Source organism: Mesorhizobium sp. M0119, assembly GCF_040322615.1.
Classification (GTDB): Bacteria; Pseudomonadota; Alphaproteobacteria; order Rhizobiales; family Rhizobiaceae; genus Mesorhizobium.
On record NZ_JAMYTU010000004.1, the window covers coordinates 1 to 57,021 of the forward strand.

Consider the following 57,021-nt stretch of genomic DNA (forward strand, 5'->3'; position numbering starts at 1 on the left):
ACTACCCCCCCCCCCGGGGGGGGGGGGGCCCCGCCCGGGGGGCGGTGGGGGTGGCCGCAGACGGCACCGCCGAGGCGTCGAGCACTGCCGCACGGACCCCCCCCGGCCGGGCTTTGCCCGGCCACCCTCCCCTCAAGGGGGAGGGAAATCCGCGGCCAGCCACCGTAAACATCTGCTGCGTCGGCGACGACGATCAATCGATCTATGGCTGGCGCGGCGCCGAGGTCGACAACATCCTGCGCTTCGACAAGGATTTCCCTGGCGCCACCATCATCCGGCTGGAGCGCAACTACCGCTCGACCGCGCACATCCTCGGCACCGCCTCGCATCTCATCGCCCACAATGAGGGCCGCTTCGGCAAGACGCTGTTCACCGAAAAGATCGCCGAGGACGACGAGAAGGTGCATGTCCACGCCGCCTGGGATTCCGAGGAGGAGGCCCGCGCCGTCGGCGAGACCATCGAGGCCTACCAGCGCCCAGACAAACAAGGAAATCGGCACAATCTCAACGACATGGCGATCCTCGTCCGCGCTTCCTTCCAGATGCGCGAGTTCGAGGACCGCTTCGTCACGCTCGGCCTCAACTACCGCGTCATCGGCGGCCCGCGCTTCTACGAGCGCCTCGAAATCCGCGATGCGCTGGCCTTCTTCCGCGTCGTCGCGCAAGGCGCCGACGATCTCGCTTTCGAGCGCATCGTCAACGTCCCGAAGCGCGGCTTGGGCGAGGCCACCATCCGCCAGATCCACGACACCGCACGCGCCCTGCGCATCCCGATGCTGGAGGCGGCGGCAACACTCGCCGAGAGCGACGAGCTGAAGCCGAAGCCGCGCGCGGCACTGCGCGAGGTATCGGCCAATTTCGAGCGCTGGCAGAAGGCTCTGGAAACCACCCCGCATACCGAACTCGCCGAGACCATTCTGGAGGAGAGCGGCTACACCGACATGTGGAAGAACGACCGCTCAGTCGAAGCGCCGGGCCGGCTGGAAAACCTCAAAGAACTGATCCGCTCCATGGAGGAGTATGAATCGCTGCGCTCCTTCCTCGAACATGTCGCGCTGGTGATGGACGCCGAGCAGAACGCCGAACTCGATGCCGTCAACATCATGACGCTGCATTCGGCCAAGGGCCTCGAATTCGAAACCGTGTTCCTGCCCGGCTGGGAAGAAGGCCTGTTCCCGCACCAGCGATCCCTCGACGAGGGCGGCCGCTCAGGGCTGGAGGAGGAGCGCCGCCTCGCCTATGTCGGCCTGACCCGCGCCAAGAAGAACCTGCACATCTGGTTCGTCTCCAACCGCCGCATCCACGGCCTCTGGCAATCGACCATCCACTCCCGCTTCGTCGACGAATTGCCGGAAGCCCATGTCGACGTCGCAGAGAACGGCAGCAGCTACGGCGGTTACGGCAATGCCTATGGCGGCGGCTCGTTCGCTTCGGGCCGTGGCGGCCGCCAGAACCCTTATGGGGCCTCGCGCTTCGACAATGTCGGCGCGGAAAAATCCGGCGCCTTCTCCAACACCTATGCAACGCCGGGTTGGCAGCGCGCTCAAGTGAACCGCACCGAGGCCACCGACCGCAACTGGGGCTCGCGCTCCGGCCATCAGGTCGAGCGCATCGGCTATGGCGAGACCGACTCCGGCTACGGCGCCGGCCGCACGTCGATCAAGGGCCGCACCATCGATGGCGAGCTGGTCGCCAAATCCGTCGCCGACACGCCCTCCCCCTTCAATGTCGGCGACCGCGTCTTCCACCAGAAATTCGGCAACGGCAACATCTCCGCCATCGAAGGCAACAAGCTGACCATCGACTTCGACAAAGCCGGCCAGAAACGCGTGCTGGACGGGTTTGTCACGGGAGTTTGAGGTCGCCTGTCGTTAGCGATACCGCGCCTGGTTCCACTTATGGCCAAGCAGCGACAAGATGATAATTAGTCCGTTGAAGAACTGGACGTAGAAGCCGCTGAGGCCCGCCGCCACGACGCCGGTCTGGATGAACGATACGGTGACCGCGCCGATAGCGCCGCCGACGACGGTGCCGATGCCACCCCAGGTCGGGGTGCCGCCGACGAACACCGATGCCAGCACCGGCAACAGATAACCATCGCCCGCAGTCGGCCACCAGGTGAAGTTTATCATCACCGAGAAGGTGCCGGCGATTGCCGCGCCGATGCCGACGAAGACGAACACCTTCACCCTGACGCGCTTGACGTCGATGCCCATCTGCTGGGCGCTGTCGGGATTGTCGCCGACCACCTTGACCTGCGCGCCGAAGCGATGGCGGTTGTAGAGCAGCGCCGACAGCACGACGAAGCCGATGGCCCAGAATATCTGCACCGGAATGCCGTAAAGCTGGCTGGAGAAGATCTTGTAGGCCCAGCTGTCCGCAAGGCTGGTCAGCGCCGTCGACCTGCCCTCGTTGATGATCTGGATCAGGCCGCGCAGCAGGAAATTCATGCCGAGCGTGGCGATCAGCGACGACAGCCCGCCATAGACGACCAGAGAGCCGACCAGGAAGCCGAGCAGCATGCCGGTGACCATTGCGGCGGCGATGCCGAGGAACGGGTCGTAGCCGGCCTGCACGACCAGCGCGAACACCCAAGAGGCGAAGCCCATCGTCGCCGGAAACGACAGGTCGATCTCGCCGCAGGTGACGACGAAAACCAGCGGCACCACCACGAACAGCGCCACGGGCAGCGTGGTCAGCACGGAACTATAGAGATACCAGCTGGTGAAGACCGTCGGATTGGCGATCATGAACACCGCCATCATCACGATGAACACCGCAAGCGTGCCGAGTGCAGCGCGATTGTCGAGGACAAAGCCGCGCATCCAGTGGTCGGACGGGTGTTTCCATGCCTTCCGGGCGGCTTCGCTGCTGCCGAGAGGGGTTTGCAGATCGGGCTCCATTGTCTTGCTCATCGCGTTGCCTGCTCCCCGGCCTCGTGCAATCCCGCCAGTCCGCCGGGGTGTGCCACGTCTTCCATGAAATTGATGAGGTCTTCGGCCGACTTGACCTCGCTCCGGTCGGCGCTGAGCGCGACCTTGCCGCGATCGAGCACGACGAAGCGGTCGGCGATATCGAAGACGTGGTGGATGTTGTGGCCGATGAACAGGATCGACCGGCCGCTCGCCCTCACCTGGCGCACGAAATGAAAAACCTTCGCCGTTTCGGTCAGTGACAGCGCCGTCGTCGGCTCGTCGAGGACGATCAGGTCGGCCTTCTTGTAGATGGCGCGGGCGATCGCCACGCCCTGGCGTTCGCCGCCCGACAGCTGGCCGACGATCGACTGCGGCGTGAACACTTTCGAGGTGAAGCCGATCTCGCGCATCAGCCGGCTCGCCTCCGCGATCTCCTTGTTGACCTTCAGCCAGCCAAGCCAGCCGGTGAGCTCGCGGCCCATGAAGATGTTGCGCACGATCGTCTGCTGCACGGCGAGCGCCCGGTCCTGGAACACCGTTTCGATGCCGGCGTCGCGCGAGCGCGCGGCGCTCCACCCGGTCACCGGTTTGCCGCGAATGAGGATTTCGCCGCTGGTCGGCTTGACCACGCCGGAGAGGATCTTGATCAGCGTCGATTTGCCGGCGCCGTTGTCGCCGATCAGGCCGACCACCTCGCCGCGGTCGACGCTGAGATTGACGCCGCCAAGTGCATAGACCTGGCCGTAGGACTTGCTGATGTCACGCAGTTCGATGAGGCGTTCGGCCATGGCGGTCCTCGCTTGATTTCGTGCCGGCGTCTTCGCCAGCGGCCCCGCCGGCCGGGCTAAATCCCGGCCGACGGCTTGGGAGGTCAGCGCAGCGCCTGCTTGGCCAGCTCGGCGACAATCTCGTAATTCTGCGGCGTGACGAAGCCGGCGCCGGTGTCGACATTCATTGGCGCCAAACCCAGCACCACTTGCTGGCAGAGGCTGAGGATCGGCAGATAGCCCTGCAGGAACGGCTGCTGGTCGGCCGTCAGCTGCACCCAGCCGCCCTTGAAGCCCTCGACGATCTGCGGGCTGGTGTCGAAACCAAAGTTGAAGATGTCGCCCGGCTTCCTGCCGGCCGCCTGCATGTAGGTTGGCACATTGCCCAGCAGCTGCCCGCCGGGATAGCCGACCGCCTTGACGTCGGGATTGTTGAGCAGTGCTGCCGTGATCACCGGAATGGCCAGATTGGGGTCGGCTGCCCACTCGGTTTGAGAATTGATTTGAACGACGTCGATGCCGGCCTCTTTCAGTGCGGCGACCGTGCCGCGTTCGCGCGCGCCGCGGCTCTCGTTCTCGAACGGGCCAATCATGATCGCCTTGTCGCCGGCCTTGAGCCCGGCCAGCTTGAACGCCTCGGCGCCGAGCGCACGGCCCTGCTGCTCCTGCTGGGCGCCGACATAGCCGCCGCCGAACGCCGCCGTGACCGTCGGCACCGGCACGTTCTGGTACATCATCTTGATGCCGTCCTTGTGCGCCTGTTCGGCCAGCGGCATGATCGCGGCGTCGCCTGGGTGCCCCATCATGGCGATGCCTTGGGGCTTGACCGCAACAGCCTCGCGCAACTGCTGGACCATCTTCTCCACGTCCCACCCAGAGAAGATATAGTCGACCTTGGGCCCGAGATCGGCGGCCGCCTGCTTGGCACCATTATAGACGATGGTGCCGAACGCATCGCCCTCCGCCCCGCCGGCGAAGAAACGGATATGGACATCCTTACACCATTGCGCATCGAGCGCCTGCGCTGGCAAGGTCGAGAGTGCGGCGGCGAGCGCCATCGCGGCCGCCGCGACGGTCGAGCGCAGAACTGTCCTTCTCATCATAATGCTCATGCACGTTCCTCCCTTTGTTCCCTCGCTAGCCGAGGGGTTTTGACGATCGCTTCGGCGTTGCGCCGCAGCCTCCAGCTGGCCGGCACCTCCCGCCGGCCGACTTCTCACACCGGATTCGGCAGGTAGCTCGCGCCTCCCCGGCATTGTTGGAGATAATCCAGCGCCCGCGCCTGGCCGGTGATCTCGAGATCGCCGCGATAGACCGGGTCGTGCCAGCCCTCGATGTCGATGGCACCCTTGTAGCCGACCAGCCGTAGCTCGCTGATCACCCGCGTCCAGTCGCTGTCGCCGAAGCCAGGCGTGCGCATCTGAACGAACGGCAGCCGGCCGAACACGCCATGTTCGCGGATCACGTCCCAGCGCACCGTCGCGTCTTTGCCGTGGACGTGGAAGATGCGCGGCGCCCATTTGCGGATCTGCGGGATCGGGTCGATCAGGTAGACCAGCTGGTGGCAGGGCTCCCACTCCAGGCCGAGATTGTCGTCCGGCACTTCGTTGAACATCAGCTCCCAGGCGTCTGGATTGTGGGCGATGTTCCAGTCGCCGCTGGCCCAGTTGCCGTCCATGGCGCAATTCTCGAAGGCGATGCGCACGCCCTTGTCGGCGGCACGCTTGGCCAGCTTCCCCCAGACCTCGCGGAAACGTGGCAGGCTGTCGGTCAGCGGCTTGCCGCGAATGCGGCCGGTAAAGCCGCTGACCATATTGGTGCCGAACAGATGCGCGTTGTCGATGACCGTTTCCCACGCCTGGAGCACGCCGCGATCGACTTCGCCGCTCTCCAGCGGATTGCCGAACACGCCGATCGACGAAATGACGACATCGGCATCGCCGATCGCGTCGCGGATCTCGCCCGCCAGCCGCGGAATATCCTTGCCGCCCAGCGTCTGCCAGAAAAACGGCTGGATGCTCTCGAAGCCGAGCGGCAGGATCTGCCTGACATAGGCGGCCGGATCGTCGAGATTGGCGCGCACCATGGTGCCGATCCTGATGTCGAGCAGCGGGTTTGGCATCATGATCCTTCCTGTGCAGTGATAGCGACCCGGCGCCCGGTCTCGGCGCTCTCGATGGCAGCGAAAACCATGGCCAGGCTCTTGATGTTGTCGGCGCCACGCGTCTCCGGCTCGGTGCCGGTTTCGACGGCGCGGACGAAATCCTGGATAATGCCGAGATGGCCGCCGACGCGATCGGCCGGGTCGAGCGGCGGTACGGCTATCGGTTCGGTGCGGTCGAACATGCCTTCACGGACCGGCCGCACGACTTCCGCCTTCAGCACGTCCTCGCCGTCCCAGACAATGCTGCCGCGCTCGGCGACGATGCGCCATGTACTGTCCCAGCTGGTACGGAAGCCGGCCGCGCACCAGCTGCCGGCATAGGTGAACAGCTTGCCGCCGCCGAGGTCGAAGCTTGCGGCTGCCGACGACCCTTGCCGATACCAGGAATTGGCCGGCTCCCACTCCTGGCAATAGACGCCGGCCGGTTCGCCGGCCACCATGTAGCGGGCCGCATCGAATGTGTGGATGGCCATATCGAGCAGCAGCACATGGCGCATCTCTTCGCGAAAACCGCCGAAATGCGGCGCAACGAAGAACTCGGCGTGGATGCTGGTCGCAGCACCAATGACGCCGGAATCGAGAAAGCGCCGGATGCGCCTAACGTTGGCGACATAGCGGCGGTTCTGCACGACGGCATGGATGCGCCCGGCGCTGCGGGCGGCCTCGACGATGGCACGCGCATTGTCCGGGCTGTCGGCCAGCGGCTTTTCGGTCAAGAGATGGCAATGATGGGCAAAGGCGGAAAGCGCGACCTCGCGGCGGGCGGCGGGAACCACCACGTCGAATACCGTGTCGGGCCTGGTCTGGTCGAGCACGGCGTCGAGGTCGGTTCCGATGATGGCGCCCGAAAGCTCGTATTCGCGCGCCCTTGCCCGCGCCCTTTCGGCGTCGAGATCAACCAGGCCGACAATGGCGAGCCCGTCGATCTGCCTGGCCGCATCGAGCCAGGCCTTGCTCATCGCTCCGCAGCCGACCAGGACGACATTGATCATCCAGCACTCCTCCCTCTCGGCCCCTCCAGACCGATCGTCACGGCATTCACGGCAGGGCCGTAAACCTTTTTCCGTAAACGTTTACGAGAACACACCCGATGGCGTACAATGTCAATTAGCCGGTGCGAAAAATCGTCCTGCCGCCTTGGCCCGGAGAGTTGCCGGTGCTAGCCAGGCAAGGGGGAGAACTGTCCTTTGGCGTCCAGTATTCACGACCTTGCGCGTCACCTGAACATTTCGATCGGCACGGTGTCGCGCGCGCTCAACGGTCGCGCTGACGTCAATGCCGACACACGCCAGCGCGTGCTCGATGCGGCCAAGAAGCTGAATTATTCGCCGAACCAGTCCGGCCGTAGTTTGCGGCGCGGCGCCACCCATTCGGTCGCCTTCATGCTGCAGCCTCATCCAGGCGACCAGGAATATGGCGAGCCGTTCTTCATTCCGTTCCTGACCGGGCTGCAGGCCAAGCTCGCCGAAAGCGGGCTCGACCTGATCGTGGTGATGGGCGCGCCGGGCGACTATCAGCAGGAGCGCCTGCGCCGTGTCGTCGAGACCCGGCGGGCCGATGCGGTGGTGCTGGCCTGGACGCGGCGCGAGGACGAGCGCATCGACTACTTGACTCAGGCCGGTTTCCCGTTCGCGACGCTCGGCCGCAGCCGCTCCGGCGGCGATGCCTACCCCTCGCTCGACCTCGATTTCGAAAAGGCCGGGGCTGACGCGGTCGATCGTCTCGTCGCACGCGGCCACCGCCGCATCGCCGCCATCCGCCCGTCGCTCGACCTCAATTTCGGCTATTTGTTCCTCGCCGGCTATCGCAAGGCGTTGCGGCGGCACGGCATTGAGTTCGACCCCGAGCTGATCGCCGACGGCTTCATCAACGAGGCCGGCGGCTACGCCGTGACGCCGAAGGTCATGCGCTCCAAGGACCCGCCGACCGCCATCATCTTCAACAATGACGCGATGGCGCTTGGCGGCTGCAAGGCTCTGGCCGAGGCGGGCATCAAGCCCGGCCACGACATCGCGGTGATCGTCATCGTCGACACGCCGCTCTGCCGCTATTTTTCACCGGCGCTGACCGGCTTCCGCCCGGCGCTGGAGCCGATGGGCGAGCGGCTGGCCGAAATGCTGCTGGCATCGATCCCGGCTTACGCCGGCGCCGAAGGCGCCCGCATCACCCGCGAAGTCTGGCCGCTGGAGCTTATCGCGCGCGACAGCGATTGAATCGCGGCGGTCACTGAGCAGGCTGAGGTCGATCAAGCCGGCCGCGCTCGCGCTCCGGCGTTGCGACCAGCGAGGCAGCGGCGGCATTGGCGGCGGCAAGTGCCGCCTCGACATGCTCTCCACGCGCAAGCCCCGCCGCAAAGGCGCCGACGAATTCATCGCCGGCACCGTGGGTGCTGACCACCTTCACCGGCATCGCCGGCAAGGCGAACGCCAGGCCATTGCAGTCGCGATAGGCGACCCCCTCCCCACCTGCCGTGACAATCGCAGCCGGATAGGAACCGACGAGCATACCGGCCGCCTTCGCCGCACCCTCGAGCGTGTCGATGACCGGAACGCTGGCCAGGAACTCCGCCTCGATGGCGTTGACGATGACGATGTCGATGAGCGCGATCAACTCGGCGGATAGATTTCGGGCGGGCGCCGCGTTGAGGAGGACGCGGCCGCCATGCGCCTTCACCGCCCGCGCCGCGGCAATGTTGGCGGCGTCAGACACCTCGTTCTGCAGCAGCAGCACCGTCGTTTGCGCGATCAGCTCGGCCGCCTCCGCAATGTTCTTTTCGCCGAGAGTGAGATTGCTGCCCGAGACGATCACCGCGCCATAGTCCCCGCTGGCGTCGAAAATCGCCACGCTCATACCCGAGCCGGCAGCGGAAACGACCCGCACGAAGCGCCGGTCAACGTCGTTGCGGTCGAGATTGTCGAGAAGCGCGCGTCCGAAATCGTCGTCGCCGACAGCACCGATCATCGCCGCACGCACGCCGGCCCGCGCTGCCGACACCGCCTGGTTGCCGCCCTTGCCGCCGCATTTTGGATGCCAGGCATGTCCTGTCACCGTTTCGCCCTTGCGTGGGCGATCGGGGGCTTCGACCATGATATCGTAATGCAGGCTGCCGAACACGGTCACCAGCGGCGGAGGAGCCGTCATGTGCGCCAGACCTTCATGAGCCGCTTGCCTCTCATGAGTTCTTATCTTTCCGTTTCGAGGTCACCGCAGACATGGTGCGGCCGAGATTGCGCTCCGCCGCCTGGTAGTCGCGTTGCGCGACCGCGACGAACAGCGCGTCAAGGATGTTGAGCTGGGCAATGCGCGCCGCTGCGTTCTCACCCATCAACGGCGAGCCTTGCGCCGTCGAGCAGAGCACGATGTCGGCGACGGCCGCCAATGGCGAGTTGTCGTAGTTGGTGATGGCCAGCGTGCGCGCGCCGCTTTTGCGCGCAAGTTGGATGGCGTCGATGACGGCGCTCGTGTTGCCGGAATGCGAGAAGCCGACAGCAATGTCGTCGGCGCCGAGCAGCGAGGCCGACATCAGCATCATGTGCGAATCGTCGTAGACAGAGGTGCGGATGCCGATGCGCAGGAATTTGTGCGAGACGTCGCGTGCGATCTGCGCCGAGCCGCCGACGCCGTAGAAATCGCGATTTCTGGCGCGGTAAAGCAGATCGGCGGCGCGGTCGAAATCGTCCATGTCGAGAATGGCCAGCGTCTCCTCCAGCGCCTGGATGGACGTGCGGAACACCTTCTGCACGATCTCGGCTGAACTGTCGTCCACCGACAGCTCCTGATGCATCTCGGCAGTTGGCAGGCGGCTGTATTCATAGACCGCCGTGCGAAAGTCGCGATAGCCGGAAAAACCCAGCTTCTTGGCGATCTTGACCACCATCGCCTCCGACACACCGGCCTCCTCGGCGATCTGCTTGAGCGGTATGGTCTCGTCGAAGCCGCGCCGTCCGAACACGGTTTCAACCACCTTCGCCTCAAGCGGCGTCAGATGTGGCATCATCATGCGGATGCGCGGTCCTACTGCTTTCAGGTCCAGCCCGGTCAAGGTCATCCACGTCCCCTCGTCACGCGATCGATAAGCATCGCGGCGAGGATTATAAGGCCAGTTGCCAGGAGCTGATAGAAGGACTGCACGTTCATCAGCGTCAGGCCATTGCGCATGCTGCCGAGGATGACGGCACCCAGGATGGTGCCGACGACGCTACCCTTGCCGCCCATCAGCGAGGCGCCGCCGATTGCCGCCGCTGCTATGGCGTCGAGCTCCCAGAGATTGCCCAGAATGGGTTCGGCCGCACCCAGCCGGCCGATCAGGATCTGCGCTGCAAGCGCTGCCAGCAGGCCCGAGATCATGTAGGCGGCGATCTTGGTGCGGGCGATCGGCACGCCGGCTATGTAGGCCGCCTCCTCATTGCCGCCGACGGCGAGCAGATATTCGCCAAACGGCGTCTTCTTGAGGATGATCCAGGCAATCAGCGCGACCACGGCCACGATGATGACCGCCAACGGCAATCCGAACAGCGAGCCGTTGAAGATGGCGCGAAAGCCGGCAGGCAGGCCGAGCACCGGATTGCCGCCGGTATAGATCAGCGCCAGCGCCCGGTAGGTGCTCAGCGTGCCGAGCGTGACGATGAAAGGCTGCAGCCCGACATAGGCGACCAGCACGCCGTTGAGCAGTCCGCAGGCAAGGCCGATGGCGAAGCCGGCGGCGATGGCCAGCGGAAACGGCACGCCGGCAACCAGCATCGAGGCCGAGATGACGGCCGAAAGGGCTGCCGTCGGCCCGACGGACAGGTCGATGCCGCCCGAGATAATGACCAGCGTCATGCCCAACGCCAGGCAGGCATTGATGCTCGACTGCTGCAGGATGTTGATCAGGTTACGCTCGGCAAAAAAGCCGGGGACCAGCGCCCCGAAGACGGCAAGGATCACCACCAGGCCGATCAGCGTGCCGGCGTCGCGCACGGAAAACCGGTGCAGGAAATCTGCCCTCGGGCGCGCTGCTGTGTGTTGGGTTATATCGGTCATCCGCTGGTCCTGTCCGTTATGCACCGGCCCGATGGCCTTGCGCCTTGCCGGCCTCAATCTCCGTTTGGGGTATGGCGTGCGCGGCGATCGCCTGTTCGCTGAGACTTGCGCGGCCCAGTTCGGCGGCGACCGTGCCGTCGCGCATCACCAGCACGCGGTCGGCGAGCCGGATCACCTCGGGGAGTTCGGACGACACGACGATTACCGAATGGCCTTCGGCGGCGAGTTCCTCGATCAGGTGGTAGATCTCCGCCTTGGCGCCGACATCGATGCCGCGCGTCGGCTCGTCGAACAGAAGGATCCGCGTTCCAGCCGCCAGCCAGCGGCCGATGATCGCTTTCTGCTGGTTGCCGCCGCTGAACAGCCGGATCGGCCGATCGAGCAGGAACGGCCTGAGATTGACGCGTTTCATCTTCTCGGCTGCCACGCGCCTCAGCCGGCGATGGTCGATGAGGATGCGCCGCGCGAACACGCCCATCGAGGCCAGCGCCATGTTGCTGGAGATCGACCGCAACGGCACGATGCCTTCGCGCTTGCGCTCCTCCGGCACCAGGCCGATGCCGGCCGCAATCGCGTCGCGCGGACTGGAAAGCTTTACCGCCTTGCCGTCGATCTCTATCGCGCCTGATGAGGCCCGGTCGGCACCGGCGAGCAGCCGCAGCAGTTCGGTGCGGCCGGACCCGACCAGGCCGGCAATGCCCAGCACCTCGCCGCGATGCAGCTCGAACGAGACGTCACGGACCTTGGTCGCCGAGGCGAGGCCGCGCACGCTCAGCCTGATCTCGGCGGAAGCATGCGAGCGGTGTTGTTCCTGGGCAAGCTCGCGGCCGACCATCATCGAAACGACGGATTTTTCCGAGACCTGTGCGAGATCGACGGACCCGACCACGGCGCCGTCGCGCATGATGGTGGCGCGCTGGCAGATGCCGAACACCTCGTCCAGCTTGTGCGAGACGTAAACGACGGCGACACCGTCGCCCGCCAGACCGGCAATGACTTCCGCCAGCCGTTCGAACTCGCTCGGCGTGAGGCTCGACGTCGGCTCGTCCATCGCCACGATCCTGGCGCGGTCGAGCAGCGCCCGGGCGATCTCGACGATCTGCCGCTGCGCCACCTTCAGGCTGCCGAGCGGGGCTGCCGGATCGATGGTCGGGTCGATGGCGGCGAGGGCTTCCGCAGCACGGCGTTCCTGCTCGCGCCGTGCGACGAAGACGCCGCCGCGCGTCAGCGGATGGCCGAGAAACATGTTCTGGGCGACGCTGAGGCGCGGCACCTGCTGTAATTCCTGATGGATCATCGCGACGCCGGCGGCGCGCGCCGCGACCGGGTTGTTCAACGTCACCGGTTTGCCGTCGATGAAAACGCTTCCCGCTGTCGGCCGGTAGACGCCTGACAGTATGCGCAGCAGCGTCGACTTGCCGGCGCCGTTTTCGCCAAGCAGGCCATGGATTTCGCCGGCGCCGACCGAAAAGGACACATCGCTCAGCGCCCGCACGGCCGGAAACACCTTGGAAATGCCCTCGAATTGCAGCCGCGCTGACATTGCTTCAGTTCTCCAGGCAAGGGTGCCGACCCAAGGCCGGCACCCGCCGCCCCTGCTCTATTGGCCCGCTGCCGCGTCTTCGAGCAGCGCCTTGCGCGCGGAATCGCCGCCGCCGGAGTAACGGTCGGCATTGTCCTTGGTGATCAGCGCCTGCGGCGTGGCGACGACGCGCGGCAGTTTCTGCCCGGCCACCAGCCGCAGCGCCGATTCCAGCGCCACCTCGCCGGTCAGCACCGGGAACGAGTCGACGGTACCGGTCAGCTCGCCGGCGCGGATCGAGGCATAAGCGTCGGAAATCCCGTCGGTGCCGAAGACGGCCACCTTGTCTTGCAGACCGGCTGCCTTGACCGCCTCGACGATGCCCAGCGCCATGCCGTCATTGTTGGCATAGAAACCGATCAGGTCGGGATGCTGCTGCAGGATGTTGGTGGCCGCGTCGTAGGAGGTCTGACGATCCCAGTTGCCGGGGACGCTGGCGACGACCTCGAACTTGCCGGCTTCGGTGATGGTGGTCTTGAAGCCGTCGGTGCGCTGGACGGCGGCATAGACGCCGGCTTGGCCTTCGACGATGGCGACCTTGCCGCCATCCGGCCGGTTCTTGATGAACCATTTGGCGACGCGCACGCCATTGTCGCGCTGGACATTGCCGACATAGTACTCGGCCTGCGGGATGACCGCGTCATTGACGTTGACCACCGGCACGTTGGCGGCCTTGGCCTGTTCCATGATCGGCTGCAAATTGGAGTCGGTCTGCGGCGAAACGAGCAGCACGTTGTAGCCTTGCGTGACCAGGCCTTCGGCGATGGTGAGCTGGCCGAGCTGGTCGCCCTCGCTCTGCGCCGCCTAGTAGACCACGGGTACACCGATACGGTCGCCGAACGACTTGTAGCCCTCACCCAGAGAGCGCCAGTATTCGTTGGTCAGCGTCTTGGAGACCGCACCCGCCTTGGTGCCCTCGGGCAGCTTGGGGAAGGCTCCGAACTTGGCCTCGAGCTGCGACCAGTCGATGCGATCCTTCTCGGTGTCGGAATTGAGCGGCGCGAGGTCCGCGGAAAACGCCGAACCGATGGACAGCGCCATCAGGGCAGCGGTGGCGGTGGCAAACAGAAATTTCATGGTCTTTCCTCCCTGTTGAAAACGGTGATGGCCCCGGCCTCAGCTGTCCGGCCCGAGCATGGCTTCCTGGATGATGGCCTGCGACGCGACCGCGTCCTGACGGTCGACGGCAGTCGACAGGCGATTGTCCCCGTCCAGCCGATCGACGACGCGCAGCATGCGCTTCACAGTCGCGATGTTGACTTCGCATTCGTGGACCGGGTCGAGCCCGGTCATGTCGGGGAACGTGTCGAAGTAGATGGCGCCGGCGTAGCCGTCGCGGCGGATCTGCCTGAGCAGCTCGATCGTCTGCAGCGTATGCACGGCACCGACCATCAAGCCGTCGTCGCGCTTGGCGTAGCCGTCGTTGAGATGCACGCCGAGCAGCTTGCTATGCCGTGCCACGAGGGCGGCGGCGAAAGCCGGCTGCTCGTCGGCGTAGAGCACATGGGCGAAATCGAGCGTCACGCCGAGATTGGGCAGGCCGATCTCGCGGATCGCCAGCAACGTCGTCGCCGCATCAGGCATCAGGCTATAGGAGCGCGGCTCGTTGGGTTTGTATTCAAGGCTGATCTGGCAGTTCGGATCATGCGCCGCAACTTCACGGATACAATCGATTTCGTGTTGCCAAAGTGTTGCGTAGTCAGCCTGGAAGGCGTAGTCGAAGCCATCCTGCCCCAACCACAATGTCATCAGGCTGGCGCCGGCCTCGCGCGCAGCGTCGATGCCGGCCTTGGTCAAGTCGATAGCCTCGCGGCGAACGGAAGGATCCGGATTGGTGAAGGCACCGAGCTTGAAAGCCGGGTTAGAGTAGTAGCGCATGGCGAAGCCATTGATGGAAAACCCGAAATCGCCGAGTTTGCGCGCCATTTCCCCAGGCTTTTCATCGACATGGTCGGGGAAGTTGAGGTCGAGATCGGTCAACTCCGCAACCTTCGCCGCACGTGTCGCCATTTGCAGCGTAGACGGTTTGCCGACAAGATCGGGCCACTCGGACTGTGGCCGCGAGGCAAAGGAATTGAGGCGGGTGGCGAAACGATAGGCAGTCATCGGGGACCTTTCATTGTCATGACTTTACATAAGAATGATTATTTGTAAAGTTGTTAATTGCTCGCTCGGCGACGACGAATTCGCCATACCCAGGCCAGTTGCGACCACGGGGGGACAAGCAAGCGCGCCACTGTCACGCAAGTATCATGTTCGCGTCCTAGATCGCTTCTCCGAAGGCTTTCGCGGCATCCTTGATGCGACGCGGCGCTTTTTCAGGGCCCGGCAGCTTTGTCACAAAGAGGATTTCCATGAAAAACCTGCACCGAAACGCGTCCCTCGCCGTCGCGCTGGCGATGTTCACCGCCTTGACCCCGGCCTCGGCTGAAAACGCCGCGACCGTCGGCGGCATCAGCTTCGTCAACAAGGGCCTAGTCGGTGTCGGCCGCATCCCGGCCAGCCAGAAGGACAAGTTCGGCGAGACGTTTGGCTCCGGCTCGGGCATGGCGATCGACGCTGCCGGCTGGACGCATGGCGCCGATGGCTATAAGGGCTCGCTGTGGCTGCTGCCGGATCGCGGCTACAATGTCGTCGGCACCACCGATTACCGTCCGCGCCTCAACACGATCGTTCTCGAGTTCGTCCCGATCGCGCCGGGTGCGGCACCGGCCACCGGCCAGGAACAGTCGGGCCTCAAGGCAACCCTAGCCGACACCATGCTTTTGACCGACGACAAGGGCGCCGACGCAACCGGCCTCGATCCGCTCAACGGCGTGCGCGCCGCGACCGACGACATGCCGATCCTGCCCGAAGCCAACGGCAAGCTTGCGCTCGACAACGAAGCGATCGCGCGGCTGCCCGACGGCACGATGTTCATCTCGGACGAATACGGTCCGAACATCTACCGCTTCTCCGCCGATGGGCGTCTGACGTCGGCAACGCAGCCGCCGGCGGCGCTTGTCCCGATGCGTCACGGGTCGCCAAACTTTGCTTCCAACAATCCGGGACCTGGCGCGGCAGACCCAGATCCGAAGGATCCCGAAACCGGCCGCCAGAACAACCAGGGCCTCGAAGGCATGGCATTGACGCCCGACGGCAAGTTCCTGATCGCGGTGCTGCAGTCGGCACCCAGACAAGATGGCGGCGATTCCGCTTCGACGCGCCAGAACACGCGCGCGCTGGTCTACGATGCCTCGGATCCCGGCCAGCTCAAGCTCGCGCATGAATATGTCGTACCGCTGCCGGTGTTCACCGATGCCAAGGGCAAAACCAAGATCGCCGCGCAGAGCGAAATCGTGGCGCTGTCGGACAAGACCTTCCTGATGCTGGCGCGCGACAGCGGCAATGGCCAGGGGGTGAAGGGCGAGACCTCACTCCATCGCGAGATCAGCGTCGTCGATGTGTCGGCGGCAACCGACATCGCCGGCACCGAGTTCGACAAAGACAAGCCGGTTGCGCCCAAAGGTGAGCTCGATCCCTCGGTGACGCCGGCCAAGCTGACGCCGTTCATCGACATCAACGACAAGAGCGAGCTCGGCCGCTTCGGGCTGCACAATGGCGCGCCCAACGACCGCAATAATCTTTCGGAGAAATGGGAGGCGATGTCGGTGGTGAGCGTCCTCGATCCGAAGCTGCCCGACGACTATTTCCTGTTCGTCGCCAATGACAACGACTTCCTCACGCAGGACGGCTTCCAGGTCGGCGCGCCCTACAAGGCCGAGGGTAGCGCCGATGTCGACACGATGTTCCTGGTCTATCAGGTCACGCTTCCCGGCCTCGCCGGGAAGTAGCGGCACCCATACAGGCGGACGCGCCGAACGCGTCCGCCTGAGCTGGCGCGATTGAACGGTCGGGCCCTTCAGTTGCGGCTCGCCCGCGCAGGGATGGTGTCCTAGGCGTCGCAAAACCTGCGACTGACGATCCCGACGAAGGCACTTACCTCAACATCTCCGCGTCCTTTGGCACGCCCGCATCGATTGGCTCGGCCGTCCTGTTCGACACGGCGGCGATCTTCCCGGCGGCAGACAGGTTCGGGCGCACGAAGACCGGCGCGACGCCGTCGACGCGGCTGTAGAGGTCGATAATGTCCTGATTCATGAAGCGCACACAGCCGGATGAAGCGTTCTTCCCAATGGAATCCCACTCCGGTGTGCCGTGCAGCCGGTACATCGTGTCCTTGCCGTCGCGGAAGAGATACAGCGCGCGGGCGCCTAGCGGGCTGTGCGGGCCGGGCGGCATGCCGTCCTTGTATTTCGCCAGTTCCGGCCGGCGTTGGATCATTTCCGGCGGCGGCGTCCAGACCGGCCACTTCTTCCTCGCCTGAACCACGGCGCTGCCGGTCCATCCGAAACCGGCCTTGCCGAGGCTGACGCCATAGCGAATTGCCTTGCCGCCGTCGCGCACCAGATAGAGGAAGTGCTCGGAAGTATCGACGACGATCGTGCCGGGTTTTTCGCCGGTCGGGTCGGACACGATTTGGCGCACGAATTTCGGATCGACCTTGGCTACCGGGATTGCCGGCAGTTGATAGCCCTCGTCGACGCGCGCCGCATACATGCTTGCGGCATCGCCGAAAGCCGGATCGCTTGGCGCCGCTGTCACTGGCGGCGCCGCCACGTCCGTCGTGGTGCACGCCGAAAGAGCCACGGAGGCCGCACCCAGAGCGGATGCACCAAGAAACGCGCGCCGGTTCAGGCGCTCAAAAAACAACGGAATATCGGACATGAGCCCCCCGGCTTGTCCATGAGATCCAGGAAATGCGGCCCCACGCGTCCGTGATCAATATCCGATTCCGGAAGCTTTGAGAACATGCTTAGATCAAGGCACGCCAGGCGGAATTTGCAGCGCCGCATCGACCTGTTCCGTTGAATCGGCAATCATTGCGGACCGGACTCAAGATAAGCCTTCGCCGAGTTGCCTGCCATGGACGACAAGATGCCCGCGCGCCGGCGGACCAGCGACCTCACCAGTGGACCTATTGCGCGTACATTGCTGCTGTTCGCCCTGCCGGTGCTCGGCTCCAATGTTCTGCAGTCGCTCAACGGCTCGATCAATGCCGTCTGGGTCGGTCGTTTCCTCGGCGAAGCGGCGCTGACCGCCACCTCCAACGCTAACCTCGTGCTGTTTCTCATCCTCGGCACGGTGTTCGGCATCGGCATGGCGGCGACCATCCTGGTTGCGCAATCCGTCGGCGCTCGTGACCTGCCCGAAGCCCGCCGCATCGTCGGCACCAGCGCTACCTTCTTCTTCCTCGTCTCGGTGGTGTTCGCGGTCTGCGGCTGGATCTGGGTCGATGCGATCCTCGATGCGCTCGGCACGCCGGCCGATGCTTTGCCGCTGGCGCGCTCCTATCTGCGCATCATCTTCCTGGCCGTGCCGATGATGAACCTGCTGTCCTTCGTCATGACGGTGCTGCGCGGCGCCGGCGATTCGCGCACGCCTTTCCTGTTCATGGCACTGGCCGTCGTGCTCGACGTCGTTTTGAACCCGTTGCTCATCCTCGGCATCGGCCCGTTCCCCGAACTCGGCATCGCCGGCTCGGCCACCTCGACGCTGATCGGCCAGACGGTAAGCGTGGTTGCCATCCTGATCGTGCTTTATGCGCGCAAGCACCCGCTGCGGCTGGCCGGCGCTAATCTCGCTCTGCTGCGGCCGGACCCGGCGCTGCTGCGCATCGTCGTCTTCAAGGGCGTGCCGATGGGCCTGCAGATGATCGTCGTCTCGGCAGCGGCGCTGACAGTGATGGGCATGGTCAATTCGTACGGCTCACAGGTTGCGGCTGCCTACGGCATAGCCGCACAGCTCTGGACCTATATCCAGATGCCGGCGCTCGCCATCGGCGCCGCGGTCTCGTCCATGGCGGCGCAAAATGTCGGCGCCAGGCGCTGGGACCGGATTGGACGCATCGCCACCTCCGGCGTCGGCTTCAACCTTGTGCTCACCGGCGTGCTCGTCGCGCTGCTGTTCGTATTCGATCGCGCGGTGCTCAGCCTCTTCCTCGGCAGCGACAGTGCAGCAATCGACATCGCCACTCACATCAACAAGATCGCGTCGTGGTCCTTCATCCTGTTCGGCATCACCATCGTGCTCTTCGCCACCGTGCGTGCCACCGGCGCGGTGATGCCGCCGCTGATCATCCTGGTGATCTCGGTGCTGCTGGTGCGCACCAGCTTCGCCTATTTCTTCCGAAGCGTGATCGGCGAGGAAGCGCTGTGGTGGAGCTTTCCGGCCGGCTCGATAACCTCGCTCGTGCTGGCCGCGGCCTATTATCGCTTCGGCCGTTGGCGCACCATGCACATGATCGAGAGCCGGCCGGCTGCCGGCGAACCGCCGGATACCGGCCTCGGCGTACCGCGTCAGCGCGCGCATCTTTCGCCTGAGACGCCGAACGGCTGAAAGGTCGGCTCAGCGCGCGTATTTCGCGCCGAACCCGAGCGCCACCAGGGAAAAGATGACGATCATGCCGGCAAAGGCCAGGCTCGCCACGGTCGCGCTCGCCACGGTCGACAGGATGCCGATGCCGATGACCGGCAGCGCGTTGCCGCAAAAACAGCAGATGAAGAAGGCCGAGACCACTTCGGCGCGCCGGTCCGCAGGCGCGATCTCGTTCACCACTTGCAAGCCGCCGCGATAGCCGAGCGCTGCCGCCACGCCGCACAAGGCGGTCCCGGCAATCATTATGGCCATCGAAGCGAAGACCTGTGCCGCAACAATCAGCGCGACGGTTGGGATCATCAGCGCAAGCGCCGCGAACATCGCGGCTCGGCTCGAAAGTCGTGCCGTCGCTACAATGGTGACGGCCGTCACGATCGCCAATTCAAAGAACAGAGCGCCGGCTTCGGCATGATTGGTTACCTGCAGCTGCTGCGCCAAAATGCTCGGTGCAAGTGCTGCATAAAAGCCGACCAGCGCCATTGCGCCAAAGCCGGTCACCGCCGGCGCAACGAAACTTGCGCGGATATCATCGGGCACGGAAAGCCGCGGCCGCATCGAAACGTCAGCCAGTTTCCCCGGCCGCGAAACGGTTTCCTGCGTACGCCAGACCAGCAGGGTTACAGTCGCGAGCATCGCCAGGTAGACGACGAATGTCAGCCTGAGCGGCCAAGGCGCGTATTCGGCGAGCAACCCGGCCCCCAGCGCACCAAGGCCGAGGCCGAGAAAATTGGTGCTGGTGGCAATCGTCGCCGCCTGTGACTTGTCGTCGGTCGGGAGCAATTCGGCGAGCCAGGCGGTGCCGGTACCGGCGCCGACGCCAATTCCCAATCCGCTCAGAATTCGGGCGATGTCGAGCCAGGCGACATTTTCGGCGAACAGGAAAACCACCGCGCTGACGACGGCCACCGCCATTCCCGCTAATGCCATCGGACGGCGCCCGATGGCATCGGACACACGCCCTAACATCAGAAGCGCTGCCAGATTGCCGATGACATAGACGGCGTAGACCAGCGTCAAAGTGATCTGCGAGAAACCGAAGACCTGCTTGTAGATGATATAAAGCGGCGTCAGCGCCGTGCTGCCGGCGAAAAGAGCCGCGATCATGGCGGCCACGGCGGCCGCTGCGGCGCTGCCGACGAGTTCGTGATCGCGCCTCATGACTTGAGCGTGAGCTGTCATTTTTTCGACCTTTTGCTGTTCGGGATCTGAAATCCTAACGCCTTTTTCGCGTCAGCCGTTCCCCCTCCCCGACTTGCTCCTGACAAGTTTGGCAGCTTTGCCGATGGCGCTGAGCGAGATCCTCTTTTAACTTCAGCGGATTGTCAGGGGAGATTCATGGGCAAAGGACGGGTCGAGGCATTCACCGATGGCGTGGTCGCCATCATCATCACCATCATGGTGCTGGAATTGAAGGTGCCGCATGGCGAGGATTTTTCCGCGCTTGCACCACTCTGGCCGATATTCCTCAGCTATGTGCTGTCCTTCATCTATGTCGGCATCTACTGGAACAATTTGCACAACATGTTCCATGCCGTGCAGCGGGTCGACGGCCGCGTGCTGTGGGCGAACCTCAACCTGTTGTTCTGGCTGTCGCTGATGCCGGCGACGACAGCCTTCATGGGCGAGAACCATTTCGCGCCGGTGCCTGTCGCCGTCTATGGCATCGGCCTGGCGCTCTGCGCCGTCGGCTTCAACATCCTCACCATGGCTCTGCATCGGCTGCACGGCAGCGAGACCCTTTTCGCCAGGGCGTTGGGCAATGACCTCAAGGGAAAGATCTCGCTGGCCCTCTATATCTCCGGCGTCGCACTGACCTTCGTCAATCACTGGATCGGTGTCTCGATCTACGTTCTCGTGGCGCTGATCTGGTTAGTGCCGGACAGGCGCTTCGAGCGGCTAATCGAGAAATAGACAGACCATGATCCCGAACCGAAGGACCGCGTCAGCGAAAAGTGGATGCCAGTTTTCGGAAAAGATCATGAGAAGACAGAGCCCCATACCGAATTTTATCGGATGGAACAGGGCTCTAGCCCCTCATTTCTTTCAGCTTTTCCGCTACCGAAGCGGCAAGGTCGGCATAGCGCTCCTCCAGCCGCTCGGCCGCCTTGATCACTGAAAAATCGTGGCCGAACTTTTCCAGCGCCATACGCAGCTTTTCGACGAACTCCGCCTGTTTTTCGAGCGCCGAAAACAGCGTTTTCACTTGCGCTTCGCTGATGTCGGGATTGGCAAGCATTTGCGGCACTTCGCGGCTCATCTGGTCGCCGGTTGCGGTCTGTTCTTTCAGGATCTCGATCCAGTCGGTCAATCGCTAGGTCTCCTTTTCGATATCAGCATGCGCAGCGCCCGCCGACGCGGTCAACCCGAAGATGCCTGCACCGTCTTGCGCGAGCCTCTTTCCGCGCTAAGTTCGCCGCGGCCAGAACAGGAGAAAATCATGACCACCGACGCCGAGATCCAGACCGCCCTGCCCGCATTTGCCTCCGGTAATGTCTCCGTCATCACCGGCGCGGCCAGCGGCATCGGCCTTGCCGCGGCCAAACGGCTGGCGGCGATGGGAATGAAGATCGTGCTGGCCGATATCGCCGGCGCACGCCTCGATGAGGCCCGGCACGCCGTCGCCGCTATCGCCGGCGAGAGCGCCGTGCTTGCCGTTGCCACCGACGTCTCGAAAGCCGACGAGCTCGACCGTTTGGCCGAAAAGACATCCGGCGCCTTCGGCGACGTCTCGCTGCTGATGAACAATGCCGGCGTTGGCAACAACCCCGGCAAGCCGTGGGAGAACCGTGACGCCTGGAAGCGATTGCTGGACATCAATTTCTGGGGTGTGGTGCATGGCATCGAGGCCTTCGCGCCGCGCATGCTGGCGGCGGGAAAACCGGGCCTGATCGTCAACACCGGCTCCAAGCAAGGCATCACCACGCCGCCCGGCAACCTCGCCTACAACGTCTCCAAGGCTGGCGTGAAGACCTATACCGAGGGCCTTGCACACGCGCTGCGCAACGAGCCCGGCGCCAATGTCGCGGCGCATTTGCTCATTCCCGGGTTTACCTTTACCGGCCTAACCGAAGGTGCGACCGAAAAGCCGGCCGGCGCCTGGACGGGCGAGCAGGTCATCGACTTCATGCTGGCCTCGCTGCTGCGCGGCGATTTCTACATCCTGTGTCCCGATAACGAGGCGACCCGGTCCATGGACGAAAAGCGCATGGCCTGGGCAATTGGCGACATCATCGAGAACCGCCCCGCTCTGTCGCGCTGGCACCCGGACTACAAGGAAGCCTTTGCAGCATTCATGAAATGATCCCGCGACCATTCGCGCTGTTGGGAAGCCGAACAACAAGCTCGCTCACGCCGCCGTGTGCTTCTTCGCGTTGCGCTTCTTAGCCACCGCTTTGGCTGCGGCCATGTCGGCAACCTGTTCGTCGTGCCGCTTCGCCGCGCGTTCACATTTGGCGCGGATTTCCTCGACTTCGGATTCGGTCAGGTGCTCGATGCCGATAAAGGTATTCTTGGCTTTGCTGACGCGGATCAACTCGTCGAGCTTGGTCTGGATCGCGGCGCTATCGCGGTTTTGCGTGTTCTGGATGAGAAACACCATCAGGAAGGTGACGATCGTGGTGCCGGTATTGATGACGAGCTGCCACGTGTCGGAAAAGCCAAAGACCGGACCACTTGCCGCCCAGACCACAATGATCAGGAAACAGACGGCAAACGTCGGCGGCAGACCGGCAAGATGGGCGACATAGTTGGCGATCCTGGTGAACAGCTTCTCGATCATGGCAGGGAGAAACAATCGGCAGCTGCCTCGAGTTCCCTGTGAGGTGGAATTCACGGTCAAACCGCGCGCGCCGCGCTTGCAAAGATCAGGTGGCGTCGTTTTCCCAGCGGTCGAGGAAAGCCTCGATGGGCAAGACCTGCATGTCGGGGACTGCCCTGGCCAGTTTCTCGACCGGCCAGTCCCACCAGGCAAGACGTTCGATCCGTGCCGCAGTTTCCGCGCTGAAGCGCTGCCGCACTGGCCTGGCCGGAACGCCGGCGACGATTGCATAGGCCGGCACGTCGCGCGTCACCACCGCGTTGGCACCGACGATCGCGCCATTGCCGATCACTATGCCAGGCATGATCACGGCGCCATGGCCGATCCAGACATCATGGCCGATGCTGACGGCTTTCGCCCGTCGCCGGTCCCGGAATAGCTGATCGACACCCAGCCAGCGGAAGTACTCGTTAGGCCGATAGCTGATCTTGTGCTGCGTCAGCCGCTCGACCGGATGCTCCAGCGCATTGATGCGGCTGTTGGCGGCAATCGAGCAGAATTTGCCGATCGTCGTATAGATCGCCTCGGCGTGGCGCTCGAAGTAGGAGAAGTCCCCAACCATGACTTCACGTAAGATGACCCGCTCGCCGATCGACGCGTAGCGTCCAAGCTTGCACGCCTTCAGCTCCGCCGTCGGATGGATGCGCGGCTCGGGATCTTTCAGGACAAGGTGTTCGGGACGGTCCATGCGCGCGCTTTACGCCCGCGCGCATAGCCTCGCAAGCCGAGTGCAGCGCCGCGCATCCGTTTGGACGCGCCAAGGACCCTGTAGCACCTTAAGTCTTTATTTCGGCTTGCCGCTGGTCCACACCACGTTCTGGCCGTAGAGCGGCACGGTGGTGACCGACATTTTTGCCGAGCCATCCTGCACCTGGCGCGAATGCGACAGGTAGATCAGCGTCTCGTTGGCCTTGTCGTAGATGCGGTTCACCACCTGCTTTTTCCAGATCAGGCTGATGCCTTGCTTGAACACCTCTTCGCCGGCCTCGCTCATGTCAATGTCGCCAATGGTGATCGGTCCGGTCTGACGGCAGGAAATCGAAGAATCGGACGGGTCCTCGAACCAATTGCCTTTCTGCAGGCGGTCGATCATGCCGCGGTCGAAATAGGAGACGTGGCAGGTCACGCCCTCGACCTTCGGATCCTTGATCGCCTCGACGATGATGTCGTTGCCGAGCCAATCGACGCCGACCTTGCCGACTTCCTCGGCGACGGCCGCGCCAGCACCAATGACCAGGCATGCGGCCAACGCGCCGCCAATCAGTTTTCGCAAAGAGGCCTCCTGCGGTTCGAATTTTGCCGACCTCAGGTGGGACGAACGGCAGCGCTTTGCAAGCAGATCGCCTCCCGCAGCATTGCCGGTTGCGGCAACGCGACATCTTTGCGTCGGCGCGACCGAACCGCTAAGAGTGTTCGCCGAGCCAGGGCCTTCGCAGCGCCAATCCGGCGCCCGATGGAAATAACGACGGACTTCACTGATGATGCGTTCAATTCTGGTCGGTATTCTCGTCCTGATGGCCGCCGGAATCGGCTGGCTCACCTTCGACTGGTACCGCGGACATTATGGCGGCGAGCCATTCGGAGCACCTTTCACGCTGGTCGACCAGAAGGGCGCGCCGGTCACCGAAGCCGCCTTTCGCGGCCACCCCAGCGTCGTCTTCTTCGGCTTCACCCATTGTCCGGAAGTCTGCCCGACCACGCTTTTCGAGTTGGCCGGCTGGCTGAAGACGATGGGCGATGACGGCAAGAACCTGCGTGCCTATTTCGTTACGGTCGACCCGGAGCGCGATACGCCCGAAATCATGAACACCTATGTCAGCAATTTCTCCGATCGCATCCTCGGCATCACCGGCGATCCGGACAAGGTCCACGCCATGGCCAAGTCCTTCGGCATCTACTGGAAGAAAGTCGACACGAACGACGGCGACTACACGATGGACCACACCGCTTCGGTGCTGCTGCTCAATGCCAAGGGCGATTTCGCCGGCACTATTGCCTATGGCGAAAGCCCGGACGCCGCCATTGCCAAGCTCAAACGGCTGGCGGCGGAAGGTTGACATATCCGGTAATGACGCAGACGCGTTTGTATTTCACCGCGGGCAAGATCGAGGCCGATCGCATCTTCGCGGCGCTCGGTGCGGCGTTCGACGATGAGGGCCTGCCGATTGCGGTGCTCGAGGTCGACGAGGACCGCGACATCCACGAAGTATCGCTCTATGCCGACGACGACGTCGATGCGGTCGAGGCGCAGCTTAGGGACATCCTTGCCGGACTGTCACTGTCGAAACCGATAGCGCGCGAAGCGCTGCCCGACATCGACTGGGTGGCGCGCTCGCTAGAGGGATTGAAGCCGGTGCGGGCCGGGCGCTTCTTCGTCCATGGCGCGCATGACCGCAGGAAGCGCCACAGCGGCGAGATCGCCATCGAGATCGAGGCCGGCCTTGCCTTCGGCACCGGCCATCACGGCACCACCGCCGGCTGCCTCGAAATGCTGGAGCAGGTCGTACGGCGCGAGCATCCGCGCAACGCGCTCGACCTTGGCACCGGCAGCGCGGTGCTCGCCATAGCGGTGGCCAAGCTCGCGCATATTCGGGTGCTGGCGACCGACATCGACCCGGTCGCCGTCAAGGTGGCCGCCGCCAATGCGCGGCTGAACCAGGTCAAGGGGCTCATTGAAACGGTGGCGGCGCCGGGTTTTCATCATCCGATCTTTGCCGCGCGTGCGCCCTTCGACCTGATCGTCGCCAACATATTGGCGCGGCCGCTGATGCGTCTGGCGCCGCAAATGGCCGGGCATATCGCGCTTGGTGGCTCGATCGTTTTGTCGGGCATCCTCGAGCGCCAGCGCGATGCGGTAATCGCGGCCTATGTCGGCCAGAAATTCCGGCACGTCCGCACCTTGCACCGCGAGGGCTGGGTGACGATTCACCTCAAGCGCTGAGGCGCGACGCTTTCAAGCAAAGCCGGAATTTCCTCAAGCCTAGCGCGAGTTTGCCGCTTTCTTCAGCTGTTCGCGATCGTAGCCGTGAGCTTTCAGCGTTTCGTCGTCGAAGCCAAGCAGAACGCCGCTCACATACCGGCTCGCTTCGCGCTGGCGAGCTTCGATCAGCGCGTTCACAGCGTTTCTGAAAAATCCGCGTCTGGCTGAAATCGTGGACATGGCGGTCTCCTTTGCAGGGCAATAGGACTCTTTCCTCCACGTGAAGAAGGTAAGCCCTGTTGACGCTTTTTGAAATCGCCGATTCTGCATGGCCTCCATGCGCAAAAAGACACTGCAGCGGCCAGCCATGATCGGTCCGAAAATCGATTCCGATTTTCGGAGTCATGCGCTACGGTCGCGCCAGCATTCGAGGAGAGCCGACATGTTCCAGACCTTCGATTCCGCCGGGGATCCGGCCGTTGGCAAGCCGCGCGTGGCAATGCTGCGCCAATGGTTGGCGGCGAACGGGCTGGATGGCTTCATCGTGCCCCGCGCCGACGAGCACCAGGGCGAATATGTCGCCGACCGCTCGGCACGGCTGAAATGGCTGACCGGCTTCAGCGGCTCGGCCGGCGTCGCCATTGTGCTTGGCGAGCGCGCCGTCATGTTTGTCGACGGGCGCTACACGCTGCAGGTGCGCCAGGAAGTCGATCTCCACATCTTTTCGATCGAGAGCCTTGTCGACAACCCGCCGGCCAACTGGATCAAGGACAATCTCGGCAAGGGTGTGCGGTTGGGCTTCGATCCGTGGCTGCATACGATCAGCGACGTCAAGGCGCTGAAAGCCTCGGCCGAGAAGTCCGGCGCGATACTGGTGCCACTCGAAGAAAATCCGATCGACGCCATCTGGCAGGACCAGCCCGGGCCGCCACTGGCGCCTGTCGAGATCCATCCGATCGGCTTTGCCGGCGAACTGGCCAAAGACAAGCTGGTGCGGCTGGCGGCGGCCATCGAGAAAGACGGCGCCACCCATGCCGTGCTGACCGACCCCTCCTCCATTGCCTGGGCCTTCGACATCCGTGGCGGCGACGTACCGCACACACCGCTGGCGCTCGGCTTTGCCGTGCTCGCCGCCGACGGCTCGCATCTGCTTTTCATGGACCAGCGCAAGTTTTCGCGCACCGTCGCGGCTTACCTGACGCAGCTCGCCGAATTGCACGACCCGGGTGAATTCGAAACGGCAATCGTCACCCGGGCCAAGGGTGGCGCAAAAATCGCGCTGGACCCGGTTCTAGCGGCGGACAAGCTCAGGATGCTGGTCGAGGATAATGGCGGCACCGTCATTGCCGTGCCCGATCCGGCCCGCATTCCACGCGCAACAAAGAACAAAGCTGAGATCGCCGGCGCACGCGCCGCGCATCGCCGCGACGGCGCTGCGGTCGCCAAGCTGCTGTGCTGGGTCGACCGCCAGAAGCCCGGCACGCTCGACGAAATCGCCGTTGTCACCAGGCTTGAGGAGACGCGCCGTCAGACCGGCGAAGAAACGCAAATGCCGCTGCGCGACGTGTCGTTCGACACCATCTCCGGCGCTGGTCCTAACGGCGCCATCATGCACTACCGCGTCTCCCGCGCCACCAATCGCAAACTGGGGGATGGCGAGCTGTTCCTGCTCGATTCCGGCGGGCAGTACCAGGACGGCACCACCGACATCACCCGCACAGTGCCGATCGGCACGCCGACCGAGGAGATGCGCGAACGCTTCACGCTGGTGCTGAAGGGCATGATCGGCATCTCCATGCTGCGCTTCCCCCAGGGCACGCGCGGCTCCGAAATCGATGCCGTAGCCCGCCTGGCGCTATGGAGACACGGATGCGACTTCGCCCATGGCACCGGGCACGGTGTCGGCTCCTATCTTGCCGTGCATGAGGGCCCGCAGCGTATCGCCAAGACCGGCACCGAAAAGCTGCTGGCCGGCATGATCGTTTCCAACGAACCCGGTTACTACAAGGAAGGGGCTTACGGCATTCGCATCGAAAACCTCGTCCTGGTGACGCCGGCTGAAGCGATCGAGGGCGGCGACATCGCCATGCACGGCTTCGAGACACTGACGCTGGCGCCGATCGACAAGCGGCTGGTCCGGTCGGACCTATTGACTCGTGACGAGCTCCATTGGCTCGATGAATACCACGCGCGGGTGCTGGCCGAGATCGGACCGATGCTCGACGGCGAAACGCTGGCCTGGCTGGAAAAAGCAACCGCCCCGCTGCCGCACGACTTCAAGCAATAGTCGCGGCCGCAACGCCGGTTGACAGGCTTTGCTCCGCAAGCAGTTCTTGCAAAGCCGTGACGTTCGGAGAACCGGCTCCCTTGCGCCAGAACAACACCGTGATTGCGTTGTCTTCGTCAGCGGCCAGTTCGTGCAGCTTTAGCCAGCGGCTCTCCGGGAAACCCGAAAGCACACTTTTCGGCATCAACGCTATGCCCATGCCAGCCACCACGCAACCAAGGATGGCATGGTATGAACCAAGCTCGATGGTTTTCTCGGCCATGAACTCTCTGCGCGCATACCATTGTTCCAGCCGCTTTCGGTGCGGGCAGCCGTGCTCGAAGGCTATCATGGTTTTGGGCATGTCCAGGCGGTCGTCGACCGAAACGCGCGATGCCGCCGAGACAATGACCAGCTGCTCCTGGAATGCTGACTGCTTTTCGAACGGAGCGTCGGCGATCGGCTCGGCGGCGAAGGCTGCATCGAGTTCGCCGGCAAGCATGGCGGTCGCGAGAACCTGCGGATTGCCGGTGCGCAACTGGATTTCCACTTCGGGATAACGTGCGTGATAATCGGCGAGCAGACTTGGAAGCCGTGCCGCGGCGGTGCTCTCCATGGCACCTAGGCGAAGCGTGCCGCGCGGGCGTGGATCGAGCATCGCCGTTCGCGCCTCCTCCGCAAGCGCCAGCAGCCGATCCGCATAGCCGACCAATTTGTGACCGGCCGGCGATACGTGCAGGCGCTTGCCCTCCCGGATAAACAGCTGCACGCCGAGATCCTCCTCGAGCCGCCGGATGCGTGTGGTCACGTTCGATTGCACGCGAAACAGTTTTTCCGCTGCCCTGGTGATTCCGCCCTCGCGCACCACCGTGCGGAAGATGCGCAGATCGGCCAAATCCATATATCTCTCCTGGAGAACATAACGATCTTAATTATTCATTTTAGCTGATTAGCCCTTTCCCGTAAATCGCCGGTGTAGCTGCCAATCAACACGGCAAACCAGGGGAGTTGGAAATGTCGCCTGAGCCCTTCGGCATCCAGCCGATCGATCTAAGCGCATTGACGCCAAAGCAACGTGAGGCGCTCTATAGCGGCGCCGTGCGTCGCTCCCATCAGGAGAGATCGGAGGCTATCCGGCTAAGCCTATCGAAGGTCGGCGCGGCAATAGTCGCTGCGGTAAAGCGCATGTGTGCTCTCGCCGCCAAGGCAAAAGGCGATCAGCCGACGAGCTGCCGCGCGAGGATCAGCACGGCCGCACCCGCCAGGAACATCGCCATCAGGCCGCCGCGCAGCGAGACCAGGCCGGCAACGATCAAGGCTGCCCATTCCGCCGGTCCGGCGCTGAGCGCCGCCGGCGCCACCAGCGTGGTCAGCACCGCCGCCGGCACGGCGTTCAGCCCGGCTTCGACGCGCGGATGGATATGGTCGAAGCGTGAGATCACCAGATGACCGCCGATGCGGGTCAGATAGGTCGCGATCGAAGCGGCGATAATGATCCACAAGGTCGTGCTCATGGCCGTGCCTCCACCCCACTGTGGCGGGGCGGCAGGATGACGGCGAGCAGCACGCCGGCCAGCGCGCCGATGGAGACATGCCAGGGCGAGCCGACCGTTTTATAGGCAATGATGGAGGCAGTAGCACTGGCGACGACCACCGGCAGCCACAACGGCCGCTTGCGGAAGCTCATGACAAGGCCAAGAAAATAGATCGGCAGCAGGAAGTCGATGCCCAGCGCATGGGTGTCGGGAATAAGCTTGCCGAACATCGCGCCGAGCGCGCTTTCGATGACCCAGAACACATAGACCGGCAGCCCAAGGCCCATATACCAGGCGAAGCCGACGGTCTCGCCGGCCTCCGCCTTGCGCTCGGCCACCGCGAACTGCGGATCGGTCAGCACGAAATAGCCTATCGCCTGCTGCACCAGCGGCCAATGCGCAATGCGCCGGCCGATGCCAGCCGAATAGAGCACGTGGCGAAAATTCACGGCGAAGATCGACAGCACGATCAGCCACGGCGCGACATGCTGGCCGAACAGCTCGATGCCGACCATCTGGCTGGCGCCGCCGAACACCGTTGCGCTCATCAAGAACGCTTCGAGCACGGAAAACCCGTTGTCGACTGCGAGCGCCCCGAACAGCAACGCAAACGGCGCCGATGCCACCACGACGGGCATGCTGAGCCGCACGCCGTCCCAGAAATCGCTTTTCGCACTGTTTTCGGAGATTGCTTCCGCCGACATCGACCGCTCCTCGGGAAGGGCCTATGTAGGGAGGGCGGTCCGGCTTGTCACACCAATTCGCTTGAGGCAAACGATCAGCGGAAATGATAGCTGAAGCGTCGCGGCAAGCTCGCTTCCGTGCCTAGCGCGGCGAAGCCTTGCCTTCGATCGCCCTGCCCCAGTCGAGCAGCGGTTTTGCCCGCATGACGAAGTCGATGAGTTCGTCGACCAATCCAGCTCCGTAGATATCCGCCGGCTCGATTGCGTGCCGGACGGCAAAATGCCGGTTGCGGATCGCGGCAGCGAGATCGGGCTCGGCGATATGCTCGAAGCCGCGCGGTGTGCGCTTCATGCAGCCGTCCGGGTCGAACTCGAGACCATTCTTCTTCAGCGCCGCGACGAGGCTGCGGAATTCAGCGGGCCGCTTCGCGATTGCGTTGCGCAGCGCCAGCAATAGCTCTGGTCCGGGCTGCCACCAGGCAATGGCGGCAAAGCAGCGCTCGAGCCCGATATGGACGTAGAACACGCCCTGTTCCATCTTGGTGCCGTCGGGCGAAAGGATCGCCGACAAATGCCGGTTGTAGGGCCGTTTGTCCTTGGCAAAACGCACGTCGCGGTTAATCCGGAACAGCGACTTCTTGCGGTCGCCGCGCAGGCCGAGCCCCGCGCCTGTGAAGCGCTCGGAGAGCGTCTCGACCAGATCGCCGAAGGGATCACGTAGGTCGCGTTCGAAAAGGTCGCGGTTTTCCAAAAACCACTCCCGGCTCTGATGAAAATCCAGCGCCTTGAGGAAGGGAATGGCCTTTTGCCCAAAACCGTTGAATGCAGTCACTATCACGCGCCCTTGCCGATCCGCTGCAGCCAGGTGTCCTCGTCGATCACCTCGATGCCGAATTTGGTCGCGTCCTTCAGCTTGGAGCCGGCGCCCGGCCCTGCCACCAGGAGATCGGTCTTCGCAGAAACCGAGCCGGCGACCTTCGCGCCGAGACGTTCGGCCATCGCCTTGGCCTCCGGGCGCGTCATCTTTTCCAGCGTGCCTGTAAAGACAATTGTCTTGCCGGCGACCGCACTATCGGCTGAGACGTTCACAATGTACGGCTTCGGGTGGACCTGTGTGAGCAGCGCTTCAAGCACGGCATCGTTGCGTTCATTGCCGAAGAAATCGCGAAGCGCGCCTATCACCGTATCGCCGATGCCGTTGATCGAAGGAAAAACGGTGTGTGGATCGGCTGCCGCTGCTGTCTCCTTGCCAATGCGGATCAACTCCTCGATCGTCGAGAAGGTTCGGGCCAGCACAGCGGCCGTCGTTTCGCCGATATGGCGGATGCCCAGCGCAAAGATGAAGCGATCGAGTTCCGGTTCGCGGCGAGCGTCGATGGCAGCGAAGAGCTTGTCGAGGCCGTCGTAGTTGCGTTCCTCGACACTGCGTACATTCTTGCGCGTCTTGCCCGATGCGGCCTCACGCTGCCTGGCCTGCTCTTCCCGCCGCTCCGCCAGCGCCTTGGTGACGGCGGGACGGCGGTCCCTGAGAGTGAAGATATCGGCGGCTGTCCTGATCAACCCGGCATTGAAGAACAGGTCTATGTTTTCCGCGCCCAGGCCTTCGATATCCAGAGCGCCGCGCGACACAAAGTGGCGCAATCCTTCGACGGCCTGTGCAGGGCAGATCAGTTCGCCGGTGCAACGTCGGCGGGAATCTTCCTTGCCGGTCTTCTCGTTGATTTCGCGCGTTGCGGGTGAGCCGCAGATCGGACATTTGTGCGGGAATTCGTAGGGCACGGCATCTGGCGGACGCTTATCGGCTACGACGCTGACGATCTGCGGAATGACGTCCCCTGCCCGCTGGATGATCACCGTGTCGCCGATGCGCACATCGATGCCGTCGCGGATCGGCTGGCCGTTGCTGTCCAAGCCCTTGATGTAGTCCTCATTGTGCAGCGTGACGTTCTCGACCACCACGCCGCCGACCGTAACGGGCGCAAGCCGGGCAACGGGCGCCAGCGTGCCGGTACGGCCCACCTGAATGTCGATCCTGAGCACGGTCGTCATCGCCTGTTCGGCGGGAAATTTGTGGGCCACGGCCCAGCGCGGTTCGCCAGTGACGAAACCCCATCTGCGCTGCAATTCCAACTGGTCGACCTTGTAGACGACGCCGTCGATGTCGTAGCCAAGCGATGAGCGCTGGGTCTCGATTAGGTGATAATGCGCGACCAGTTCCTCGACCGACTTTGCCCGGACCATCAGCGGACTGACCTTGAATCCCCACTCCGCGAATTTCTGCACGGAATCGTATTGGGTCGGAGCCGGATCCTTTGTGGTATAGCCCCAGGCGTAGGCAAAGAATTTGAGGTTGCGGCTGGCGGTAACGGACGGGTCCTTCTGGCGGAGCGACCCGGCCGCCGTGTTACGCGGATTGACGTAATCCTGGCCGCCTATCGCCGCCGAGCGTTGCTTCAACGCCTCGAATTCCGCGTAGGTCATGTAGACCTCACCGCGTATTTCGATGACCTCGGGCCAGCCCGATCCCTTCAAGGTCTTGGGAATGTCGGCGATGGTCCTCAGATTGGCGGTGATGTCCTCGCCAACGGCGCCGTCGCCGCGCGTTGCTCCCTGCACCAACACACCACCTTCATAACGCAGCGAAGCCGACAGCCCGTCGATCTTCGGCTCAGCTGTGAAGGCGATGTCCAGATCCTTGTCGCGATCAAAGAACCGCCGGCCACGTACGATGAAATCGGCGACATCCTGGTCGGTATAGGCCTTGGCGAGGCTGAGCATCGGCACCGCATGACGCACCTTGGCAAAGCCTTCCGCCGGCGGCGCGCCGACCCTGCGTGAGGGCGAATCCTCGCGCACCAAAGCAGGAAAGCGCTGTTCGATGGCGAGGTTGCGCCGCGTCAGCGCATCATATTCCGCATCCGTGATTATCGGCGCGTCCTCGCCATGGTAGCGCCGGTCGTGCTCGGCGATCTCCTGCGCCAACCGCTTCAACTCGCTTGCCGCCTCGCTTTCGCTGAGCGAATCGACTGGTTTTTCGTCCATGCACTGCTCCCTCCACGGTGGCGCGACACAATAGAACAGGATTCTTTCATGAGGGAGAGACCAGACACGGAAAATCATTCCTGAACAGCAGGATGAAGCCAGACCCTGACTCAGGTCACGAGCGCCGGAAACGAACTCGCCTAGAGCAATTCCAGGAAAACTGTGAAAAGGTTCTCCGTCCGGAATTGCGCAAACGAAGAGGTAGAGCGGTTCGGCGTTTCCGTGAAACGATGAACCGCGCTAGGCTGCCGCGGTGTTCTCCCGCAGCAGCCGCTCGGCCGCCGCGCGCGCCTCGTCGGTGATGGTGGCGCCGGCGAGCATGCGTGCGATCTCTTCCTGCCGCGCCGCCCGGTCCATCTCGGCGATGCCGGTCGAGACCCGGTCGGCCCCGCCCGATTTGGAGATCAGGAAATGTGTCGCAGCGCGCGCCGCCACTTGCGGCGCATGCGTGACCGAAAGCACCTGCACGCGTTTCGCCAGCCGCGCCAGCCGCTGCCCGATGGCGTCGGCAACCGCGCCGCCGACGCCGGTGTCGATTTCGTCGAACACCAAAGTCGGCGCCGACCCGCGATCGGCCAGCGCGACCTTGAGCGCCAGCAGGAAGCGCGACAGCTCGCCGCCGGAAGCGACCTTCATCATCGGGCCGGGCCTGGTGCCGGGATTGGTGCGCACCCAGAACTCGACCTGGTCGATGCCTTCTTCCATGCGGCTCTCGGCATCGCTTGCGATCTCGACGATGAACTCGGCCCGTTCGAGCTTCAGCGCCGGCAGTTCGGCCATTACCGCCTTGGTCAGCCCGACGGCCGCCGCATGGCGAAGCGACGACAGCTGGGCCGCCGTAATGTCATAGGCCTGGCGCGCCGCTGCAGCCTGTTTCTCCAGCGCATGCAGCCGCTCCTCGCCGGCATCGAGATCGGCAAGGTCGGCAGCCATGGTGTCACGCAATTGCGCCAGGTCATCGACGGCGACGCTGTGCTTGCGCGAGGCGGCACGCAGCGAAAACAGCCGCTCCTCGGCCTTCTCCAGCCGCTGCGGATCATATTCGGTGGCGCGAAGCGCTGCTTCGACGCCCGACTGCGCCGCATCGAGCGAAAGCATCGCCTCGTCGAGCGATTTGACGACATCCTCGAGCAGGCCGGGCGCTTCCGTCACCTTGCGCTGCAACCGCCTGAGCAGGCTGGCCAGTTGCGGCAAGGGCGAGGACGGGCCCGAGAGCACATCCTGCGCATCGTGGATTTCCGAGGCGATCTTTTCCGCCCGCATCATCGCGGCGCGCAGTTCGGCCAGCTCGGTCTCTTCGCCCGGTTGCGGATCGAGCCTGGTCAATTCCGCGACCGCTGCACGCAGATAATCGGCCTCACGGGCAGCTGCCTCGACTTTGGCCCGGTGCCGTGAAAATTCCTGCTCGCAGGTACGCCAGTGCCGCCACGCCTCGCCGGTTGCCCGAACAACGCCGAGATGGCCGCCGAAACTGTCGAGCAACTCGCGATGGGCGCCGGGATCGACCAAAGCGCGCTCGTCATGCTGGCCGTGGATCTCGACCAGCGCATGGCCGACGTCGCGCATCAGCGTCACGCTGGACGGCTGGTCGTTGACGAACACGCGCGTGCGGCCGTCCGCCGTCTGGACGCGGCGCAGGATGATGTCGCCGTCGTCCTCGATGGCGTTCTCGGCGAGCAGCATACGGGCCGGGTGGTTGCGCGGCACGTCGAAGACAGCGATGATCTGGCCTTGCGCCGCGCCATGCCGCACCAGCGAGGCGTCGCCGCGGGCGCCAAGCGCCAGCGACAAGGCGTCGAGCAGGATGGACTTTCCGGCGCCGGTTTCGCCGGTCAGCACCGAAAGGCCGGACGAGAAGTCGATGTCCAGCTTCTCGATCAGAACGATATCGCGGATCGACAGCCTGGAGAGCATGGTGACGCGCCGCTCAGGCGCCGGTGATCAGCTTCCCGGCCTTGGAGATCCACGATCCGGCATTCTCGCGCGGCTCGAGCCCACCACTCTGCAGGAGCTTGTAGGAGTCCTTGTACCACTGGCTGTCGGGATAGTTGGTGCCGAGCACGGCCGCAGCGGTCTGCGCTTCCGACGTCAGCCCCATCGCATAGTAGCTCTCGGTAAGACGCGCCAGCGCCTCCTCGACATGACGTGTGTTGGAGTAGTTCTCCACGACGTTGCGGAACCGTTTGACGGCTGCGATGTATTCGCGGCGCTCGAGATAATAGCGTCCGATCTGCATCTCCTTGCCGGCGAGCTGATCGTTGGCGAAGCGGATCTTTTCCTTGGCATCGTCGGCATATTCGGAAGTCGGCCAGCGCGTTACCAGGTCCTGCATCGTCTGCGCGGTAAGACGCGCTTCCTTCTGGTCCTGGGTGACGTCCTTGATCTGGCGGTAGTAGCTCAGCCCGATAATATACTGGGCATAGGCTGCATCGTCGGTCGACGGGTAGAGCGTCAGGTAGCGCTTGGCCGAACCGATCGCCTCGTCGTAGTTGCCCTGACGATAGTCGGCAAAGGCACCCATCACCATCGATTTGCGGGCGAATTCGGAATATGGATGCTGGCGGTCGACGGCATCGAATTTGCGGCTTGCCTCCTGCAGTCGCCCGGCATTCAGATTGGCGAGACCCTGATTGTAGAGCACGTCGGCCGGCTCGGTCTGATCGACATAGGTCGACAGATCGACGTCCTTCTCGGACGACATGCAGGCCGACAGAAACAGCGATGGAACGACCACCGAAAGCGCCAGGAAAACAGCCCGCCGCAGCGCCTTCGATTGACCAACTCGCTTGAAAAACATGTTTGGATTCCGCCCTTTCGGCGTCATTTCAGTCAACGGCAGCAGCCATAAACCATAATTGCCTTGCCCGGCAACGCTATCCCCGGCCAATCGCACATTTTTGTGGCGGTTTGGCGCCACCTGGAACGCTGTGCGATTTGGCCGGCCAGTGATGCATCCATGCAACACTGCTGACCGCGATAAGAGCCGCAAAGGCGTAAGAATCAGATCATCCAGGGCGCAAAGAGGGGTGCGTTGACGGCGCTCATCTCCGCGGTACGCCCGCGCTCGCGGCGCGTCGTCTCGACGATCTCGAAAGCCGAACGGTCCGACAAGAGACGGCGCAACGCCGCGGCGTTCAGCCTGTGGCCACCGCGGTAGGAGCGGAAGCAGCCGATGAACCGGGCACCGGCGAGCGCCAGGTCGCCCATCGCATCCATCGTCTTGTGGCGCGCGAACTCGTTGGGATAGCGCACGCCTCCCATGTTGATCACACGGTTGTCGTCGCCGATCACCAGGGAGTTTTCCAAAGACGAGCCGAGCGCATAGCCGGCCGCCCACAGCCGCTCGACGTCCTTCATGAAACCGAAAGTGCGGGCACGCGCGACGTCGCGGCGGAAAATGTCGGCATTCATGTCGGATGCAAAAAGCTGGCGCCCGATCGCCGGGCTTTCGAAATCGATCTCGATCTCGAAGCGCGTGCCGTCATAGGGCCTGAACTCCGCCCAGCAGGCGCCGTTCTCGATACGAACCGGCTTGACCACCCTGATGTAGCGACGCTTGACCGGCAGCGTTTCGATGCCTGCCTGGTCAATGGCCTCGACGAACATCACTGCGCTGCCGTCGAGGATAGGCACTTCATGGCCGTCGATTTCGATGACGAGATTATCGATCCCAAGCCCGAAAAGCGTCGCCATTAGATGCTCGACCGTGGCAATGTGCTCGCCTTGCGGATCGCCAAGCATGGTGCAGAGATCGGTGGCGCCGACCTCGGAGACGAGCGCGCGAAATTCGTGGGTTCCGCTTGCATTCGAAAGCTGGAAGACGACACCCGTATCGGCATCTGCCGGCAGGAAATGGACGGTGACCGGGGTGCCGCTGTGAACGCCGATGCCGGTCAGCGTCGCACGCGATTTAAGTGTCGTCTGATAGTCGTGCAAAATAATCCCCATAGCCCATACTGCCTAGGTCCGCTTAATCCGCCCTGAGGGCGCGGCTCTTGATTGATCGGCAGGCAGGGCCACTTCCCCAAGACTCCCAGCAAACCGACTTTGGTCGGTGGCGAAGATAATGGTCCCGCAGGGAGACTCCAAATCACGGTTTCTTACTCTTTGTAACCGCGGTCCGGAGCAGGAATGCCTCATAAGTCTTTGTTTTAAAATCACTTTTAATGTCAACAGGCGAACAGTTTCCTGCTCGCCTGTTAACAAATGTTACAAACCATTAACAGATCAATTGGCCTGTCGGCGCAGGAAGGCGGGAATCTCCAACTGATCGTCTTCCTGGACAGCCCGGCTCTGCGGCGTCAGGCGGCCCTGCTCGTCCAGCTGGCCGCGGCGTGGGGCGTAAAGCTGCGGATCCTGGCTGGCAAGGCGGCGCACTTCGGCCGGCGCCTGGCGCAGTTTCGGTTCGCGCGGCTGCGCCGGCTGCAGCCTTGCAGGCTCCTCCTCGCGGCGGGTCAAGCCGTTGGTCAGGCGCTTGAGCAAGCCCATCGGGCCGCTGTTTTCGTGGTCGGCCGGGCGGGCCTTGGCTTCCACTTCGGCCTTCACCTGCGGTGGAAAATCCTCGACCCGCGGCATGCGCTGGGGTGCTGCGGCAACCGGCTGCGGCATTTCACGATGCGGAGCGGGCTGCATCGCTTGCTGAACCACCGGCTGGATCATCGGCTGCGGCTGAGCCGGAGGCGCCTGGAAGATCTTGCTCTGCGGGCGGAAGTCTTCCGCATGGGCTACCGGTGCCTGGCGGGCCTGCGCCATCGCTGCCGCATTTGCCTCGGCGAGCTGAATGGCCTCGGCGACCGGATCGGCAGCACGTGGTTCATAGATCGGTTGCTGGGCAGCCGCCGGCCGCATTTCCGTGACCTGAGGCGCCGGGCGGCTGACCGGCTTCGGCGGAGCCGTGCGGATGGCGATCGGCGCGGCAGCGATTTCGGCCGCCGATTTGTCGATGCCGGTGGCGACCACCGACACGCGGATAACGCCTTCGAGTTCCTCGTCGAAGGTTGCGCCCAGAATGATGTTGGCGTCCTGATCGACCTCTTCGCGAATGCGCGTTGCCGCCTCATCGACTTCGAACAGGGTCAGGTCGCGGCCGCCGGTGATCGAGATCAGCAGGCCCTTGGCGCCCTTCATCGAGGTCTCGTCGAGCAGCGGGTTGGCGATGGCGGCTTCCGCCGCGGCCATTGCGCGGCCCTCGCCCGAAGCCTCGCCGGTTCCCATCATCGCCTTGCCCATTTCGCGCATGACCGAGCGGACGTCGGCGAAGTCGAGATTGATCAGGCCTTCCTTGACCATCAGGTCGGTAATGCAGGCAACGCCCGAATAGAGCACCTGGTCGGCCATGGCGAAGGCATCGGCGAAGGTGGTCTTGTCATTGGCCAGCCGGAACAGGTTCTGGTTGGGAATGACGATCAGGGTATCGACGCATTTCTGCAGTTCCTCGATACCCATGTCGGCCGTCTTCATGCGGCGCTGGCCTTCGAAGTGGAACGGCTTGGTGACGACGCCGACGGTGAGGATGCCCTTTTCGCGGGCAGCGCGCGCGACAACGGGGGCCGCCCCGGTGCCGGTGCCGCCGCCCATACCGGCAGTGACGAAGCACATATGCGTGTTGGAGAGATGATCGATGATCTCGTCGATGCATTCCTCCGCCGCCGCGCGCCCGACTTCAGGCTGCGATCCGGCACCGAGACCCTCGGTGACATGCGCGCCGAGCTGGATCAGCCGCTCGGCCTTCGACATCGTCAATGCCTGCGCGTCGGTGTTGGCCACCACGAACTCGACGCCGCGCAAGCCGGCGGTGATCATGTTGTTGACGGCATTGCCGCCGCCGCCGCCGACACCGAACACGGTGATGCGCGGCTTGAGCTCGGTGATGTCCGGCTTCTGCAGATTGATGGTCATTGTCTTCGTCCTTTGCCTTTCCCGCCGCTTCGCCGCCGCGGCCGCCTATGGGGCTGTCCCCGTCAAATTAAAAACTGTCTCTCAACCACTGACTCATTCGATGCAGTTTTCCGCCTGTTCCGGTCATCCGAAGACCGGAAATTCCCTTCGCCGGACGGCTCTCGAAGCTCGCCATCTGCGGGTAGATCAGAAGCCCGACGGGCGTCGAAAAAGCCGGTCCCTTGGCCGCCTCGGGCAGGCCTGCCACGCCAAGCGGGCGGCCAATGCGCACATTGCGGCCGAGAATGCGGCGTGCTGCTTCGGGCAGGCCGGCAAGCTGGCTGGCGCCGCCGGTCAGCACCACACGCTTGCCGACCGCGTTGCCGTAGCCGGATTTGTTCAGCCGGTCGCGCAGCAATTCCAGCGTCTCGTCGATGCGGGCGCGGATGATGCGCGTCATCACCGAGCGCGGGATCTGCAACGGCACCTCGCCGTCCTCGCCGATCGGATGGATGGAAACCAGATCGCGATCATCGGCGCGGCCGGGCAGCGCCGAGCCGTGCATCACTTTCAGCCTTTCGGCGGCATCGAGCGAGGTCGACAGGCCTTTGGCCATATCCAGCGTGACGTGGTTACCGCCGATCGCGATGGCGTCGCCATGGACGAACTTGCCTTCCGAAAATACCGAGATCGTCGTCGTGCCGCCGCCCATGTCAATGCAGGCCGCGCCCATTTCGAGCTCGTCGTCGACCAGCGCGGCAAGCCCGCTGGCATAAGGCGTCGCTACCATGCGCTCGACCGACAGATGCGAGCGGTTGATGCAGAGCTCCAGATTGCGCAAGGGCGCCGCGTCGCCTGTCAGCACATGCATGTCGACGCCAAGCTGGTCGCCAACCATGCCACGCGGATCGCGCACACCGCGCTCGGCATCCAGCGAAAAGGCAACGGGAAGCGAATGGATCACCTCGCGCTCAGCCCGCAGCGCCTGCTTGGCACCGGCGGCAAGCACGCGCTTGATGTCGGCCTCGTCGGCCTCATGGCCGCCGAGATTGATGGTGGCCGAAAAAGCCTCGCTCTTCAGCCGGCCGGCAGTCATGTTGACGATCAGCGAATCGACCGTCAGTCCCGCCATGCGTTCGGCGGCGTCGACGGCAAGACGGATGGCGTGCTCGGCACGGTCGAGATCGATGACGACGCCCGATTTCACGCCTTGCGATTTCTGGTGGCCGATGCCGATCACCTGGACGCGATGCGAGCGTCCGCGCAGCAGCTTGCCATCATCGCGCGGCTTGAGTTTGGCCACCACGCAGCAGACCTTGCTGGAGCCGACATCCAGCACCGTCAGGATGCCGGACCGGCGCGACGAGGCATCGCTATTGCCGCCAAGCCAGCTCATATCTTCGTCTCCGGCTTGCGCTTCAGCATCTTGGGTTTTTCGTCGAGCGCGGCTTGGCGCTGTGTCGCCGCTTCCGGCGTCAACTGGACGACCAGACGATCGGAAAGGCGCATGTCGACGGCGGCGATGTCGCGCGTCAAAAGCCCGTTCTCGTGGTCCATCCTGACCAGGTCGGCAATCGCCTGATCCTCACCGTCTTCGGGAAGCTTGATCGTGATGCCGTTTTCAAGCTTGAGATCCCAGCGCCGTTCGCCGATGCGGATATAGCCCTTGATCCGCGCGGCAAGCTCCGGATAATTCTTGATCTTGGCGAGGAAATCCGGCGCTTTGGCCGGTGCGCCGGTGCCGATGATCAGCGGCAGCAATATCTGCTTGCCGCCGGAGAACGGCGCAATGACGGTGCCGGATTTCTCGATGACCGAAAGCGCGCTGCCTTGCTGCCACAGCGCGAACGGCTCGCGCTCCTCGACGCGCACTTCCAGCGTATGCGGGTAGACCTTGCGCACTGCCGCGGCTTCGACCCAGGGCAGCGTGGTGATGCGTTCGCGCGCGGCTTCGGCATCGAAGCCGATCAGCGAGGTCCAGCCGTCGAGTTCCAGCCTGTCGAGAATATCGATCTCGGACGTTTCGCGGTTGCCGACGACCTTGACCTGGTCGACGGCAAAGCCGGTGCGGGCGGTGACACTCTGGACGATGGCGTCGGAATATCCGCCGAGATAGGCGCCATAGGCACTGCTCGAAACAAGCAGTGCCGCCGACAGCATGGCAGCGCAATAGGGCGGCGCTTCGAAGTCGCCCTCGCCGAGGCGCGCCAGCACGCGCACCGGCCGGCGGAGCAGGCGCGGCAGCACGAAATGGTCGAACGACAACGGCATGCCGAACAGCGCCGGCCCGGCCGCGCCCTTCCCCTTGCCCTGTCCCCACTTCAACGCAGACACGAAGCGTCCTCCACCATCCAACTCAACAAATCGCCGAACGAGTGTCCCGCTTGCGCGGCGATTTCCGGCACCAAAGACGTCGGCGTCATGCCCGGCTGGGTGTTGACCTCGAGCCAGACAATTTCGCCGTTTTCGGAGTGACGATCGTCATAACGGAAGTCCGACCGGGAAACGCCCCGACAGCCGATAGCTTGGTGAGCCTTGAGCGTCAGTGTCTGTATTTTTTGGTAAATATTCGGTGAAAGTTTTGCCGGGCATTCGTGTTTTGATCCTCCCGCGACGTATTTTGAATCATAGTCGTAGAAGGAATGGCCGGTCGGGATGATCTCGCAGACACCGAGCGCCACATCGCCCATCACCGCGCAGGTCAATTCCCGCCCGTGCACATAACGCTCGACCATCACCGTATCGCCATATCTCCACTCGGACGAGCCGATGATCTGCGGTGGATGCGACTGGCCTTCATGAACGATGACGACACCGAAGCTCGACCCTTCGTTGACCGGCTTGACGACATAGGGCGGCTTCATCGGGTGCTTGTTCTGGATGGCGAAGCGATTGGCCACCTTCGATTCCGCCACCGGAATGCCGGCCGCCTTGGCGACCTTCTTGGCCTGCTCCTTGTTCATCGCGAGCGCCGAGGCAAGCACGCCGGAATGAGTGTACGGAATGGCGAGGTACTCGAGGATACCCTGGATGGTGCCGTCCTCGCCGAAAGGGCCGTGCAGCGCATTGAAGACGACGTCAGGCTTGAGCGCGCTGAGCACCGAGCCGATGTCGCGCGAGACGTCGACGCGGGTGACCTGGTAGCCCTCTCCCTCGAGCGCATCGGCGCAGGCTTTACCCGACGACAGGGACACGGGCCGCTCGGACGAGAATCCCCCCAGAAGGACGGCCACATGCTTGCTTGTCATTCCCCGTCATTTCCTCTCACAGCAGGCCTGCACCATCGTGCATGCCCCGAAAAGCATCGCGCGCACTCAAATGCGCCCGAGCAACTTCGCTCCCGCAACATTGAGTCCGAGTCTCCCGGCAGGTTGCCCCCCAGACGGAAACGCGAGTAACGCGTCGAAACGACTCAAATCAGGAAACGCTTCAGGGCAGAGAATCAGAGAGTTGATTCGCTGGCAAGTGCTTACGATTCCGATGGATTCACTTTCCGCAAAAACGGCAGCAAAATGTGAATTCATGAGTCCGAAAGGCAACGGCGGTCGGCTTGCCTAAAGCAACTGCCCGAGAAATTCCTGGACGGCATGGCCCGGCCGAAAATTACCGATGCGCTTGATCTCCCACTGCAACCGGATGCCCGATCTTTCGAGCACACGCGCACGCACCGTCTCGCCGAGATATTCAAGCTCGTAGCCGGTGGCCGTTCCGGTGTTGATCATGAAGTTGCAATGCATCGGCGACATCTGCGCCCCGCCGACCATCAGGCCGCGGCAGCCGGCCTTGTCGATTTCCTTCCAGGCCGAGGTGCCTTCGGGATTCTTGAAGGTCGAGCCACCGGTCTTTTCGCGGATCGGCTGCACGGTCTCGCGATGGTTCTGGACAGCATCCATCGCGGCTTTGATCGCCGCCTTGTCCGCCGGAACGCCTTCGAACAGCGCCGATGTGAAAATCAGCCCGGACGGCGCCGCTGAATGGCGATAGGCATAGCCCATGTCGGCATTGCTCAGCGTATGAACATTGCCCTTGCGATCGAGCGCCCGCACCTCGACCACACGCTCGCGCGTCTCGACGCCATTGGCGCCGGCGTTCATTCTCAGCGCTCCGCCAATGGCGCCGGGAATGCCGTGGTAGAAATGAAAGCCACCGATGCCGGCCTCATAGGCGACGGCCGCAAGGCGCTTGTCGGGTGTCGCGGCGCCCGCCTTGATCGTGGTCGGCGCAATCACTTCGGTCTCGCCAAAGCCTTTGGCCGAAAGCCGGATGACGAAGCCCGCAATGCCGCCGTCACGGACAAGCAGGTTCGAGCCGACGCCGACGATGGTCAGCGGAATTTCCTCCGGCACCGCCTTCAGGAATGCGGCAAGATCGTCCTCGTCGGCCGGCTGGAACAATGCGTCCGCGAGCCCGCCGGCTCGAAACCAGGTGATCTTGTCCATTTCGGCATTGGGCGTGATGCGGCCGCGCAGTCCGGCAAGCCGGTCGCCAAGTTTGTCGATCAACGCCTGGCCGCGCATCATGAGATGGTCCCGCCGAGTTCCTTGGGCAGCGCATAGGCCCATTGGGTGATGTTGCCGGCACCGAGGAAGACGACGAAATCGCCCGGCTTCGCCACCTCGCGCACGATCGGCGCAATCGCCGCCGGACCTTCGATGTAGCGTGCGTCGCGATGGCCGCCGGAGCGGATGCGCGACACCAGTGCGTCGGACGTAACGCCGTCGATCGGTTCCTCGCCGGCCGCATAGACGGGCGCCACCATTACCGTATCGGCGTCGTTGAAGCAGACGGAAAACTCGTCGAACAGATCGCGCAGCCGGGTGAAGCGATGCGGTTGGGTAACGGCGATGATGCGGCCCTTGGTAGCGCTGCGCGCAGCCTTCAGTACCGCCGTGATCTCGACCGGATGATGACCGTAATCGTCGAACACATCGACACCGTTCCACGAACCGGTATGGGTGAAGCGCCGCTTGACGCCCGCGAAGGACGACAGACCCTTCTTGATTGCCTCAGCCGAAAGGCCGAGCTCATGCGCGACGGCAATCGCCGCCGTCGCATTGGAGACATTGTGGCGCCCGGGCATGGGCAGCCGCAGACCTGATATCGTTATCTGGCCGTGCGTCTTGCGGTCGCGGATCACCACGTCGAATTCCGAGGTCGGGCCGTCCATGCGGTGATTGGTGAAGCGCACGTCGGCCTGCGCATTTTCGCCATAGGTGATGACGCGCCGGTCCTCGATGCGGCCGACCAGCGCCTGCACCTCGGGATGGTCGGTGCACATCACGCCAAAGCCGTAGAACGGCACATTCTCGACGAACTGGCGAAACGCCTCGCGCACTTTGTCGAAGGAGCCGTAATGGTCGAGATGCTCGGGGTCGATATTGGTGACGACGGCAATCTCGGCCGGCAGCTTGAGGAAAGTGCCGTCGCTCTCGTCGGCCTCGACCACCATCCATTCGCCGTCGCCCATGCGGGCATTGGTGCCATAGGCATTGATGATGCCGCCATTGATCACCGTCGGGTCGAGCCCGCCGGCATCGAGTAGCGTCGCCACCATCGAGGTCGTCGTCGTCTTGCCATGCGTGCCGCCGATCGCCACCGCTTGGCGGAACCGCATCAGTTCGGCCAGCATCTCGGCGCGCCGCACGATCGGCAGCAACTTCTCTCTCGCCGCCTTCAGCTCCGGGTTGGATTTCTTGATTGCGGTGGAGACGACGACCACTTCGGCCTCGCCAAGGTTTTCGGCCTGGTGGCCGACGAAGCATTCGATGCCCTTGTCGCGCAGCCGCTGCACATTGGCGCTGTCGGCCTGATCGGATCCCTGCACCTTGTAGCCGAGATTGTGCAGCACCTCGGCGATGCCGCTCATGCCGATGCCGCCAATGCCGATGAAATGCACGAGGCCGATCGTCTGTGGCATCTTCATGCGTGCGTCTCCTTCCTGAATTCCGAAACGGATTTCCTGGACGCAATAGCCTCTGTCAGATCGGCGAGCAACCGCGCTGCGTCCGGTTTACCGGACGATTTCGCCGCCGCAGCCATCGTCGCCGCCCTGCCTGGATCATCCATCAGCCCGCCGACAAGCGCAGCGATCCGCTCCGCCGAAAGCGTGGATTGCGGATGCACCTCGGCGCCACCCGCTGCGGCAAGGGCGGCCGCATTCGCCGCCTGGTCGTGGTCGAGCGCGTGCGGATAAGGCACCAGCAGCGCCGGCCTGCCGATCACCGCGATTTCCGATACGGTCGACGCGCCGGAGCGCGACATCACCAGATGCGCCGCCGCGAGCCGCGCCGCCATGTCGGTGAAGAAGGGCGACACCTCGGCCTCGATGCCAAGCGCAGCATAGGCGGCTTTCACCCGCGTCACATCGTCGGCGCGAGCCTGCTGCGTGATCGCCAGTCGCCTACGCTGTGCATCGGAAAACCGGGCGATCGCCGCCGGCACCGCATCGGAAAAGAACTGCGCGCCCTGGCTGCCGCCAAACACCAGAAACTGGAACGGCTCTTCGTCGGCCGATGCAGCATAGGGTGTATTTGCCGCTTCCAATACTTGCGGCCTGACCGGATTGCCGGTGGTCACCGTCTTGGCGCCAGTGGCACTGATGTCTTCCGGCAGGAACCCGCCGGCAACGGCGTCGACGCGGCCGGCGAGCGCCCGGTTGGCGCGGCCCATCACCGCATTCTGCTCGTGGATCAGCGTCGGCACCTTGCGCCGGGTCGCCGCGTAAAGCGGCGGCAGTGTCGGATAGCCGCCGAAGCCGACCACGATGGCGGGCTTGATGCTGGCGATGACGGCCGATGCCTGCCTAACCCCGCGCCAGATTTTCCAAAACGCGGCGAGCATGGCAAAAGGATTCTTCGAGCCCATCGTCGCCGACTGGATCGGATGGATGGCGGCCGCCGGGAACTGCCCGGCAAAGCGCTCGGCACGGTCGTCCGTCGCCAGATGCACCGTCCAGCCGCGCCTGGTCAGTTCATGTGCCAGCGCCTCGGCCGGGAACAGATGTCCACCCGTTCCGCCTGCCGCCAGAAGGATAACCCCCTTCGCCATCTCACTCCGCCGGCATCGCACGCGGCGACGGCATGAACCCCAGCTGCTTGCGCTTTTCCGGGCGCTTGCGCGTCAGCGCCAGCACCATGCCCATCGAGATGGCGATCGCGATCTGCGAAGAGCCGCCGTAGGAGATGAACGGCAGCGTCATGCCCTTGGCCGGCATCAGCTGCAGATTGACGGCCATGTTGATGACCGACTGCAGGCCGAAGACCGTGACCAGGCCGCCAACCGCGTACCGCGTGAAATCGTCCTGCTCCTTGAGTGCCGTATTGAGACCGCGCAGCACGATGAAGCCGAAGATGGACATGATGAAGAAACACATGATCAGCCCGAATTCCTCGCCGGCGACGGAGAAGACGAAGTCGGCATGGCTGTCGGGGATGACCCGCTTGACGGTACCCTCGCCCGGCCCGACCCCGAACCAGCCGCCATTGATCAGCGCCTCGCGGCCCATGTCGACCTGGAACGTGTCGCCCTCACCGGTCATGAAGCGGTCGATGCGGCCGGCAACGTGCGGGAACACCGCATAGGCGGCGAACACGCCGCCGACGCCTGCAGCACCCAGCGCGACGATCCACAGCCACGGCAACCCGGCCATGAAGAACATCACCCCCCAGGTGCCGAGCACCAGCATGGTTTGCCCCAGGTCAGGCTGCGCCACCAGCAGCGAGATGACCAGCGCAAGCAGCAACATGGCGAACAGATTGCCCGGAATGTCGGGCTGGCGCTTGTGCTCGGCAAACAGCCAGGCGCAGATGATGACGAAGGCCGGTTTCAGGAACTCGGACGGCTGGATCGACAGGCCTGCAAGCGACACCCAGCGCCGCGCGCCCTTCACCTCGACGCCGATATAGAGCACCGCCACCATCAGAAACAGCGTGATGCACAACATAACAAGCGCCATGCGCCGGATCTGCCTGGATTCAAGAAAGGAGACGGCCAGCATCACGCCAAGAGCGGGGATGGTGAAGATGATCTGGCGTGTGGCGAAGTGGAAACTGTCGAGCCCGATGCGCTCGGCCACTGCCGGGCTTGCGGCGAAGGACAAAACGATGCCGAGCCCCATCAGCGACAGGAACGCTGCCAGGAACCAGCGATCGATTGTCCACCACCAGGTCGCCACAGGGCTTTTGTCGAGACGGCTTTGCATTATCGTGTCCCTCCGATGGGCTTCACGCCATCAATGGCGGTTACGGCTTGCCTGAACGCCTCGCCGCGGACTTCGAAATTCTTGAACTGGTCGAAACTGGCGCAGGCCGGCGACAGCAGCACCACTGCCTCGCCGCTACTATCCCTGGCCGCATCGCGGGCGGCGTGTTCGACCGCCGCAGCCAACGTGCCTGATATCTCGTAGGGCACCGCTTCGCCCAGCGTCGCGGAAAAGGCCGGTGCGGCTTCGCCGATCAGATAGGCCTTGGCAATACGCGGGAAGAAGCCGCGCAACGGCTCGATGCCGCCCTCTTTCGGCAGGCCGCCGGCAATCCAGTAGATACGCGCAAAGCTCGACAGTGCTGGTGCAGCGGCATCGGCATTGGTCGCCTTGGAATCGTTGACGAACAGCACATGGCCCTTGCGGCCGACCTGCTCCATGCGGTGCGCCAGCCCCGGGAAACTCTCCAGTCCGGACTGGATTTCGCCGAGCTCGAGCCCGACCTTGAGGCAGGCGGCGGCGGCGGCCAGCGCATTCTGCGCATTGTGCTGGCCGCGCAACGAGCCGATGCCTTCGAGGAAGGCGACCCGGCTGTAGCGGCCGTGCACGGCTTCCATCAGATTGGTGCCGTCGGCGAAATAGCCGTCGGTCAGCGGCAGGCGCTTGGAGATCCGAATGACCTGCCGGCCCGCTCGCTCCAGCCGATCGGCGATCTGGGCGCACGAGGAATCGTCGACACCGATGATTGCCGTCTCGCTGCCGGCCACCAGCCGCTCCTTGATCGAGGCGTAGTGCTGCATCGTGCCATGGCGGTCGAGATGGTCCGGCGTCAGATTGAGCAGCACACCGGCCGTCGGATTGATCGAGGGGGCAAGATCGATCTGGTAGGAAGAGCACTCAACCACGTAGTGCCGCTCAGGCTGCGGCGGATCCAGCGTCATCACCGCGCGGCCGATATTGCCGCCCATCTGCGTGTCGCGCCCGGCGGACTGAAGGATATGCGCCGTCAGTGCCGTGGTCGTCGACTTGCCGTTGGTGCCCGTAATGGCAATGAAAGGTGCTGCCGGTGCCAGCAGCATCCGCTCGCGGCAGAAAAGCTCGATGTCGCCGATGATCTCGACGCCTGAGCCCCGCGCCAGCTCGACGGTCCAGTGCGGCTTGGGATGCGTCAGCGGCACGCCGGGCGACAACACGAAGGCCGAGAACCTCGCCCAGTCCGCGCCGCGCAGATCCGCTGTCGTGATGCCGAGCGCACCGGCCTTGGCGACGCTGTCGGGATTGTCGTCCCAGGCCAGCACATCCGCGCCGCCCTCGATCAGCGCGCGCGCCGTAGCGATCCCCGAGCCGCCGAGCCCGAAGAGCGAAACGCGCTTGCCTGAAAAGGATGCTGCGGGGATCAAGCGGCCTCCTATCTCAGCTTCAGGGTCGACAGGCCGACCAGCGCCAGGATGACGGCGATGATCCAGAAGCGGATCACCACCTGGCTTTCGGTCCAGCCGAGCTTTTCGAAATGATGGTGGATCGGCGCCATCAGGAAGACGCGCTTGCCGGTCATCTTAAAGTAGCCGACCTGGATGATGACCGAGAATATCTCGACGACGAACAGGCCGCCGACGATGACCAGCACGATCTCGTGCTTGGTCGCCACCGCGACCGTGCCGATCAGCCCACCCAGCGCCAGCGAGCCGGTGTCGCCCATGAAGATCGCCGCCGGCGGCGCATTGAACCAGAGGAAGCCAAGCCCGGCGCCGATCACCGCTCCAAGGACCACCGCAAGTTCGCCGGTGCCGGGTACGAAATGAATCTGCAGATATTCGGCGAACACTGCATTGCCGGAGAGATAGGCTATGACGCCGAAGGATGCGGCGGCGATCATGATCGGCACTATCGCCAGCCCGTCGAGGCCGTCGGTCAGGTTCACCGCATTGCCGGCGCCGACGATGACGAAGCACGAGAACGGGATGAAGAACCAGCCGAGATTGACGAGAAACTCCTTGGCGAAAGGGAATGTCAACGATGACGAGAAGGGCGCCTGGCCGTTGTGCATGATCACCCAGGCGGCGATGCCTGCGATGACGAATTCGAGCCCCAGCCGCGCCTTGCCGGAAAAGCCGAGATGCGATTGCTTCGTCACCTTGAGGTAGTCGTCGTAAAAGCCGATCGAGCCGAACCCCAGCGTCACCAGCAGCACCACCCAGACGTAGATGCTCGACAGGTTCGCCCACAGCAGCGAGGAACCGACGATGCCGGACAGGATCATCAGTCCGCCCATGGTCGGCGTTCCCGCCTTCTTGAAATGCGTCTGCGGCCCGTCGGCGCGGATCGGCTGGCCCTTGCCTTGCCGCAGCCTCAGCGAATTGATGATGGTCGGTCCGAAGATGAACACGATCAGCGCCGCTGTGATCAGCGCTCCGCCGGTGCGGAATGTTATGTAGCGGAAGACGTTGAAGACCGAGATCTTGTCCGCAAATTCGACGAGCAGTGTTAGCATGCGCTTGCGTCCCCCGGACCGATCCTAGGTCTGTCTGCTGGTTGTGGCTTCCGCCGGAAACTTGCCGAGCAACGCCTCGACCAGCTTTGAAAAGCCTATGCCCTTCGACGATTTGATCATGACCACGTCGCCGGGCTTCAATTCCGATAGAAGAACCGGTTTCAGATCTTCCGCGCCGGCGCGGTATTCCGTCTTGATCTCGCCGGGCAAAACGTCGGCCAGCGCCCGCATTTCCGGACCGCCGAGAAAGACCGTGCGCGTGTCGGTGCCGACGATCAGGTCGGCAAGCGCGGCATGCAATTTCGCCGAATGGCTGCCGAGCTCGAGCATATCACCGAGCACGGCAATGCGCCTGCCCTCGCCCGACACCGGCGTTGTGTTGAGCAGCGCCATTGCAGCGCTCATCGACGCCGGATTGGCGTTGTAGCTCTCGTCGATCAGCGTGATCGGCCCCTTTGGGTGACGCAACACATAGCGCTTGCCGCGTCCGCGTTCGGGCGAAAGATCGGCCAGCGCCTGTGCCACCCTGGTGACGTCGGCGCCGACCAGATGCGCGGCACCAAGCACTGCCAGCACATTCTGCACCATATGGCGACCCGGCGCGCCGATCCTGGCGACTATCTCGTGCCCGCCAATCTTGGCGGTGATGACCGAGTGATCGGCATTGAGCTCGCATTTGATCAGTTTGAAGGTCGCCCGGGCATTCTCGCCGAACCCGTAGACATGCTCGACGCCGGCCTCTTTGGCCATCTTCTCCAGCAGCTTCCAGCGCGCATCGTCGCGGTTGAGAAGGGCGGCGCCACCGGGCTCCAGTCCCTCGAAAACCTCTGCCTTGGCCTTGGCGATCTCGTCCAGATTGCGGAAGAAGCCGAGGTGAGCGGCCGCGATCAACGTAACGATGGCGACATGCGGCCGGACCATCTTGACCAGCGGCCGGATCTCGTCGGGATGGTTCATGCCGATCTCGAAGACGGCATAGTCGCAATCCTGCGGCATGCGCGCCAGCGTCAGTGGCACACCCCAGTGATTGTTGAACGACTGGGCCGATGCATGCACGGTACCGACCGCGGATAGAGCGTGGCGCAGTGCTTCCTTGGTGGTGGTTTTGCCCGCCGATCCGGTCACGGCAATCACCCTCGCCCTTGAGCGCGAGCGGGCGGCAACGCCGAGCTTTTCCAGAGCGACAAGCACGTCCTCCACGACGATCATCGGTGCCGTCAGCCGCCCCAGCGACGGCAACTTGCCCTCGGCGACGACCAGCACGCCGGCGCCCGCCTTGATGGCGGCGGTGACGAAATCATGGCCGTCCATGGCCTCGCCCTTGATGGCGAAGAAAGCGTCTCCCGTCTGCAGGCTGCGGCTGTCGATGGAAATGCCGGCGATGCCTTCAGGCATCGGACCGAGCGGCCGGCCATCCATGGCGGCAACCAGCGCCTCGGAGGTCCACAGATAGCTCACGCCGCTTGCTCCCGCAGCGCCAAGCGAACTTCCTCATGATCGGAAAAATGCAGCGTCTCGGTGCCGATGGTCTGGCCTTCCTCATGGCCCTTGCCGGCCACGATCAGCGTGTCGCCAGCGTGAAGCATCCCGACCGCCTCGTGGATGGCCTTGCGCCGGTCGTCGATCTCGATGGCGCCAGGTGCGGCCTCCAGGATCGCGGCGCGGATCGTCTCGGGTACTTCCGAGCGGGGATTGTCGTCGGTGACGATGACGACGTCGGCCAGTCTTGTGGCGATCTCGCCCATGATCGGCCGCTTGCCCCGGTCGCGATCACCGCCGCAACCGAATACGACGATGACGCGGCCGGTGGTAAAGGGGCGCACCGAAGCCAGCACGTTTTCCAGCGCATCCGGCTTGTGCGCGTAGTCGACATAGACGGGTGCGCCATTGGCAGCCGTCCCAACGAGGTCGAGCCGCCCCGGTGCACCCTTCAATTTCTCCAGCGCCATCAACGCCTTGGCAACAGATGTTCCAGTCGAAATGGCGAGGCCCGCCGACACCAGCGCATTGGCGATCTGGAAGTCGCCGGCCAGCGGCAAGTCGACTTCATGGAGAACGCCGTCAACTTCGACCTCGGCGCGCTGGCGGTGGCGCTCGTGCTCGACCCGCTTCAGCCGCAGGAAATCGCCGTGGCGGCCGACCGTCAGCACGTTCAGTCCCGCTGCCCGCGCCGCCTTGATCGTCGGCTCCGACCACGGGTCATCGGCAAAGATGATGGCCGGCGCGCCCTTCGGCAGCAGCGCGTCGAACAGACGCAATTTGGCGCGATGATAGTCCTCGACCGTCGGATGATAGTCCATATGGTCGCGGCCGAGATTGGTGAAGCCGCCGGCCGCAAGCTTGACGCCGTCGAGCCGGCGCTGGTCGAGGCCATGGCTGGACGCTTCCATCGAGGCGTGGGTGACGCCGGCCTCCGCCAACTCCTTGAGCAGCCTGTGCAGCGCCACCGGATCCGGCGTGGTCAGCGAGCCATATTCGTTGCGGCCCGGCGCAACCACACCGGTCGTGCCGATCGAAGCGGCGACCAAACCCGCCTGCTCCCATATCTGCCGGGTGAATGCGGCGACGGAGGTCTTGCCGCTGGTGCCGGTCACCGCGACCATGGTTTGCGGTTGCTTGCCGAAAAAACGGGCAGCACTCAGCGCCAGCGCAAGGCGCGGATCGTCTACGACAAGAACCGGAACTGGCAGCCCGGCGACCGCACTGCCCTTGCCGACCACGATCGCTGCAGCGCCGCGGCTCGCGGCATCGGCTGCATAGGCTGCGCCATCCGCCTTGGAGCCGGTGAGCGCGAAAAAGACGACACCCCGTGTCACCTGGCGGGAATCCGACGAAATCCCTGTAACCTCCATGTCGAAGGAAGCTGTCCCCTCGACAGGCAGGATACCGGCTAGATTTTTCAGCTTCATCGAACCCCGTTCATCGCAACAAAATAGCGCGCAGTTACCGGCGCGCCCCAAGAATCACTGATAGGAAACCAGCGTTGCACCATTTTCATGGCTGAAATCTGGCTTCACGCCAAGCATGGAAGCCGCACGTCGGATGATGTTTGCAGCCATGATGCCCGCGTTCGAGGCGGCCGTAGCACCCATGCCGGGCTTTTCCGGCTTCGGTTCGTCGGCGATCGTAAGCACTATGTATTGCGGATCGTCCATCGGGAAAGCCGCAACGAAGGCGTTGAAATTCTTTTCCTTCGAGTAGCGGCCGTTGACGACCTTCTCCGCCGTTCCCGTCTTGCCGCCCACCCGGTATCCTGGCACCCGTGCATTGCGGCCGGATCCCTTTTCGGCATTGAGTGCATAGAGATAGCGCATGCCCTCGACGGTCTTGTCGCTGACCACTTTCTTGGCCACCGCCATCGCCTGCTCCTGCGTGCGCGGCAGGAATGTCGGGTCCATCAGATAGCCGCCATTCATCAGCGCGGCGCAGCCGACCGCTGTCTGCAGCGGCGTCGTCGACACACCGTGGCCGAAGGCGATAGTGATCGAATTGACCTGCTTCCAGACCTTGGGCTCGGTCGGCCGGGCGACTTCCGGCAGTTCGGTCTGCATCTTCTCGAGGATTCCCAGGCGATGCAGGAATTCGCGGTGTCCGTCGATGCCGACCGCTTCGGCTTCCTTGGCAGAGCCAATGTTGGAGGAATAGATGAACACTTCCGGCACCGATAGGACCCGGCCCTTGCCGTGGAAATCATGGATGGTCTGATGGCCGATCCTGATCGGGCGCGACGCATCGAAGCGGCTTTGCAGCGTTATCTTGCCGGAATCGAGCGCCATGGCGGTGGTGAAGCTCTTGAAGGTCGACCCCATTTCATAGAGGCCAGCCGACATACGGTTGAGCCGGTCCTTGTCCTGCGCGTTATAGGGATTGTTCGGATCGAAATCCGGAACCGAGGCCATCGCCAGCACCTCACCGGTCTTGACGTTGAGCACGACGGCGCCCGCCGCGATCGCATGGTATTTTTCCATGCCGGTGGCGACCTCGTCACGCAGGATATGCTGGACGCGCAGGTCGATCGAGAGCTGCACCGGCTTCAAATCCTTGGCCACCGCCAGACCCGACGCCTGAAGATCGCTCAAGCCCTGTTCGTCGATGTATTTCTCCATGCCGGAGATGCCCTGATTATCGATGTTGGTCAGGCCGACAATGTAGGACGAGGTTTCGCCGGCCGGATAGAACCGGCGCTTTTCGGTGCGGAAGCCGAATCCGGGGATGCCGAGCTGCATGATGTCGGCCTGCTGCTTCGGCGTCAGTTGCCGCTGCAGCCAGACGAAGCCGGCGCCGCTCTTCAGCTTGTTATATGTCTGCTCGTAGTCGATCTCGGGAAGCACCGTCGACAGCTTTTCGATCGCCTCGTCGGCATCGACGATGCGGCGCGGCTCAGCAAACAGCGACGCGGTCTTGATGTCGGTCGCCAGCACTTCGCCGTTACGGTCGACGATGTCTGGTCGCGATGCCGTCACCCGGCTCTGTGGCCCGCCCGACAGGTCGGGATTCTGGAAACCAAGATAGACCAGCCGCCCGGCAATGGTCGAATAGATACCGAAGAACACCGCCATCGTCATGACGATGCGGGTCCTGCCCTTGCCACCGGTCGCCTTGCGGGCGCCTTCGACCACGATCGATCCGCCCGCACCGGGCTTCGAACCGCGCTGCAGCAGCCTCCCAACCTTTGGAAATCTGGCGGCGATTGGAAATCCGGTGATCATTGGACGATGCCTCCGGTCAGCACGGGGTCCTTGCCGCCGACATCGGCCATGCCGCCCAGCCGCTGGGATGAAAGGTCCTCGATGTTGACGGGTTTCGCCGGCAGATCGTCCAGCCCGACGATCTGCCGCGCGTTGACCGGCTCGAGTCCGAGTTGCGATTTGTAGATTTCGGTGAGCTTCTGCAGGCGCGACGGCTGGGTAAGCAGGCTCCAGTCCGCCTTGAGCAGGTCGATCGTGTCCTCTTCATAACGGATCTGCGCCTGGATCTTGTGCACTGCCGCCAGTTGCTCCTCGGCCTCGCGCTTGGTCTTGTAGGTCAGGGCAGCCGCCGAAACCATGACGGCGATCAGGACTATGTCGCTGGTACGAAACACGTGCTCACCTCTCTCCCGGTCGATCGGCGCCGGGAAGCTTTGGGCCAGGCAGTTTTGGCAGGCCGAAAATCGAAAAATCGCCGGCACGGGCCGGCGCCTCTGTACGGATCGCAGCGCGCAGCCTTGCCGAGCGCGCCCGCGGATTTGCCGATATCTCGGCATCGCCAGGCGTCACGCCGCCGCCCTTCTTGGTGAAGGTGGCGGTGCGCGCCTGGGCCTCGGGCAGATGCCGCGATCCGGTCGCTGAATCGGCTCTGTCGGCGATGAAGCGCTTGACGATGCGGTCCTCGAGCGAATGGAAGGTCACCACGGCAAGCCGGCCGCCCGGTTTCAGCACGCGCTCGGCGGCAAACAGTGCCTTGGCCAGTTCGCCGAGTTCGTCATTGACGAAGATGCGCAGCGCCTGGAAAACGCGGGTGGCCGGATGGATCTTGTCTTTTGGCGCGCGACCGATATGCGTCTCGATGGCATCGGCAAGGTCGAGCGTGCGCTCGAAGGGGCGTTTTTCGCGACGGCTCTCGATCATGCGGGCGATGCGCCCGGCATGGCGTTCCTCGCCGAGAAAACCGAAGATGCGGGCAAGATCGCCCACCTTGAAGGTATTGACGACGTCGCCGGCGCTCAGGCCCGCCTGCGCCATGCGCATGTCGAGCGGTCCATCGGCCCGGAACGAAAAGCCGCGCTCCGGCTGGTCGATCTGCATGGAGGAGATGCCGATGTCGAGCACGACGCCATCGGCACTTTCAACCTGCTCGTCGAGCGTCGAGAACGGTGCCTGGACAAGCCTGAGCTTGCCGCCGGACTGCTGTTCAAGCGCCCGCCCCGCCGCGATCGCATCCGGGTCGCGGTCGATAGCGACGACCGAGGCTCCGCTTGCCAGAATGGCCTTCGTGTAGCCGCCGGCACCGAACGTGCCGTCGACGATCACCTCGCCTTTTGTCGGCGCCAGCGCCTCTAGAACTTCGGCAAGGAGGACCGGAATGTGACGGGCTGGTCCGCCAACGGCATGAACTTCATCGCCGTCGCCCGCCATCATTCCGGCCGCTCCCCGGGCTTCGTCCCCTGCCGAAGCTGCAAAAGCCGGGCGCGTGCTTCCGTCCCATAGGCGCTGAGCCGTCCCGGCTCCCAGATCTGAAAGAAATTGCCGCGGCCAACGAAGGCCACCTCCGCTGAAATGCCGGTATGCTCGCGAATGAAATCGCTCATCGTGATACGGCCGTCCTGGTCGAGCTTCAGAAACGTTCCATCGCCATGGCAGAAGAACGACATGTCGTCCGCCGTCTGCAGGAACGGGTCTTCCTGGGCGATACGCTGCTCGTAGCGATCGAGCAGGTCGAGCCCACCGACATCCATCGCCGGGCGATCCAGGCAGCGTAGCGCATAAAGTTCCGAATAGCCGCGTTTCTGCACAACGGCACGGAAATGCGCCGGCACGGACACCCGTCCCTTCGCATCGATCCTGTTCACCGCGTTCGACAGAAACCGGTCCATTACGCGTTACGGCCGCTTGCGCCGCCGCACCCCTCTGCATCTTCCTGTCCGCGCCGCCCCGGCCCGGTCGCCGTCCAAAACCCACCTCGTTATGACGGGCGAACGCAGGCAAACGCGCAGCCGCCGCGGCTGCCCGATTGGCGTACGCTTCACCCTGACACGGAACGAAGGCTTGAGTATCGGAATGGGATATCATGGGGTGTTATGGGCGTCAACGGGAACAGTCTTCAAAACGCGCCTGCCACGACTGGGGAGAGCAGCTTTGACGGCACTCCTGTCTTTATCCTCTATTAAGCCTAACGAAGCGTTTAGAGCCGTGTGGTCCAACCGGAGCCGGCTTGCTGCGGATCGCTGCCGCGCATAGCCTCGGCATCTCCTTTTCGGTCAGTAACGAGGTTTGAAATCATGTCCGAAACAGCCAAGTCGCGCGCCGCGGCACTTCCCCATCTTCGTCGCGGCAGGCTTGCCAAGGGCGACCCGATCCCCTTGCCCCTGACCATGGCCGCCATTTTCCACGCGCCGGGTGACGCCACCGGCTTCGATCAATATGGCCGCTTCAGCAATCCGACCTGGGATGCGGTCGAGCACATGCTGGCGCATTTGGAAGACGCCCCATGCGTTGCCTTTCCCTCGGGGATGGCTGCCATCTCGGCGGTATTTTTCGGCCTGCTCAAAGCCGGCGACCGTAT

51 protein-coding genes and 1 pseudogene (1 of these 52 only partly in view) are annotated in these 57,021 nt (G+C 63.7%); 10 read left to right on the forward strand and 42 right to left on the reverse strand.

The window, feature by feature from the left end:
* A partial coding sequence (locus NKJ40_RS05070) for an ATP-dependent helicase (RefSeq protein ID WP_352465104.1) occupies window positions 1-1,859 on the forward strand: 1,859 nt, incomplete at its 5' end.
* Window positions 1,860-1,871: 12 nt separating this feature from the next.
* Here NKJ40_RS05070 and NKJ40_RS05075 read toward each other — a convergent pair.
* From NKJ40_RS05075 to NKJ40_RS05095, 5 genes are all read right to left on the reverse strand, one after another.
* Entirely contained in the window at window positions 1,872-2,915 is a 1,044-nt protein-coding gene (locus NKJ40_RS05075) for an ABC transporter permease (RefSeq protein ID WP_352465106.1), read from the reverse strand.
* Window positions 2,912-3,703 carry an ATP-binding cassette domain-containing protein gene (locus NKJ40_RS05080; protein WP_352465107.1) on the reverse strand — a complete coding sequence of 264 codons (792 nt, stop codon included), beginning with the start codon at window positions 3,701-3,703 and terminating at the stop codon, window positions 2,912-2,914. Before NKJ40_RS05080 ends, NKJ40_RS05075 begins: the two co-directional genes overlap by 4 nt.
* Window positions 3,704-3,786: 83 nt before the next feature.
* Window positions 3,787-4,794, reverse strand: a complete 1,008-nt coding sequence (locus NKJ40_RS05085) for a substrate-binding domain-containing protein (RefSeq protein WP_352465108.1) — start codon at window positions 4,792-4,794, stop codon at window positions 3,787-3,789.
* A gap of 104 nt (window positions 4,795-4,898) precedes the next feature.
* Complete coding sequence (locus tag NKJ40_RS05090; protein ID WP_352465109.1) at window positions 4,899-5,807, reverse strand: sugar phosphate isomerase/epimerase family protein; 909 nt, start codon at window positions 5,805-5,807, stop codon at window positions 4,899-4,901.
* A complete protein-coding gene (locus tag NKJ40_RS05095) occupies window positions 5,804-6,838 on the reverse strand; it encodes a Gfo/Idh/MocA family protein (RefSeq protein ID WP_352465110.1) in 1,035 nt (344 codons plus the stop codon). The genes NKJ40_RS05090 and NKJ40_RS05095 overlap by 4 nt, the downstream gene beginning before the upstream one ends.
* Before the next feature lie 195 nt (window positions 6,839-7,033).
* Between NKJ40_RS05095 and NKJ40_RS05100 the strand changes: the two genes are divergently transcribed.
* Window positions 7,034-8,059 carry a LacI family DNA-binding transcriptional regulator gene (locus NKJ40_RS05100; protein ID WP_352465111.1) on the forward strand — a complete coding sequence of 342 codons (1,026 nt, stop codon included), beginning with the start codon at window positions 7,034-7,036 and terminating at the stop codon, window positions 8,057-8,059.
* Between the two features lie 10 nt (window positions 8,060-8,069).
* On the opposite strand, the gene NKJ40_RS05105 is transcribed toward NKJ40_RS05100, so the two are convergent.
* From NKJ40_RS05105 to NKJ40_RS05130, 6 genes and pseudogenes are all read right to left on the reverse strand, one after another.
* On the reverse strand, window positions 8,070-8,987 hold the full coding sequence (locus tag NKJ40_RS05105; protein ID WP_352465112.1) for a ribokinase: 918 nt from the start codon (window positions 8,985-8,987) through the stop codon (window positions 8,070-8,072).
* A gap of 31 nt (window positions 8,988-9,018) precedes the next feature.
* Window positions 9,019-9,894: a MurR/RpiR family transcriptional regulator gene (locus tag NKJ40_RS05110; RefSeq protein WP_023721163.1), complete on the reverse strand. Its 876-nt coding sequence runs from the start codon at window positions 9,892-9,894 to the stop codon at window positions 9,019-9,021.
* On the reverse strand, window positions 9,891-10,868 hold the full coding sequence (locus NKJ40_RS05115; protein WP_352456543.1) for an ABC transporter permease: 978 nt from the start codon (window positions 10,866-10,868) through the stop codon (window positions 9,891-9,893). Before NKJ40_RS05115 ends, NKJ40_RS05110 begins: the two co-directional genes overlap by 4 nt.
* Window positions 10,869-10,884: 16 nt before the next feature.
* Window positions 10,885-12,411: a sugar ABC transporter ATP-binding protein gene (locus NKJ40_RS05120; protein WP_352465113.1), complete on the reverse strand. Its 1,527-nt coding sequence runs from the start codon at window positions 12,409-12,411 to the stop codon at window positions 10,885-10,887.
* Between the two features lie 57 nt (window positions 12,412-12,468).
* Window positions 12,469-13,527, reverse strand: a pseudogene (locus NKJ40_RS05125) (sugar ABC transporter substrate-binding protein).
* A 39-nt stretch (window positions 13,528-13,566) separates the two neighbouring features.
* Window positions 13,567-14,556, reverse strand: a complete 990-nt coding sequence (locus tag NKJ40_RS05130) for a TIM barrel protein (RefSeq protein ID WP_352465114.1) — start codon at window positions 14,554-14,556, stop codon at window positions 13,567-13,569.
* Window positions 14,557-14,804: 248 nt separating this feature from the next.
* On the opposite strand from NKJ40_RS05130, the gene NKJ40_RS05135 reads away from it, so the two are divergent.
* Window positions 14,805-16,283 carry an esterase-like activity of phytase family protein gene (locus NKJ40_RS05135; protein ID WP_352465115.1) on the forward strand — a complete coding sequence of 493 codons (1,479 nt, stop codon included), beginning with the start codon at window positions 14,805-14,807 and terminating at the stop codon, window positions 16,281-16,283.
* Between the two features lie 145 nt (window positions 16,284-16,428).
* Here NKJ40_RS05135 and NKJ40_RS05140 read toward each other — a convergent pair whose 3' ends face one another.
* Window positions 16,429-17,217, reverse strand: coding sequence for a L,D-transpeptidase (locus tag NKJ40_RS05140; RefSeq protein WP_352465117.1), 789 nt, complete (start codon window positions 17,215-17,217; stop codon window positions 16,429-16,431).
* A 198-nt stretch (window positions 17,218-17,415) separates the two neighbouring features.
* Here NKJ40_RS05140 and NKJ40_RS05145 point away from each other — a divergent pair, with 198 nt between their 5' ends.
* The gene (locus tag NKJ40_RS05145) at window positions 17,416-18,888 is read left to right on the forward strand and encodes an MATE family efflux transporter (protein WP_352465118.1); all 1,473 of its coding nucleotides are present in this window, start codon (window positions 17,416-17,418) and stop codon (window positions 18,886-18,888) included.
* 9 nt (window positions 18,889-18,897) lie between these two features.
* Here NKJ40_RS05145 and NKJ40_RS05150 read toward each other — a convergent pair whose 3' ends face one another.
* Window positions 18,898-20,085: an MFS transporter gene (locus NKJ40_RS05150; RefSeq protein WP_352465119.1), complete on the reverse strand. Its 1,188-nt coding sequence runs from the start codon at window positions 20,083-20,085 to the stop codon at window positions 18,898-18,900.
* A gap of 177 nt (window positions 20,086-20,262) precedes the next feature.
* Here NKJ40_RS05150 and NKJ40_RS05155 point away from each other — a divergent pair, with 177 nt between their 5' ends.
* Window positions 20,263-20,838: a TMEM175 family protein gene (locus NKJ40_RS05155; RefSeq protein WP_292663948.1), complete on the forward strand. Its 576-nt coding sequence runs from the start codon at window positions 20,263-20,265 to the stop codon at window positions 20,836-20,838.
* Window positions 20,839-20,953: 115 nt separating this feature from the next.
* Here NKJ40_RS05155 and NKJ40_RS05160 read toward each other — a convergent pair whose 3' ends face one another.
* Complete coding sequence (locus tag NKJ40_RS05160; protein WP_023721174.1) at window positions 20,954-21,235, reverse strand: hypothetical protein; 282 nt, start codon at window positions 21,233-21,235, stop codon at window positions 20,954-20,956.
* 129 nt (window positions 21,236-21,364) lie between these two features.
* On the opposite strand from NKJ40_RS05160, the gene NKJ40_RS05165 reads away from it, so the two are divergent.
* Window positions 21,365-22,228 carry an SDR family NAD(P)-dependent oxidoreductase gene (locus tag NKJ40_RS05165; RefSeq protein ID WP_352465120.1) on the forward strand — a complete coding sequence of 288 codons (864 nt, stop codon included), beginning with the start codon at window positions 21,365-21,367 and terminating at the stop codon, window positions 22,226-22,228.
* Window positions 22,229-22,273: 45 nt separating this feature from the next.
* Here NKJ40_RS05165 and NKJ40_RS05170 read toward each other — a convergent pair whose 3' ends face one another.
* The 3 genes from NKJ40_RS05170 to NKJ40_RS05180 all read right to left on the reverse strand — a co-directional run bounded on the left by NKJ40_RS05170 (window position 22,274) and on the right by NKJ40_RS05180 (window position 24,017).
* Window positions 22,274-22,705, reverse strand: a complete 432-nt coding sequence (locus NKJ40_RS05170; RefSeq protein ID WP_352465369.1) for a low affinity iron permease family protein — start codon at window positions 22,703-22,705, stop codon at window positions 22,274-22,276.
* A gap of 85 nt (window positions 22,706-22,790) precedes the next feature.
* On the reverse strand, window positions 22,791-23,432 hold the full coding sequence (locus NKJ40_RS05175; RefSeq protein WP_352465121.1) for a DapH/DapD/GlmU-related protein: 642 nt from the start codon (window positions 23,430-23,432) through the stop codon (window positions 22,791-22,793).
* Window positions 23,433-23,528: 96 nt separating this feature from the next.
* A complete protein-coding gene (locus NKJ40_RS05180; protein ID WP_023721178.1) occupies window positions 23,529-24,017 on the reverse strand; it encodes a CreA family protein in 489 nt (162 codons plus the stop codon).
* Between the two features lie 205 nt (window positions 24,018-24,222).
* On the opposite strand from NKJ40_RS05180, the gene NKJ40_RS05185 reads away from it, so the two are divergent.
* Complete coding sequence (locus tag NKJ40_RS05185) at window positions 24,223-24,801, forward strand: SCO family protein (protein WP_352465122.1); 579 nt, start codon at window positions 24,223-24,225, stop codon at window positions 24,799-24,801.
* An 11-nt stretch (window positions 24,802-24,812) separates the two neighbouring features.
* Window positions 24,813-25,685, forward strand: coding sequence for a 50S ribosomal protein L11 methyltransferase (locus tag NKJ40_RS05190; RefSeq protein WP_352465124.1), 873 nt, complete (start codon window positions 24,813-24,815; stop codon window positions 25,683-25,685).
* Between the two features lie 39 nt (window positions 25,686-25,724).
* Here the strand turns inward: NKJ40_RS05190 and NKJ40_RS05195 are convergent, their stop codons facing one another.
* Window positions 25,725-26,033, reverse strand: a complete 309-nt coding sequence (locus NKJ40_RS05195; protein ID WP_352465126.1) for a hypothetical protein — start codon at window positions 26,031-26,033, stop codon at window positions 25,725-25,727.
* 73 nt (window positions 26,034-26,106) lie between these two features.
* Between NKJ40_RS05195 and NKJ40_RS05200 the strand changes: the two genes are divergently transcribed.
* On the forward strand, window positions 26,107-27,951 hold the full coding sequence (locus tag NKJ40_RS05200) for an aminopeptidase P family protein (RefSeq protein WP_352465128.1): 1,845 nt from the start codon (window positions 26,107-26,109) through the stop codon (window positions 27,949-27,951).
* On the opposite strand, the gene NKJ40_RS05205 is transcribed toward NKJ40_RS05200, so the two are convergent.
* The 24 genes from NKJ40_RS05205 to mraZ form a co-directional block, all read right to left on the reverse strand.
* Complete coding sequence (locus NKJ40_RS05205; protein WP_352465130.1) at window positions 27,941-28,831, reverse strand: LysR family transcriptional regulator; 891 nt, start codon at window positions 28,829-28,831, stop codon at window positions 27,941-27,943. The genes NKJ40_RS05200 and NKJ40_RS05205 overlap by 11 nt on opposite strands.
* 316 nt (window positions 28,832-29,147) lie before the next feature.
* Complete coding sequence (locus NKJ40_RS05210) at window positions 29,148-29,444, reverse strand: AzlD family protein (RefSeq protein WP_352465131.1); 297 nt, start codon at window positions 29,442-29,444, stop codon at window positions 29,148-29,150.
* Window positions 29,441-30,169, reverse strand: a complete 729-nt coding sequence (locus tag NKJ40_RS05215; RefSeq protein ID WP_352465132.1) for an AzlC family ABC transporter permease — start codon at window positions 30,167-30,169, stop codon at window positions 29,441-29,443. The genes NKJ40_RS05210 and NKJ40_RS05215 overlap by 4 nt, the downstream gene beginning before the upstream one ends.
* A 121-nt stretch (window positions 30,170-30,290) precedes the next feature.
* Window positions 30,291-30,980, reverse strand: a complete 690-nt coding sequence (locus tag NKJ40_RS05220; protein WP_352465133.1) for a DUF2461 domain-containing protein — start codon at window positions 30,978-30,980, stop codon at window positions 30,291-30,293.
* A 2-nt stretch (window positions 30,981-30,982) separates the two neighbouring features.
* Window positions 30,983-33,190 (reverse strand): NAD-dependent DNA ligase LigA, encoded by a 2,208-nt coding sequence (gene ligA, locus NKJ40_RS05225; protein WP_352465135.1) that lies wholly within the window; start codon window positions 33,188-33,190, stop codon window positions 30,983-30,985.
* A gap of 240 nt (window positions 33,191-33,430) precedes the next feature.
* On the reverse strand, window positions 33,431-35,104 hold the full coding sequence (gene recN / locus NKJ40_RS05230; RefSeq protein ID WP_352465136.1) for a DNA repair protein RecN: 1,674 nt from the start codon (window positions 35,102-35,104) through the stop codon (window positions 33,431-33,433).
* Window positions 35,105-35,117: 13 nt separating this feature from the next.
* Window positions 35,118-35,987 carry an outer membrane protein assembly factor BamD gene (locus NKJ40_RS05235; RefSeq protein WP_352465137.1) on the reverse strand — a complete coding sequence of 290 codons (870 nt, stop codon included), beginning with the start codon at window positions 35,985-35,987 and terminating at the stop codon, window positions 35,118-35,120.
* A gap of 203 nt (window positions 35,988-36,190) precedes the next feature.
* Complete coding sequence (lpxC, locus tag NKJ40_RS05240) at window positions 36,191-37,138, reverse strand: UDP-3-O-acyl-N-acetylglucosamine deacetylase (RefSeq protein WP_352465138.1); 948 nt, start codon at window positions 37,136-37,138, stop codon at window positions 36,191-36,193.
* Between the two features lie 279 nt (window positions 37,139-37,417).
* A complete protein-coding gene (gene ftsZ, locus NKJ40_RS05245; RefSeq protein ID WP_352465139.1) occupies window positions 37,418-39,088 on the reverse strand; it encodes a cell division protein FtsZ in 1,671 nt (556 codons plus the stop codon).
* 67 nt (window positions 39,089-39,155) lie between these two features.
* Complete coding sequence (gene ftsA, locus NKJ40_RS05250) at window positions 39,156-40,463, reverse strand: cell division protein FtsA (RefSeq protein WP_352465141.1); 1,308 nt, start codon at window positions 40,461-40,463, stop codon at window positions 39,156-39,158.
* The gene (locus NKJ40_RS05255) at window positions 40,460-41,401 is read right to left on the reverse strand and encodes a cell division protein FtsQ/DivIB (RefSeq protein WP_352456163.1); all 942 of its coding nucleotides are present in this window, start codon (window positions 41,399-41,401) and stop codon (window positions 40,460-40,462) included. Before NKJ40_RS05255 ends, ftsA begins: the two co-directional genes overlap by 4 nt.
* Complete coding sequence (locus NKJ40_RS05260) at window positions 41,389-42,315, reverse strand: D-alanine--D-alanine ligase (protein ID WP_292664390.1); 927 nt, start codon at window positions 42,313-42,315, stop codon at window positions 41,389-41,391. Before NKJ40_RS05260 ends, NKJ40_RS05255 begins: the two co-directional genes overlap by 13 nt.
* Window positions 42,316-42,621: 306 nt before the next feature.
* On the reverse strand, window positions 42,622-43,587 hold the full coding sequence (gene murB, locus NKJ40_RS05265) for a UDP-N-acetylmuramate dehydrogenase (protein WP_352465143.1): 966 nt from the start codon (window positions 43,585-43,587) through the stop codon (window positions 42,622-42,624).
* Window positions 43,584-44,990: a UDP-N-acetylmuramate--L-alanine ligase gene (murC, locus tag NKJ40_RS05270; protein ID WP_292664387.1), complete on the reverse strand. Its 1,407-nt coding sequence runs from the start codon at window positions 44,988-44,990 to the stop codon at window positions 43,584-43,586. The genes murB and murC overlap by 4 nt, the downstream gene beginning before the upstream one ends.
* On the reverse strand, window positions 44,987-46,114 hold the full coding sequence (murG, locus tag NKJ40_RS05275; RefSeq protein WP_352465145.1) for an undecaprenyldiphospho-muramoylpentapeptide beta-N-acetylglucosaminyltransferase: 1,128 nt from the start codon (window positions 46,112-46,114) through the stop codon (window positions 44,987-44,989). The genes murC and murG overlap by 4 nt, the downstream gene beginning before the upstream one ends.
* A gap of 1 nt (window position 46,115) precedes the next feature.
* Window positions 46,116-47,267, reverse strand: coding sequence for a putative lipid II flippase FtsW (gene ftsW, locus NKJ40_RS05280; protein ID WP_352465146.1), 1,152 nt, complete (start codon window positions 47,265-47,267; stop codon window positions 46,116-46,118).
* Complete coding sequence (gene murD / locus NKJ40_RS05285) at window positions 47,267-48,667, reverse strand: UDP-N-acetylmuramoyl-L-alanine--D-glutamate ligase (RefSeq protein ID WP_352465147.1); 1,401 nt, start codon at window positions 48,665-48,667, stop codon at window positions 47,267-47,269. The genes ftsW and murD overlap by 1 nt, the downstream gene beginning before the upstream one ends.
* Window positions 48,668-48,675: 8 nt before the next feature.
* Window positions 48,676-49,758, reverse strand: coding sequence for a phospho-N-acetylmuramoyl-pentapeptide-transferase (gene mraY, locus NKJ40_RS05290; RefSeq protein WP_023676767.1), 1,083 nt, complete (start codon window positions 49,756-49,758; stop codon window positions 48,676-48,678).
* Window positions 49,759-49,782: 24 nt separating this feature from the next.
* On the reverse strand, window positions 49,783-51,216 hold the full coding sequence (locus tag NKJ40_RS05295) for a UDP-N-acetylmuramoylalanyl-D-glutamyl-2,6-diaminopimelate--D-alanyl-D-alanine ligase (protein ID WP_352465148.1): 1,434 nt from the start codon (window positions 51,214-51,216) through the stop codon (window positions 49,783-49,785).
* Complete coding sequence (locus tag NKJ40_RS05300) at window positions 51,213-52,667, reverse strand: UDP-N-acetylmuramoyl-L-alanyl-D-glutamate--2,6-diaminopimelate ligase (RefSeq protein ID WP_352465150.1); 1,455 nt, start codon at window positions 52,665-52,667, stop codon at window positions 51,213-51,215. Before NKJ40_RS05300 ends, NKJ40_RS05295 begins: the two co-directional genes overlap by 4 nt.
* Before the next feature lie 54 nt (window positions 52,668-52,721).
* Entirely contained in the window at window positions 52,722-54,467 is a 1,746-nt protein-coding gene (locus tag NKJ40_RS05305; RefSeq protein WP_352465151.1) for a peptidoglycan D,D-transpeptidase FtsI family protein, read from the reverse strand.
* Window positions 54,464-54,841 carry a cell division protein FtsL gene (gene ftsL, locus NKJ40_RS05310; protein WP_352465152.1) on the reverse strand — a complete coding sequence of 126 codons (378 nt, stop codon included), beginning with the start codon at window positions 54,839-54,841 and terminating at the stop codon, window positions 54,464-54,466. The genes NKJ40_RS05305 and ftsL overlap by 4 nt, the downstream gene beginning before the upstream one ends.
* 4 nt (window positions 54,842-54,845) lie before the next feature.
* Window positions 54,846-55,877 (reverse strand): 16S rRNA (cytosine(1402)-N(4))-methyltransferase RsmH, encoded by a 1,032-nt coding sequence (gene rsmH / locus NKJ40_RS05315; RefSeq protein WP_352465153.1) that lies wholly within the window; start codon window positions 55,875-55,877, stop codon window positions 54,846-54,848.
* Window positions 55,874-56,332 carry a division/cell wall cluster transcriptional repressor MraZ gene (gene mraZ / locus NKJ40_RS05320; RefSeq protein ID WP_254818997.1) on the reverse strand — a complete coding sequence of 153 codons (459 nt, stop codon included), beginning with the start codon at window positions 56,330-56,332 and terminating at the stop codon, window positions 55,874-55,876. Before mraZ ends, rsmH begins: the two co-directional genes overlap by 4 nt.
* A 405-nt stretch (window positions 56,333-56,737) precedes the next feature.
* On the opposite strand from mraZ, the gene NKJ40_RS05325 reads away from it, so the two are divergent.
* Window positions 56,738-57,021: the 5' portion of a cystathionine gamma-lyase gene (locus NKJ40_RS05325; RefSeq protein WP_352465154.1), read on the forward strand. The gene runs 832 nt beyond the window's last position; the window shows 284 of its 1,116 coding nt (coding positions 1-284); it begins with the start codon at window positions 56,738-56,740; its stop codon lies off the right edge, out of view.

Bases quoted from the DNA above. Each gene is read 5' to 3' on its own strand.
- NKJ40_RS05075 (WP_352465106.1), bottom strand. From the start codon at position 2,915: ATGAGCAAGACAATGGAGCCCGATCTGCAAACCCCTCTCGGCAGCAGC.
- NKJ40_RS05080 (WP_352465107.1), bottom strand. From the start codon at position 3,703: ATGGCCGAACGCCTCATCGAACTGCGTGACATCAGCAAGTCCTACGGC.
- NKJ40_RS05085 (WP_352465108.1), bottom strand. From the start codon at position 4,794: ATGAGCATTATGATGAGAAGGACAGTTCTGCGCTCGACCGTCGCGGCG.
- NKJ40_RS05090 (WP_352465109.1), bottom strand. From the start codon at position 5,807: ATGATGCCAAACCCGCTGCTCGACATCAGGATCGGCACCATGGTGCGC.
- NKJ40_RS05095 (WP_352465110.1), bottom strand. From the start codon at position 6,838: ATGATCAATGTCGTCCTGGTCGGCTGCGGAGCGATGAGCAAGGCCTGG.
- NKJ40_RS05105 (WP_352465112.1), bottom strand. From the start codon at position 8,987: ATGACGGCTCCTCCGCCGCTGGTGACCGTGTTCGGCAGCCTGCATTAC.
- NKJ40_RS05110 (WP_023721163.1), bottom strand. From the start codon at position 9,894: ATGACCTTGACCGGGCTGGACCTGAAAGCAGTAGGACCGCGCATCCGC.
- NKJ40_RS05115 (WP_352456543.1), bottom strand. From the start codon at position 10,868: ATGACCGATATAACCCAACACACAGCAGCGCGCCCGAGGGCAGATTTC.
- NKJ40_RS05120 (WP_352465113.1), bottom strand. From the start codon at position 12,411: ATGTCAGCGCGGCTGCAATTCGAGGGCATTTCCAAGGTGTTTCCGGCC.
- NKJ40_RS05130 (WP_352465114.1), bottom strand. From the start codon at position 14,556: ATGACTGCCTATCGTTTCGCCACCCGCCTCAATTCCTTTGCCTCGCGG.
- NKJ40_RS05135 (WP_352465115.1), top strand. From the start codon at position 14,805: ATGAAAAACCTGCACCGAAACGCGTCCCTCGCCGTCGCGCTGGCGATG.
- NKJ40_RS05140 (WP_352465117.1), bottom strand. From the start codon at position 17,217: ATGTCCGATATTCCGTTGTTTTTTGAGCGCCTGAACCGGCGCGCGTTT.
- NKJ40_RS05145 (WP_352465118.1), top strand. From the start codon at position 17,416: ATGGACGACAAGATGCCCGCGCGCCGGCGGACCAGCGACCTCACCAGT.
- NKJ40_RS05150 (WP_352465119.1), bottom strand. From the start codon at position 20,085: ATGAGGCGCGATCACGAACTCGTCGGCAGCGCCGCAGCGGCCGCCGTG.
- NKJ40_RS05155 (WP_292663948.1), top strand. From the start codon at position 20,263: ATGGGCAAAGGACGGGTCGAGGCATTCACCGATGGCGTGGTCGCCATC.
- NKJ40_RS05165 (WP_352465120.1), top strand. From the start codon at position 21,365: ATGACCACCGACGCCGAGATCCAGACCGCCCTGCCCGCATTTGCCTCC.
- NKJ40_RS05170 (WP_352465369.1), bottom strand. From the start codon at position 22,705: ATGATCGAGAAGCTGTTCACCAGGATCGCCAACTATGTCGCCCATCTT.
- NKJ40_RS05175 (WP_352465121.1), bottom strand. From the start codon at position 23,432: ATGGACCGTCCCGAACACCTTGTCCTGAAAGATCCCGAGCCGCGCATC.
- NKJ40_RS05185 (WP_352465122.1), top strand. From the start codon at position 24,223: ATGATGCGTTCAATTCTGGTCGGTATTCTCGTCCTGATGGCCGCCGGA.
- NKJ40_RS05190 (WP_352465124.1), top strand. From the start codon at position 24,813: ATGACGCAGACGCGTTTGTATTTCACCGCGGGCAAGATCGAGGCCGAT.
- NKJ40_RS05195 (WP_352465126.1), bottom strand. From the start codon at position 26,033: ATGGCTGGCCGCTGCAGTGTCTTTTTGCGCATGGAGGCCATGCAGAAT.
- NKJ40_RS05200 (WP_352465128.1), top strand. From the start codon at position 26,107: ATGTTCCAGACCTTCGATTCCGCCGGGGATCCGGCCGTTGGCAAGCCG.
- NKJ40_RS05205 (WP_352465130.1), bottom strand. From the start codon at position 28,831: ATGGATTTGGCCGATCTGCGCATCTTCCGCACGGTGGTGCGCGAGGGC.
- NKJ40_RS05210 (WP_352465131.1), bottom strand. From the start codon at position 29,444: ATGAGCACGACCTTGTGGATCATTATCGCCGCTTCGATCGCGACCTAT.
- NKJ40_RS05215 (WP_352465132.1), bottom strand. From the start codon at position 30,169: ATGTCGGCGGAAGCAATCTCCGAAAACAGTGCGAAAAGCGATTTCTGG.
- ligA (WP_352465135.1), bottom strand. From the start codon at position 33,190: ATGGACGAAAAACCAGTCGATTCGCTCAGCGAAAGCGAGGCGGCAAGC.
- recN (WP_352465136.1), bottom strand. From the start codon at position 35,104: ATGCTCTCCAGGCTGTCGATCCGCGATATCGTTCTGATCGAGAAGCTG.
- NKJ40_RS05235 (WP_352465137.1), bottom strand. From the start codon at position 35,987: ATGTTTTTCAAGCGAGTTGGTCAATCGAAGGCGCTGCGGCGGGCTGTT.
- lpxC (WP_352465138.1), bottom strand. From the start codon at position 37,138: ATGGGGATTATTTTGCACGACTATCAGACGACACTTAAATCGCGTGCG.
- ftsZ (WP_352465139.1), bottom strand. From the start codon at position 39,088: ATGACCATCAATCTGCAGAAGCCGGACATCACCGAGCTCAAGCCGCGC.
- ftsA (WP_352465141.1), bottom strand. From the start codon at position 40,463: ATGAGCTGGCTTGGCGGCAATAGCGATGCCTCGTCGCGCCGGTCCGGC.
- NKJ40_RS05260 (WP_292664390.1), bottom strand. From the start codon at position 42,315: ATGACAAGCAAGCATGTGGCCGTCCTTCTGGGGGGATTCTCGTCCGAG.
- murB (WP_352465143.1), bottom strand. From the start codon at position 43,587: ATGATGCGCGGCCAGGCGTTGATCGACAAACTTGGCGACCGGCTTGCC.
- murC (WP_292664387.1), bottom strand. From the start codon at position 44,990: ATGAAGATGCCACAGACGATCGGCCTCGTGCATTTCATCGGCATTGGC.
- murG (WP_352465145.1), bottom strand. From the start codon at position 46,114: ATGGCGAAGGGGGTTATCCTTCTGGCGGCAGGCGGAACGGGTGGACAT.
- ftsW (WP_352465146.1), bottom strand. From the start codon at position 47,267: ATGCAAAGCCGTCTCGACAAAAGCCCTGTGGCGACCTGGTGGTGGACA.
- mraY (WP_023676767.1), bottom strand. From the start codon at position 49,758: ATGCTAACACTGCTCGTCGAATTTGCGGACAAGATCTCGGTCTTCAAC.
- NKJ40_RS05300 (WP_352465150.1), bottom strand. From the start codon at position 52,667: ATGAAGCTGAAAAATCTAGCCGGTATCCTGCCTGTCGAGGGGACAGCT.
- NKJ40_RS05305 (WP_352465151.1), bottom strand. From the start codon at position 54,467: ATGATCACCGGATTTCCAATCGCCGCCAGATTTCCAAAGGTTGGGAGG.
- rsmH (WP_352465153.1), bottom strand. From the start codon at position 55,877: ATGATGGCGGGCGACGGCGATGAAGTTCATGCCGTTGGCGGACCAGCC.
- mraZ (WP_254818997.1), bottom strand. From the start codon at position 56,332: ATGGACCGGTTTCTGTCGAACGCGGTGAACAGGATCGATGCGAAGGGA.